Annotated in this window: 8 protein-coding genes and 1 pseudogene (1 of these 9 running past the window's edge); 2 read left to right on the top strand and 7 right to left on the bottom strand. The window is 73.3% G+C overall.

Annotated features, from left to right (window positions below; all coding sequences use genetic code 11):
* From ACIQCJ_RS23600 to ACIQCJ_RS23570, 7 genes and pseudogenes are all read right to left on the bottom strand, one after another.
* A protein-coding gene (locus ACIQCJ_RS23600; RefSeq protein WP_402712431.1) for a type I polyketide synthase crosses the window boundary here: on the bottom strand, positions 1-1416 show its 5' end (the start). It extends 2727 nt beyond the left edge of the window; the window shows 1416 of its 4143 coding nt (coding positions 1-1416); the start codon lies at positions 1414-1416; its stop codon lies beyond the left edge, outside the window.
* Between the two features lie 294 nt (positions 1417-1710).
* Positions 1711-8349: an SDR family NAD(P)-dependent oxidoreductase gene (locus ACIQCJ_RS23595; protein ID WP_402712430.1), complete on the bottom strand. Its 6639-nt coding sequence runs from the start codon at positions 8347-8349 to the stop codon at positions 1711-1713.
* 60 nt (positions 8350-8409) lie between these two features.
* Entirely contained in the window at positions 8410-14037 is a 5628-nt protein-coding gene (locus ACIQCJ_RS23590; protein WP_402712429.1) for a type I polyketide synthase, read from the bottom strand.
* 61 nt (positions 14038-14098) lie between these two features.
* On the bottom strand, positions 14099-19117 hold the full coding sequence (locus tag ACIQCJ_RS23585) for a type I polyketide synthase (protein ID WP_402712546.1): 5019 nt from the start codon (positions 19115-19117) through the stop codon (positions 14099-14101).
* 105 nt (positions 19118-19222) lie between these two features.
* A complete protein-coding gene (locus ACIQCJ_RS23580) occupies positions 19223-22714 on the bottom strand; it encodes a type I polyketide synthase (protein ID WP_402712545.1) in 3492 nt (1163 codons plus the stop codon).
* Between the two features lie 21 nt (positions 22715-22735).
* Positions 22736-39700, bottom strand: a pseudogene (locus ACIQCJ_RS23575) (SDR family NAD(P)-dependent oxidoreductase); the annotation flags it as partial.
* A gap of 127 nt (positions 39701-39827) precedes the next feature.
* A complete protein-coding gene (locus ACIQCJ_RS23570) occupies positions 39828-55253 on the bottom strand; it encodes an SDR family NAD(P)-dependent oxidoreductase (RefSeq protein ID WP_402712428.1) in 15426 nt (5141 codons plus the stop codon).
* Positions 55254-55676: 423 nt separating this feature from the next.
* On the opposite strand from ACIQCJ_RS23570, the gene ACIQCJ_RS23565 reads away from it, so the two are divergent.
* Together ACIQCJ_RS23565 and ACIQCJ_RS23560 are read left to right on the top strand one after the other, a co-directional pair.
* Positions 55677-56867 (top strand): cytochrome P450, encoded by a 1191-nt coding sequence (locus ACIQCJ_RS23565; protein WP_355332734.1) that lies wholly within the window; start codon positions 55677-55679, stop codon positions 56865-56867.
* A 182-nt stretch (positions 56868-57049) separates the two neighbouring features.
* Positions 57050-57502, top strand: a complete 453-nt coding sequence (locus ACIQCJ_RS23560) for a nuclear transport factor 2 family protein (RefSeq protein ID WP_391046441.1) — start codon at positions 57050-57052, stop codon at positions 57500-57502.
* Positions 57503-57671 lie beyond the last annotated feature (169 nt).

Here is a 57671-nt window from a genome sequence, read left to right as displayed (position 1 = left end):
TTCCGCGGGGGCCTGTTCGAAGATCGCGTGCACATTGGTGCCGCTGATGCCGAAGCCGGACACGGCGCCGCGGCGCGGTCGCGGCTGGTGCCCCGACTCGTCGGCGGGCTTGGCCTCGGGCCACGCGATGGTCTCGGTGAGCAGCCGCACCGCACCGGAGTCCCAGTCGACGGCGGGCGTCGGGGCGTCGATGTGCAGGGACTTCGGCATCGCGCCGTTGCTGATCGCCAGCACCATCTTGAGCACCCCGGCGATGCCCGCGGCGGCCCCGGTGTGCCCGAAGTTGGACTTGATGGAACCGAGCCGCAGCGGCTGGTCGGCGGGCCGCTCCTGACCGTACGTGGCCAGCAGCGCGCTGGCCTCGATGGGGTCGCCGAGCGTCGTGCCGGAGCCGTGCGCCTCCACGATGTCGACCTCGTGCGCGGACAGCCCGGCGTTGCGCAGCGCGGCGCGGATCACCTTGGCCTGCGCGCGGCTGCTGGGCGCGGCCAGGCCGTTGCTGGCACCGTCCTGGTTGATCGCCGAGCCGCGGATCACCGCGTGCACCCGGTGGCCGTTGCGGCGCGCGTCCGACAGGCGTTCCACGACGATCGCGCCGGCGCCCTCGGCCCAGGCGAATCCGTCGGCGGCGGCGGCGAACGCCTTGATGCGGCCGTCGGCGGCGAGTCCGCGCTGGTGGGTGAACTCGATGAAGAGGGTGGGGGTGGGCATCACGCTGGCGCCGCCGACCAGGGCCATGGCGCAGTCGCCCGAGCGCAGCGCCTGCGACGCCTGGTGCAGCGCGACCAGCGACGAGGAGCAGGCGGTGTCGATGGAGACCGCGGGCCCCTCCAGGCCCATGACGTACGCGATCCGGCCGGACGCCACGCTGCTGGCGTTACCGGTGAGCTGGTAGCCCATGATCTGCGGCGGCAGCTCCTCGGCGTCGGTGCCGTAGCCCGCGTAGGAGACGCCGAGGAAGACGCCGGTCGCACTGCCCTTCAGGGAGTGCGGGTCGATCCTGGCGTTCTCGACCGCCGCCCAGGACACCTCCAGGGCGAGCCGCTGCTGCGGGTCCATGGCCAGCGCCTCGCGCGGCGAGATGCCGAAGAACTCGGCGTCGAAGCGCGGCAGGTCGGTGAGGAAGCCGCCCTGGCGGGCGATCGAGGCGCCGGGGGTGTCGCCGTCGCCGAGCAGCATGCCCAGGTCCCACCCGCGGTCGTCCGGGATGTCGGTCATCATGTCCCGGCCGGACTCCAGCGCCTCCCACAGCTTCTCCGGGGTGTCCGCGCCGCCGGGGAAGCGACAGGCCATCCCGACGACGGCCAGGGGCTCGGTGGCCGCCGACAGCAGCCGCTGGTTCTCCTCGCGCAGCCGTTCCGTCTCGGTGAGGGCCGCGCGCAGCGCCTCGACGATGCGTCCGGTCTCCATGGCCATCAGTGACTCCGTTTCTGCTGGGACTTCCGTGGGGCCCGGCGCCGCTCGCGCCGCGTGTCGTGATCTCCGGTGGGCCGGGGCCCCGGGCTCGGCTCTCGCGTCGGCCGGCTCCGGGCGGCTGCTCGGGCGTTCAGAACCGGTACCGCTCCTGCCACGGCCCCCGGTGCCCCGCGGTCCGGCTCCGTACCGCGGGTCGAGGGGCGAACCCGGTCCGTACGGTCCGGTGCCGTACCGACCGCTGCTGTACGAACCGCTGCCGTACCGACCGCTGCCGTACGTACCGGGCGCACGCCGTCACCGCTCGCCCAGCGCGGCGCGCACCAGGTCGTCGACGTCCATGTCGGCGATGGCCTCGCGCCGCTCCTCCCGCGCCTCGGGTTCCTCGGGCGCGTCGGGTGTGTCGGCCAGCCGCAGCAGCGTGTCCAGGACGCCGGCGGCGCGGAGCCGGGCGAACGGGACGGTGGCCAGCAGTCCGCGGATCCTGGCCTCCTCGGAGTCGGCCGAAGGGGGTCCCGCGACATCGGCGGAGCCCTCCACCAGCTCTTCGTGGAGCCGGGCGGCGAGCGCGGACGGGGACGGGCAGTCGAAGACCAGGGTGCTGGGGAGTGTCAGGCCGGTCGCGGCGTTGAGCCGGTTGCGCAGCTCCACCGCGGTGAGCGAGTCGACGCCCAGGTCCTTGAAGGCCCGCGACGGCCCGACCGGGTCGGTGCCGCTGAGCCCGAGCACCGCGGAGGCGTGCGAGCGGACCAGATCGAGCAGGTGCTCGCGCTGCTCGGCCGCGGGCCGTCCGGCCAGTTTCGCGGCGAGCGAGCGCGCCTCCACCGGGGCGGTGGAGCGGGCGGCGGCCCGGCGTCCCGCGGGCCTGCCGCCCGCGACCAGTGCGCGCAGCATGCCGGGCACCGGCGCCTGCCCGGCCTGGTCGCGCAGCGTCGGCAGGTGCAGCCGGGTCGGGACGGCCAGGGCCGTGCCCGTACCGCGCGCCGCGTCGAGCAGGGCCATGCCGCGCCGGGCGTCGATCGGCAGCACACCGGAGCCGGTCATCCGGGCGACCTGCTGCTCGTCCAGCCGTCCGGTCAGCTCGCTGACCTCCGACCAGTAACCCCAGGCCAGGGAGAGCGCGGGCTGACCGTGGGCGCGGCGATGGTGCGCGTACGCGTCCAGGAACGCGTTCGCGGCGGCGTAGTTGGCCTGTCCGGGGTTGCCGAGCACACCGGCGCCCGCCGAGTACAGCACGACCTCGGCCAGGTCCGACTCCCTTGTCAGGTCGGCGAGGTTGACCACCGCGTCCACCTTGGGCCGCAGCACCCGGTCGACCTGTTCGGAGGTGAGCGAGCCGACCATCCCGTCGTCCAGGACACCGGCGGTGTGCACGACGGCGGTCAGCGGGCGGTCGGCCGGGACGGCGTTCAGTACGGCGGCGAGCGCGTCGCGGTCCGCCGCGTCGCACGCGGTGACGGTGACGCTCTCGGCGCCCGACTCCAGGAGTTCCGCGCGCAGTTGTACGGCGCCGGGGGCGTCGGGACCGCGTCGGCTGGTCAGCAGCAGGTGCCGTACGCCCCATGCGGTGACCAGGTGCCGGGCGGCGATCGAGCCGAGGGTGCCGGTGCCTCCGGTGACCAGCACCGTGCCGTCCGGGTCGAGCGGCTTGGGCACGGTCAGCACCAGCTTGCCGGTGTGCTTGGCCTGGCTCATCAGCCGGAACGCCTCGGGCGCGCGGCGCACGTCCCAGGTGCGGACGGGCAGCGGGCGCAGGATACGGCGTTCGAAGAGCGCGACGAGCTTGCCGAGGATCTCCGCGATCCGGTCGGCGCCCGCGTCGATCAGGTCGTAGCGGCGGTACGCCACCCCGGGGTGGTCGGCGGCGACCGTGTCCGCGTCGCGCGGATCGGTCTTGCCCAGTTCCAGGAATGTGCCGCCCTCGGGCAGCAGCCGCAGTGAGGCGTCGATGAACTCCTGCGCCAGCGAGTTGAGTACGACGTCCATGCCGTGCCCGTGGGTGGCCGCGAGGAACTTCTCCTCGAACTCCAGGGTGCGGCTGGAGGCGATCCGGGACTCCTCGAAGCCCATCCGGTGGAGCGTGTCCCACTTGCCCTCGCTGGCCGTGGCGAAGACCTCCGCGCCCCAGTAGCGGGCGAGTTGGGCCGCGGCCATGCCGACGCCGCCGGTCGCGGCGTGCACCAGCAGCCGCTGTCCCTCGGCGAGGCCCGCGAGGTCCGCGAGCCCGAACCAGGCGGTCAGGAACACCGCGGGCACGCCCGCCGCCTGCTCGAAGGACAGGCCGCGCGGTATCCGAGCCACCAGCCGCTGGTCGGTGACCGAGTACGGTCCGAACGGGTCGTGCAGCAGGCCCATCACCCGGTCTCCGACGGCCAACCCGGCAACGCCGGGCCCGACCTCGGTGATCAGACCCGCGCCCTCGCTGCCGAGCCGGGCCTGGCCCGGCACCATGCCGAGGCTCACCAGCACGTCACGGAAGTTCACACCGGCCGCGCGGACCGATACGCGTACCTGCCCCTCCTCCAGCGGTGCCAGCGCCTCGGGGTGCGGAATCAGCGCGAGTGCGTCCAGGGTGCCGGGCGCGGTGGTGTCGAGCCGCCAGGCCGCGGCGCCAGCCGGCGGGCGCAGCAGGCGGGTGGTGTCGGCCGGGGCGAGGCGCGGCACGGTGGCCACCCCGACGCGCAGCGCGATCTGCTGCTCGTCGGCGGCGATCGCGCTGTTGAGGGCGGCGCCGACGCGCAGCCGGGACTCGTCGCGGCCGTCGAGGTCGAGCAGCAGGAACCGGCCCGGGTTCTCGGCCTGCGCCGACCGCAGCAGCCCCCAGAGCGCGGCGTGCGCCAGGTCCTCGACGTCCTCGTCCTCGGCCGCGGCGACCGCCCGCCGGGTCACCAGCGCCAGGCGGGTGCCCCGCAGCCGGTCGTCGGCCATCCACTCCTGGAGCAGGGCGAGCGCGTCGGTGACGACGTCACGGGTGGTGGCCGCGAGGTCGCCGCCGGGCTTCGGCGTACCGAACGACAACAGGGCCAGGCCGGGCGCGGGCGCGCCCTCGGCGATCGCGGCGGCCAATTCGACTGGGCCGGTGCGGACTTCGGCCACGGCGTCCACCGCGCGCAGCGCGGGCAGCAGACCGTGGACGTCGTCGCCGAGTACGGCCCAGCCCGCGCCGGTCGGCGCACCCGCGTCCAACGGGAGCCGCTGCCAGTCGAGTTGGAACAGCGCGTCCTTGATGTCCGCGTCGGCTTCCGGACCCGCCGCGTCCAACTGAGCCGCGCTGACCGGCCGCATCACCAGCGAGCCGACGGACAGCACCGGGGCGCCGTCCGCGTCGGCGAGCGTCAGCCGCAGGGTGTCCTGCCCCTCGGCCGCCGTGACCCGCACCCGTACGGCCCCGGCACCGACCGCGTGCAGCGTCACGTCACGCCAGGCGAACGGCAGATAGGTGGCCGAGGAATCGAGGAAGTCGCCGAAGCCGGTGGCGTGCAGCGCCGCGTCCAACAGCGCCGGGTGGACGCCGAACCTGCCCGCGTCCTGGTGGAGTTCGACCGGCAGCGCGGCCTCGGCGTAGACGGCGTCGCCGAGCCGCCAAGCGGACCGCAGCCCCTGGAAGGCCGGGCCGAAGGCGTAGACGGTCTCCCGCGCCCGCTCGTACATCCCCTCGGTGTCGGCGGCCACGGCGCCCGGCGGCGGCCACGCGGTCCCGCCCAGCGCGGCGTCGGCACCGCCGTCCGCCGCGTCGGCGGCGGGCGCGAGCGTGGCGGTGGCGTGCCGCGTCCACTCCGCGGGGGTCTCACCGCCCTCGGGCCGGGCGTGCACCTCCAACTCGCGGCGGCCCCGCGCGTCGGGCGCGGCGACGGACAACTGCACCTGGACGTTGCCCCGTTCGGGCAGCACCAGCGGGCTGCCGAGGGTCAGTTCCGCCACCGTGCCGCAGCCCGCGAGGTCGGCGGCGTGCAGCGCCAGTTCCACGAAAGCGGTACCGGGCAGCAGCAGCCGGCCGCCCACCCGGTGGTCGGCCAGCCAGGGGTGGGTGGCGGTCGACAGCCGCCCGGTCAGCAGCAGCCGGTCCGCGCCCGCGACCGGCAACGCGGCGCCCAGCAACGGGTGTCCGGCGGCTTCGAGCCCGAGGTCGGAGGCGTCGCCGGAGTTCTTGTAGCCCTCGGCGAGCCAGTAGTGCTGGTGCTGGAAGGCGTACGTGGGGAGGTCCACGCGGTGGGCGGGGGTTCCGGCGAAGACGGACCGCCAGTCGACGGGCAGACCGCGTACCCAGCCTTCCGCGAGGGAGGTCAGGAACCTTTCCTGGCCGCCCTCGTCACGACGGAGGGTGCCGAGCGCGACGGCGTCGGACCCGGCGTCCTCGAAGGTCTCCGCCAGACCGACTGCGAGAACCGGGTGCGGGCTGGACTCAATGAAGTACCCGAAGCCGTCCGAGAGCAGAGCCCGGACGGTCTCGTCGAAACGGACTTCCTGGCGGAGGTTGGTCACCCAATACGCCGCATCCAGCGCGGTGGTGTCGAGCTTGCCGCCGGTGACCGTGGAGTAGAACGGCACCTGCGACGACCGGGGCTCGATGCCGTCCAGTGCCTCAACTACCTCCCCGCGTATGGCATCGACCTGTGCCGAGTGCGAGGCGTAGTCCACATCGATACGACGCGCCCGAACGCCCTCGGCCTCGCATCCGGCGAGGACGTCGTCCAACGCCTCCGGCTCACCGGAGACGACCGTGGACGACGGGCCGTTCACTGAGGCGACGGATATCCGCCCCTCGAAGCGCGCGATCTGCTCCCGCACCGCTTCCGCAGGGAGGGCGACGGAGACCATTCCGCCGTTGCCGGACAAGGTTCCGCGAATGGCCTTCGCCCGCAATGCCACGACCTTCGCCGCATCCTCCACGGACAACGCGCCCGCGACGCACGCGGCGGCAATCTCACCCTGACTGTGACCGATCACCGCACCCGGCTCGACACCCGCAGCACGCCACACCTCGGCCAACGACACCATCACCGCCCACAACGCCCCCTGAACAACCACCACGTCATCCAGGACGCCCTCGCGAATCGCCTCCACCACCGACGAACCGACATAAGGACGCAGCGCCGCGTCACACTCCGCCAACCGCACCGCGAACACCGGAGACGAGGCAAGCAACTCCATCGCCATCCCCGCCCACTGCGACCCCTGACCAGGAAAGACGAACGCCACCCGACCCGCACCCGGACGCACCACACCGGACACCACACCCGAGGCCGCGACACCCTCCGCGACAGACCCCAGCAGGCCCCGCGCCTGGTGCGCCTCTGGGGCGAGCGCCACGCCGCGGTGCTCCAGGGCGGCCCGTGACGTGGCGAGCGACAGCCCGACGTCGGCCGGGCGGGAGCTGTCGCCGACGTGGTGCGCGAGCCGTTCGGCCTGCTCGCGCAGCGCGTCCGCCGACCTCCCGGACACGAGCCACGGGACGACCCTCAGCGGCCCCAACGGGCAGCTGTCCGGGCCGACTTCGGGTTCCGCGAGGGCCTGCGCACCGTCGTCCTCCGGCTCCTCCAGGATCACGTGCGCGTTCGTCCCGCTGATCCCGAAGGAGGACACGGCGGCCCGGCGCGGCCGGTCGGCGCGCTTCCATTCGAGCGGCTCGGTGAGAAGTTCGACTCCGCCGCCGGACCAGTCGATGAAGGGGGACGGCTCGTCGACGTGGAGGGTGCGCGGCAGCAGTCCGTTGCGCATCGCCTGAACCATCTTGATGACGCCCGCCACGCCCGCCGCGTGGGCGGTGTGGCCGATGTTGGACTTGATGGAGCCGAGCTTGAGGGCGTCGCCGTCGGCGCGGTTCCGCCCGTAGGTCGCGAGCAGGGCCTGGGCCTCGATGGGGTCGCCGAGCCGGGTGCCCGTGCCGTGGGCCTCGACCGCGTCCACCTGGTCGGCGGACAGGCGTGCGTCGGCGAGGGCGTCGCGGATGACGCGCTCCTGGGACGGGCCGTTGGGGGCGGTGAGCCCGTTGCTGGCGCCGTCCTGGTTGAGGGCGGAGCCGCGGAGCACGGCGAGCACGTGGTGGCCCTGGCGCCGCGCGTCCGACAGCCGCTCCAGCAGCAGCACCCCCGCGCCCTCGGACGGGCCGAAGCCGTCGGCCGCCCCCGCGAAGGACTTGCAGCGGCCGTCGGGCGCGAGGGCGCGCTGCCTGCTGAACGCGATGAAGCCCTGCGGTGTCGGCATCACCGCGACACCGCCGGCGAGGGCGAAGGAGCACTCTCCCGACCGCAGCGCCTGCACCGCCAGGTGCATCGCGACCAGTGACGACGAGCACGCGGTGTCGACGGTGAGCGCGGGGCCCTCCAGGCCGAGGCTGTAGGAGACGCGGCCGGAGACGACGCTGGCGAAGGAGCCGACCCCGATGTAGCCCTCGAGGCCCTCGGGCACCTTGTGGTTGCCGGTGACGTAGTCCACGGTGGCGGCGCCGACGAACACCCCGCCGCGGCTGCCCTTGACGGACAGCGGGTCGATTCCCGCGCGCTCCAGCACCTCCCAGGAGATCTCGAGCATGAGCCGCTGCTGCGGGTCCATGATCAGGGCCTCGCGGGCGTTGACGCTGAAGAAGTCGGCGTCGAACTGGTCAGCGTCGTGCAGGAATCCGCCCTCGCGCACGTAGTTCTTGCCCTCGGCGTCGGGGTCGGCGTCGTAGAGGCTGTCCAGGTCCCAGCCGCGGTTGACGGGGAACGGGGTGATGGCGTCGCCGTCCTCGGCGACCAACTGCCACAGGTCGTCGGGGGTTTCGACGCCGCCCGGGTAGCGGCAGGCCATCGCCACGATCGCGATGGGCTGCGGGTCCTCCAGCTCGCGGACCCGGCGCCGCGCCTTGCGCAGGTCGGCGGTGGCGCGCTTGAGGTACTCGCGGAGCTTGTCCTCGCCGACCTGGCCGGCGCCGGCGCTGCTGACCGTGGTGTCCATCAGGAGTCACACCTATTCGTGTTCGGGTTCGGTGAGGTCACAGCCGTACGGTGGGCGCCGTCACGGGGTGTCGAGTTCGTCGTCGAGCATGGCGAGCAGCTCGGAATCGGTGGCCGCTTCCAGATCGAGGTCGTCGGCGGCCTTGCCGGCGGACCGGGCGGTGCCGGGTTCCTGCGCGTCCTGCAATTTGGAGGCCAGGGCGTGCAGCCGCGCGGTGACCTTCCGCCGCAGCTCGTCGTCGGCGGCCGGCAGGTCCAGCAGCACCGATTCCAGGCGGTCCAGTTCGGCGAGGGCCGGGACGGTCTCGGCGGCTTCGCCCGGGGCGAGTTGGCCGCGGATGAAGCGGGCCGCGGCGGTCATGGTCGGGTGGTCGAAGGCGATGCTGGCGGGCAACTGGACACCGATGGACGCCTGGAGCCGGTTGCGCAGCTCCAGCGCGGTCAGGGAGTCGAAGCCCAGCTCCTTGAAGGCCCGGTCGGTCTCGATGGCCTCGGGCGAGCCGTGGCCGAGCACCGAGGCGACGTGGCCGCGGATCAACTCCTCCAGCCTGTGCAGTTGTTCGGCCTGCGACAGCCCGGCGAGCCGGGCCGACCAGTCGGCCGCCGCGGTCTCCGCGCGCGGTGCCTCCACCTTGCGCCTGGCCGGTGCGGCGGCCTGGACGAGGCCGCGCAGGAGGTCGGGGAGCGTGCCGGACGCGGCCCGTACGCGCAGCGCGTCGGTGTCGAGCCGGATGGGGACGAGCAGGCTCTCGCCATCGGTGACGGCCGCGTCGAACAGGTCGGTGCCCTGGCGCGCGGACAGCGGCAGGACCCCGGCCCGCGCGACCTTGGCCGCGTCGGCGTCGGCGCCCATCGCGCTGCTCTGCGCCCACAGGCCCCAGGCGAGTGACTGACCCGGCAGCCCGAGGTCGCGGCGCTGCCGGGCGAGGGCGTCGACGAAGGCGTTCGCGGCGGCGTAGTTGGCCTGGGCGATGCTGCCGAGGACGCCGGAGGCGGAGGAGAACAGCACGAACGCGGACAGGTCGGCGTCGCGCGTCAGGTCGTGCAGATGGAGGGCGGCGGCGGCCTTGGGCGCGAAGACCCGGTCGATGTCCTGCGCGGTGAGCCGTTCCAGCGAGGCGTCGGACAGCACGCCCGCGCAGTGCAGGACGGCGGTCAGCGGGTGTTCCTCGGGGACGGTCGCGAGAAGGGCGGCGAGCGCGTCGCGGTCCGCGGCGTCGCACGCGGCGACGGTGACGGTCGCGGCACCCGACCCGGTCAACTCATCCCGCAATTCGGCCGCGCCGGGGGCCTCTTCGCCGCGGCGGCCGACCAGCAGCAGATGACGTACGCCGTGCCGCTGGACCAGGTGACGGGCGATCAGGCCGCCGAGGGCGCCGGTGCCGCCGGTGATCAGGACGGTGCCGTCGGGCCGCCATGGGGTGCCGCCTGCCGCCGACGACGTGGCACGGGCGAGCCGGGGCACCATGACCGTGCCCGCGCGCAGGGCGAGTTGGGGTTCGCCGGAGCCGACAGCGGCGGGTACGGAGGTGGGGAAGAGCGCCAGCGAGCCCGGGTCGTCGTCCACGTCGGCCAGGACGAACCGGCCGGGGTGGGCGGCCTGCGCCGAACGGATCAGACCCCACAGCGAGGCGCCGACGAGGTCGCCGATCCGGTCCTCGGCGCGGGCGGCGACCGCGTGCCGGGTGAAGACGACCAGCCGGGACGGTGCCAGCCGGTCCTCGGCGAGCCAGCTCTGGACCGTGGCGAGGAGGTCGACGGTGGCGGCACGGGCGGCCGAGGCGTCGTCCCGCTCGTGCGGAGCGAACCCGTGGCTGACGGCGACGAGTTCGGGCGCGGGAAGCCCCGCGTCGAGAGCTTCGGTGAGCGCGCCGAGATCGTCGTACGCCTGCGGGTACGCCCCGGACTCCTCCAGGGCTTCGGTGAGCCGGTCGTCGACCGGGCCGAGCAGCAGCCAGTCGGCGCTCTGGCCGGAGACGGGAACCGGCGCCCACTCCACGCGGTGGAGGCTGTCCGGCCGGCCGGCGGCCGAGTGGTTCACCTCGTCGGCGGTCACCGGCTGCGGCAGCCCGGCGTCCAGGACGGCGACCGGGCCGCCGTCGGGATCGGTGAACGTCGCGGTGAACTCGTCGGGCTGGCCGGTCGGACGCAGGTGGGCGCGGAGCGCGGTCGCCCCGGCGGCGCGCAGCGAGAAGCCGGACCACCGCGTCCACTGGGCGTTCTGGTTCCGGTTGACCAGGGCGGGTTGCAGTGCCGCGTCCAGCAGAGCCGGGTGAAGGCAGAACCGGGCCGCGTCGCGGGCGTGTTCCTCGGGCAGCCGGATCTCGGCGTAGTACTCGCGGCCGACCCGCCACAGCTTGCGCAGGCCCTCGAACGCCGGGCCGTACACCTGGCCCAGGTCGGCCATCCGGCGGTGGAAATAGGCGAGGCTGACGGGCTGCGCGCCGCTGGGCGGCCAGACGGAGCCTTCCAGTTCGTCGGCCGGGCCGGACGCGTCCGGTTCCTCGGGTACGAGGACGCCGGTGGCGTGCCTGACCCACGGCGCGTCCGGCTCGGCGTCCTCGGCGCGGGCGTGCACGGCCAGCGGGCGGCCACCGTCCTCGTCGGGCGCGCCGACGGACACCTGGACGTGCACCGCGGCCTTTCCCCGCAGCGCGAGCGGCACGGTCAGCTCCAGCGTCTCGATCCGGCCGCAGCCCGCCATCTCGCCCGCGTAGAGGGCGAGTTCGGCGAAGACAGCGCCGGGCAGCACGGGACGGTCGTGCAGACTGTGGTCGGCCAGCCACGGGTGGGTGCGCAGCGAGAGGCGGCCCGTCAGCACGATCCGGTCCTCGTCGGCGACGCGGACCGCGGCCGACAGCAGCGGGTGATCGACGGACTCCTGCCCGAGCCCGCTCGGGTCCCCGGCGCGCGCGGCGTCACCCTCCAGCCAGTAGCGCTGGTGCTGGAAGGCGTAGGTCGGCAGGTCCACGGGGTGGGCCGGGGTTCCGGCGAAGACGGACCGCCAGTCGACGGGGAGGCCGCGTACCCAGCCTTCGGCGAGCGAGGTCAGGAAGCGTTCCTGGCCGCCCTCTTCGCGGCGGAGGGTGCCCAGGGCGACGGCGTCCGATGCCGCGTCCTCGAAGGTCTCCGCGAGACCGACTGCGAGAACCGGGTGGGGGCTGGACTCCACGAAGTAGCCGAACCCGTCCGAGAGCAGGGCCCGGACGGTCTCGTCGAAACGGACCTCCTGACGGAGGTTGGTCACCCAATACGCCGCATCCAGCGCGGTGGTGTCGAGCTTGGCACCGGTGACCGTGGAGTAGAACGGAACCTGCGAGGACTGCGGCTCGATGCCTGACAGGGCCTGGACGACCTCGTCACGGATGGCGTCGACCTGTGCCGAGTGCGAGGCGTAGTCGACATCGATACGACGCGCCCGTACGCCCCCGGCCTCGCATGCGGCGAGAACGTCGTCCAGCGTCTCCGGCTCGCCCGAAACCACCGTGGACGAAGGCCCGTTGACCGAAGCCACACCGATCCGGCCGTCCCAGCGCGCGATCAGCTCACGTACGTCCTGCGCGGGCAACGCGACCGACACCATCCCACCGTTGCCCGACAAAGTCCCGCGAATCGCCTTCGCCCGCAGCGCCACGACCTTCGCCGCGTCCTCCACGGAAAGCGCGCCCGCCACGCACGCGGCAGCGATCTCACCCTGGCTGTGACCGATGACCGCGCCCGGCTCGACACCGGCAGCACGCCACACCGCGGCGAGCGACACCATCACCGCCCACAACGCCCCCTGAACCACCACCACGTCATCCAGGGCGCCCTCGCGGATCGCCTCCACCACCGACGAACCGACGTGAGGACGCAGGGCCGCGTCACACTCAGCCAACCGCTCCGCGAACACCGGAGACGAGGCAAGCAACTCCATCGCCATCCCTGCCCACTGCGACCCCTGACCGGGAAAGACGAAGACCACCCGGCCGGAGCCCGGACGCACCACACCGGACACCAGACCCGGCGCCGGGACGCCCTCCGACAGCGAACCGAGCGCGCTGAGCGCCGACTTGGTGTCGGTGGCGACAGTGACGGCGCGGTGCTCGTGCTCGGCGCGGGTGAGGGCGAGCGCCCGGCCGATGGAGGCGAAGTCCGGGGCGTCGGAGTCGCCCGCGTATCCGCTCAGTCGGCGGGCCTGTGCGCGCAGGGCGGCGGCGGACCGGCCCGACACGGGCCACGGGACGGCGTTCAGCGGGCCCAACGGGCCTTCGTCCAGCGCGGATTCGGCCTCGTCCGGCTCGGCGAAGTCGGTGGCGGCTTCCAGGACGACATGCGCGTTGGTGCCGCTGATGCCGAAGGCGGAGACGCCCGCGCGGCGCGGCCGGTCATCGGCGGTCGGCCACTGCCTGGCCTCGGTCAGCAGCTCGACGGTACCGCTGGACCAGTCGACCTGGGGGGTCGGCGCGTCCACGTGCAGGGTGCGCGGCAGCAGTCCGTACCGCATGGCCTGCACCATCTTGATCACACCCGCGACACCCGCGGCGGCCTGCGCGTGCCCGATGTTCGACTTGACCGAACCGAGCCACAGCGGCCGGTCGGCGGGGCGGTCCTTGCCGTAGGTGGCGAGCAGTGCCTGCGCCTCGATCGGGTCGCCGAGCGTCGTACCGGTGCCGTGTGCCTCGACCGCGTCCACCTCGTCGGCGGTCAGCCGGGCGTCGGCGAGCGCGGCCTCGATCACCCGGCGCTGCGAAGGGCCGTTGGGGGCGGTCAGGCCGTTGCTCGCGCCGTCCTGGTTGACCGCGGTGCCGCGGACCACGGCCAGCACGCGGTGGCCGTTGCGCCGGGCGTCCGACAGCCGCTCCAGCAGCACCAGGCCCGCGCCCTCGGAGAAGCTGGTGCCGTCCGCGGCGGCGGCGAACGCCTTGCAGCGGGCGTTGGGCGCGAGCATCTGCTGGCGGCTGAACTCGATGAACTCCATCGGGCTCGGCATCACCATCGCGCCTCCGGCCAGGGCGAGTTCGGACTCGCCGTCGCGCAGCGACCGCACGGCCAGGTGCAGGGCGACCAGCGACGACGAGCACGCGGTGTCCACCGTCAGCGCCGGGCCCTCCAGGCCGAAGGCGTAGGACACACGGCCGGAGACCACGCTGTTGGCCGACCCGGTCATCGTGTAGCCCTCAAGGCCCTCGGGTATCCGCGCGACATCGGCGCCGTACCCGGTGTAGGACGCGCCGACGAACACGCCGGTACGGCTGCCGCGCAGGTCGGCGGGCGCGATACCGGCCCGCTCGAACGCCTCGTACGCGGACTCCAGGACCAGCCGCTGCTGCGGGTCCATGGCCAGCGCCTCGCGCGGCGAGATGCCGAACAGCTCGGCGTCGAAGTCGGCCGCGCCGTCCACGAAGCCGCCCTCGCAGGCGAGTTCGACGCCCTCGGGGTCGAACAGCCTCAGGTCATCGGTCTCCCAGCCGCGGTCACCGGGGAAGCCGGTCATCGCGTCCCCCTCTCCCGCGACGAGGTCCCACAGGTCCTCGGGGGAGGTGACACCGCCGGGATAGCGGCAGGCCATGCCGATGACCGCGACGGGTTCGTGGCTCTGCGCCTCGACCGTCCGGAGCCGCCGCTGCGTGCGCCTCAGGTCGGTCATGACCTTGTTGAGGTAGTCGCGGAGCTTCTTCTCGTCGGTGGACGGGGCCTGGTTCGTCATCGCGTGCACTCCGGGGTTCGTGGGGACCTGCGGGCGGGGTTTCCAAAGAACGAGCGGGTCATCACGTGCCCAGCTCACGGTCGATCAGGGCGAAGATCTCCTCGTTGCTCGCGGCGCCCAGCGCGTCCTCGTCCGTCGCGCTCCCGCCGTGGCCTTCGGGTGCCTCGTCGTCCGCGGCCTCGTCGTCGCCGACCTTCCACAGCAGGCGCTCAAGGCGCTTGACGAATTTCACGCGGGCCGGTCCCTCGGGCAGCCCGGCCGCCAACGCGCTTTCCAGTCGGTCGAGTTCGGCCAGGCCCGGCGTCCCTGCGGTGTCCTCGCCGCCGAGGCCCAGTTCCTCGCGCAGGTGGCGGGCGAGGACCGCGACCGTCGGATAGTCGAAGACGAGCGTCGACGGCAGGGCCAGGCCGGTCGCCGTACCGATCCGGTTGCGCAGTTCGACCGCCATGAGGGAGTCGAAGCCCAGCTCGCGGAACGGCCGGTCCTGGTCGACGGATTCCCCCGTGGCGCCGTCGAGGGTCACGTGGCTGGTGACCGCGGCGGCGTGCCCGCGCACCAACTCGACCAGCTCGCGCTCCTGTTCCGCCGCCGGGCGGCCCGCCAGCCGGGACCGCAGTTCCCCCGCCGTGGCCGCACCGGTCCCCGCGGCTTCCGTGTCGCCCGCCACACCGGACCGCAGTGCGGCGACCGCCTCGGGGATCTCCGTGAACAGCGCGGTCGGGCGCTTGGCGTGGAAGACGGGCGCGAACCGCTCCCAGCGCAGGTCGATGACCACCGGGGCCGTCTCGTCGCGGTCGAGCGCCTGTTGGAGGGCGGTCACGGCCAGCGCGGGCGCCATCTCGTGGATGCCCTCCAGGCGGCCCCGGGCACCGACGTCCCCCGCGGCCATACCGGTACCGGCCCACGTACCCCATGCCACGGAGGTGGCGGGAAGTCCCTCGGCGCGGCGGCGCTCGGCCAGCGCGTCCAGGAACGCGTTGCCTGGCGCGTAGTTGCCGAGTCCCGGCATGCCGAAGGTCGCTCCGAACGACGAACAGAGCACGAACGCCGACACGTTCATGTCCCGCGTCAGCTCGTGCAGATGCACCGCCGCACCGGCCTTGACGCGCAGCACCCGTTCCATCTGATCACGGGTCAGATGTGCCACCACGCTGTCGTTCAGAACGGCCGCGGCGTGGAACACGGCCGACAGCGGTTCCTCCGCCGGGATCGCGGCGAGTACGGCGGCGAGCGCGTCGCGGTCCGCGACATCGCAGGCGGCGAAGGTGACCCGTGCGCCGGCCTGCACCAGCTCCTTCTCCAGAGCGGCGGCGCCCGGCGCGTCCGCCCCGCGACGGCTGACCAGCACCAGGTGCGGCGCCCCGCCACCGGCCAACCAGCGGGCGATGTGCGCACCGATCCCGCCGGTACCGCCCGTGACCAGCACGGTGCCCTCGGGCAGCCATGTGCGGACGGCGGCCGAGTCGGCGGCCGGGGCCCGCAGCAGGCGACGGCCCAGCAGCCCGCCGAGGTCCGGGCGCAGCGCCACATGGTCCTCGTCGGCGATCCCGGCGAGGGCGGCGGCGAGGGTACGACCGGCCCGGACCGTCGCCTCATCGGACAGCTCCGCGAGCGGCGTGGCCGGAAGATCCAGCAGCCCGCCCCACAGCAAGGGGTGCTCCAGCGCCACCACCCGGCCGAGGCCCCAGATCTGCGCCTGCGCCGCCGAGACCGTCCTGTCCCCCGCCGCCACCGACACCGCGCCACGGGTGGCGCACCACAGCGTCGGCTGCGTCCCGGACTCCTCGGCCACCGCCACCAGGGCCTGGACCAGGGAAACGGTGGCGGCCAGGCCCTCCGTAACCGCCGGCCGCTCGGGATCGGGCGTCTCGTCCAGCGCGAGCAGGGACAGGACGCCGGTGAGGGGGGTGGTCCGCTCGGTCGTGTCGCCGCCGGTGCGGGACCGCAGCTCCGCGGCGAGGGCGTCGGCGCTTCCCGCTGTGGTGGTCGTATCGAGGTGCAGCCGTTCGACCTGGGCGCCGTGGCCGGTCAGGGCCGCGTCCGCGAGGTCGGCCCATTCGGCGGGACACCGGTCGGCCGGGGGCAGCACCAGCAGCCAGCGGCCGGTGAGCCGTACCTGCGCCGGGGACACGACCGGCCGCCAGCCGATCCGGTACCGCCAGCCGTCGACCGCCGACGCCTCACGACGGCGCCTGCGCCACGTGGACAGCGCGGGCAGCGCCTCGCGCAGCGGCAGATCGGTGACGACGCCCAGCTCACCGGCCACCGTATCGGCGTCTCCGCCGTCCACGGCCGCCCAGAACGCCTCTTCCACGGCATCGGGCACCCCGGCGTTCGCCGCGCCGCCCGCCGCTGCCCGCTCAGGATCGTCGTCCTCCAGCCAGTAGCGCTGCCGCTGGAAGGCGTAGGTGGGCAGGTCGACGTGGTGGGCGGGGGTTCCGGCGAAGACGGACCGCCAGTCGACGGGGAGACCGCGTACCCAACCCTCCGCCAGCGAGGCCAGGAAGCGCTCCTGACCGCCCTCGTCACGGCGGAGGGTACCCAGGGCCACGGCGTCGGAGCCTGCGTCCTCGAACGTCTCCGCCAAGCCGACAGCCAGGACCGGGTGCGGGCTGGCCTCGATGAAGTAGCCGAACCCGTCCGCCAGTAGGGCCCGGACCGTCTCGTCGAAACGGACTTCCTGACGGAGGTTGGTCACCCAATACGCCGCATCCAGCGCGGTGGTGTCGAGCTTGCCGCCGGTCACCGTGGAGTAGAACGGCACCTGCGACGATCGCGGCTCGATACCCGACAGGGCCTCAATGACCTTGTCGCGTATGGCGTCCACCTGTGCCGAGTGCGAGGCGTAGTCCACATCGATACGACGGGCCCGTACGCCCCCGGCCTCACATGCGGCGAGAAGGTCGTCCAACGCCTGCGGCTCGCCCGAAACGACCGTGGACGAGGGCCCGTTCACCGACGCGACGGAAATACGACCGTCCCAGCGCGCGATCCGCTCACGTACGTCCTGCGCGGGCAGCGCGACCGACACCATCCCACCGTTGCCCGACAAGGTCCCCCGAATGGCCTTCGCCCGCAACGCCACGACCTTCGCCGCGTCCTCCACGGAAAGCGCGCCCGCCACGCACGCGGCGGCAATCTCACCCTGACTGTGACCGATCACCGCACCCGGCTCGACACCCACCGACCGCCACACCGCCGCCAGCGACACCATCACCGCCCACAACGCCCCCTGAACAACGACCACATCGTCCAGAGCCCCGCTACGAATCGCCTCCACCACCGACGACCCCACGTAAGGCATCAGGGCAGCATCACACTCCGCCAACCGCGCCCCGAACACCGGAGACGACCCCAGAAGCTCAGTCGCCATCCCTGCCCACTGCGACCCCTGACCAGGGAACACGAACACCACCCGACCCGCGTCGGAGCGAACCGCTCCGCTCACCAGGCCGGGGGCGGGCGTGTCCGCCGCGAGCGCGCCGAGTACGTCCAGGGCCTGTGTGCTGTTCGCGGCCAGGACCACCGCGCGGTGCTCCATCGCGGAGCGGGTGGTGGCCAGCGAGAGGCCGATGTCCGCGGCTGCGGCGGTAGCGGCCAGGTCGGCGGCCAACCGGTCCGCCTGCCCGCGCAGCCCTGCGGCCGACCGTGCGGACACCGGCCACGGAACGACGTTGAGCGATCCCAACGGGCCCTCGGCGGGGCCGGATTCGGCGATGTCCTCGCTTGCGGCCTGCGGCTCCTCCAGGATCACGTGCGCGTTCGTCCCGCTGATCCCGAAGGCCGACACGCCCGCCCGCCGCGTACGCCCCTCGCCCCGGACCCACTCGCGCGCCTCCGCCAGCAGCTCCACCCCGCCGCCGGACCACTCCACATGCGGCGTCGGCTCATCGACATGCAGGGTCCTCGGCAGGACTCCGTGCCGCATGGCCTGCACCATCTTGATCACACCCGCCACGCCCGCCGCGGGTCCTGAGTGCCCGATGTTGGACTTCACCGAGCCCAGCCACAAAGGCCGTTCGCCGGTCCGCTCCCGCCCGTACGTCGCGAGCAGCGCCTGCGCCTCGATGGGGTCGCCGAGCGTCGTGCCGGTGCCGTGCGCCTCGACCACGTCCACGTCCGCGGCGCTGAGGCGGGCGTCGGCGAGCGCGTCGCGTATCACCCGTTCCTGAGCGAGGTTGTTGGGGGCGGACAGTCCGTTGCTGGCGCCGTCCTGGTTGAGCGCGGTGCCACGGACGACGGCCAGTACACGGTGGCCTTTGCGGCGCGCGTCCGACAGCCGCTCGACGAGCAACGCGCCCGCGCCTTCGGCCCAGTTGGTGCCGTCAGCGGCGGCGGCGAACGCCTTGATCCGGCCGTCGGGCGCCAGGCCGCGCTGGCGGCTGAACTCCACGAAGGCGTCCGGAGTCGGCATGACCGCGATGCCGCCCGCGAGCGCCATCGTGCAGTCGCCGGAACGCAGCGCCTGCACGGCCAGGTGCAGGGCCACCAGCGACGACGAGCACGCCGTCTCGACGCTGAGCGCGGGCCCTTGGAGACCGAACGTGTACGCGATCCGCCCGGCGGCGACGCTCGACATGGTGCCGGTGATGACGTAGCCCTCGACCGGCTCGGGCGTGCGCCGCAGCCGCGACACGTATCCGTTGGCGACGATTCCGGTGTAGACGCCGACCCGTTCCTCGCGCACGGCGCGCGGGTCGATGCCCGCACGCTCGAACGCCTCCCAGGAGATCTCCAGCATGAGCCGCTGCTGCGGGTCCATGCCGAGCGCCTCGCGCGGGGTAATGCCGAAGAACGCGGGGTCGAAGTCGGCCGCTCCGTCGAGGAATCCGCCCTCGGTGACGTAACTGGTGCCACGGCTCTCCGGGTCGGGGTCGAAGAGTCCGGCCAGGTCCCAGCCGCGGTCGTCGGGGAACGGGCCGATGGCGTCACGCTCGCCATCCACCAACCGCCACAGATCCTCGGGCGATCGCACACCGCCCGGGTAGCGGCAGGCCATGCCGACGATCGCGACCGGCTCCTGGGCGGCGGCCTCGGCCTCCCGCAGCCGCTGCTTCGTGACGCCCAAGTCGGCCATCACCCGCTTCAGGTACTCCCGAAGCCTCTCCTCCGTGTTACCGGTGGCCATTCCCCTCGCTCCTTCGACGATCTGCGACGTTTGTCCGACAGCGGTGACCGGAGCGGCTCAGCCTGTGCCCAACTGTTTGTCGATCAGCGCGAACATCTCGTCGTCCGACGCGGTGTCCAGCGCGATTGCGCCGGTGTCGGCGCCCGCCTCCGCACCGGTCGCCGCGTCTCCGCGCCACGCCCAGAGCAGCGACTCCAGACGCCGGGTGATCCGCTCACGCGTCTCGCCGTCCGGCGATATACCGCCGAGCCGCGTGGCGATCCCGTCCAACTCGTTCAAGACCTCGGCGTGTTCACCGTCGACCGGCGCGCTTTCCATCTCCTCCAGCAGGAAGCGGACCAGGCTGATCGGCGTCGGGTAGGAGAAGACGACAGTCGCCGGGAGCTTCAATCCGGTCGCCGCGCTCAGCCGCTTGCGCAGTTCGACTGCGGTCAGCGAGTCGAAGCCCAGTTCCTTGAAGGCCCGTTCGGCCGCGACGTCGTCCGGAGTGGCGTGCCGCAGCACCGTCGCCACCTCCACGCGCAGCAGGTCGAGCAGTACGCGCTCCCGCTCCTCGCGGTCGAGTCCCGCCAGCCGCACGGTCAGCGCGTCCGGGTCGACGTCGGGACCGTCGTCCAGCACCTCGGTCCGCGCTGTCGTGCGGACGGCGGGGCCGGAGCGGTCGATGTCCAGCCAGTAGCGGCGCGGTTGGAAGGCGTACGTGGGCAGGTCGACGTGGTGGGCGGGGGTTCCGGCGAAGACGGACCGCCAGTCGACGGGCAGGCCGCGTACCCAACCCTCCGCGAGAGACGTCAGGAACCTTTCCTGGCCGCCTTCGTCACGGCGGAGGGTGCCCAGGGCGATGGCGTCCGATCCCGCGTCCTCGAAGGTCTCGGCCAGACCGACTGCGAGAACCGGGTGCGGGCTGGACTCCACGAAGTACGTGAAGTCGTCGGCGAGGAGGGCCCGGACGGTCTCGTCGAAGCGGACTTCCTGGCGGAGGTTGGTCACCCAGTAGTCGGCGTCCAGCGTGCTCGTGTCGATACGGGCGCCGGTCACCGTCGAGTAGAACGGGATCTGCGACACCTGGGGCTCGATGCCGGACAGGGCCTGGACGACCTCGTCGCGTATGGCGTCCACCTGCGCGGAGTGCGACGCGTAGTCCACATCGATACGGCGCGCCCGTACACCCTCGGCCTCACACACCGTCAGCAGCTCAGCCAGCGCCAGGGGTTCACCCGAGACGACAGTGGACGAGGGCCCGTTCACGGACGCGACGGAGATACGACCGTCCCAGCGCGCGATCCGCTCCCGTACCGCATCCGCCGGGAGGGCGACCGAGACCATCCCACCGTTGCCGGACAAGGTCCCGCGAATCGCCTTCGCCCGCAGCGCCACTACGCGCGCCGCATCCTCCACGGAAAGCGCGCCAGCGACGCACGCGGCGGCGATCTCGCCCTGGCTGTGACCGATGACCGCACCCGGCTCGACACCCACCGACCGCCACACCGCCGCCAGCGACACCATCACCGCCCACAACGCACCCTGAACCACCACCACGTCATCCAGGACGCCCTCGCGGATCGCCTCCACCACCGACGAACCGACGTGAGGACGCAGCGCCGCATCACACTCCGCCAACCGCGCCCCGAACACCGGAGAGGAGTCCAACAACCCCAACGCCATCCCCGCCCACTGCGACCCCTGACCAGGAAAGACGAAGACCACGTGGTCGGCCGGTCGGCCGTCGGTGTCGTCCACCGTGGCCAGGCCCGTGACGGTGGAACCTGTGGGGGTGCCTGAGGCGAGGGCGCCGAGGGCCGAGGGGTGGTCCGGGTCCAGCACGACCGCGCGGTGCTCCCACGCGGCCCGGGTCGTCGCCAAGGCGAGGCCGATTTCCGGCGCGGCCGGGCCGTGGCCGGCCAACGTGTACTCCAGCAGCCGCTCGGCCTGGTCGCGCAGTGCGGCGGCGGACCGCGCGGACACCGGCCACGGGACGACGGGGCCCAGCGGCCCGAGCGGCCCGTTCGCGGGTTCCGACCGGGCCTCCGGCGTACCGGCCCGATCGCCCGGGCCTTCCGGATCGCGCGCGTCCGCCGAGCCGGCCGCACCGCCGACGCCGCCCGCGTCGTCCGTCGGCTCACCGGCCTCCTCCAGGATCAGGTGCGCGTTCGTCCCGCTGATGCCGAAGGCCGACACGCCCGCCCGCCGCGCACGTCCGTCACTCCTGACCCACTCCCGCTCCTCGGTCAGCAGTTGCACCCCGCCGCCGGACCAGTCCACGTGCGGCGTCGGCTCGTCGACATGCAGGGTCCTCGGCAGGACTCCGTGCCGCATGGCCTGCACCATCTTGATCACGCCCGCCACGCCCGCCGCGGCGGAGGTGTGGCCGATGTTGGACTTCACCGAGCCGAGCCACAGCGGCCGTTGGCCGTCGCGTCCCGCGCCGTAGGTGTTGAGCAGGGCGGTCGCCTCGATCGGGTCGCCCAGGGAGGTGCCGGTGCCGTGCGCCTCGACCACGTCCACGTCGGTGGCGGCGATCCTGGCGCTGCGCAGCGCGGCGCGGATGACGCGTTCCTGGGAGGGGCCGTTGGGGGCGGTGAGGCCGTTGCTCGCACCGTCCTGGTTGACCGCGGAGCCGCGGATCAGGGCCAGGACGCGGTGGCCGTTGCGCCGGGCGTCCGACAGCCGTTCCAGCAGGAGCAGGCCCAGGCCCTCGGCGGGGCCGAAGCCGTCGGCGGAGGCCGCGAAGGCGCGGCAGCGGCCGTCAGGGGACAGGGCGCGCTGGCGGCTGAACTCGGGGTAGCCGATGGCGGTGGACATGACGGTCACTCCGCCGGCGACGGCCAGGGAGCATTCGCGGCTGCGCAGTGCCCCGGCGGCCAGGTGCATGGCGACCAGCGACGACGAGCAGGCGGTGTCGACGCTGATCGCCGGGCCTTCGAGCCCGAAGGTGTAGGCGACGCGGCCGGACATCACGCTGGCGAAGTTGCCCGTCGCGTAGTAGCCCTCGACCTCCTCGGGGATGGCGGGGAGTTCCCAGCCGTAGTCGGCGGAGCTGAAGCCGATGAACGTGCCGGTGGGGCTGCCCTTGACGGACAGCGGGTCGATGCCTGCCCGTTCGAAGAGTTCCCATGTGCAGGGCAGGAGGAGCCGTTGCTGCGGGTCCATGCCGAGGGCTTCGCGAGGGGAGATGCCGAAGAACGACGCGTCGAACTCGGTTGCTCCGGTGAGGAATCCGCCGCCCCGCACGTAGTTGCTGCCGGGCCGCGCGGCGTCCTCGTCGTAGCGGTCGTCGATGTCCCAGCCCCGGTCCTTGGGGAACGGGGTGATGGCGTCGCCGCCCTCGGCGACCAACTGCCAGAGCTCGTCGGGGGTTTCGACACCGCCGGGGTAGCGGCAGGCCATGCCGACGACCGCGATCGGCTCGTTCCTGGCGGCGGTGGCGTCGCGGAGCCGCTGCTGGGTCTCGCGCAGGTCGCCGGTCACCCGCTTCAGGTACGCGAGCAGTTTCGCCTCGTTCTCCGCCATTGCCATCCTTTTCGACTCCAGGCTCTCCGGTTCAGGAATGTCCCGTCCGCGTGCGGCGGATCAGGGGTTGCCGAGTTCGCGGTCCAGCAGGTCGAACATCTCCTCCGCGGTGGCCGACTCGATCTCGCCCCGGCCGTCGCGTCGTTGCCGTACCTGCCACAGCAGTTCCTCCAGGCGGCCGACGACTTCGGCGGTCTCCTCACCGTCCGCGGGCAGAGCGGCGACCGCGCCCGCGAGGGCGTCCAGCTCGTCCAGGACGGATCCGGTGCCGGTCCCGCCGGTGCTCACGGGACCGGTCGCCGCGGACGCGGCGCCGGTGGTGAAGCGGGTCCGCAGGTGCTGGGCGAGCGCGGTGGGCGTGGGGTGGTCGAACACCAGGCTCGCGGGCAGCTTCAGGCCGGTCGCGGTGGACAGGCGGTTGCGCAGTTCGACGGCGGTCAGCGAGTCGAAGCCGAGATCCTTGAACGTGCGGCCCGCCCGTACCGAGGAGTTGTCGGCGTGCTGAAGAACGCTGGCAGCTTGGTCACGTACCAGGTCGAGGACGTTCTTGAGCTGGTCGGGCTCGGAGAGCGTCGCCAACTGGGCGGCGAATTCGGCGCCCGCGGTGGTCGGGGCGGCGGAGTCGGCCTGATCGGTCTCGGTGCGCAACGCCGCTTGTACCTCGGGGAGTTCGGCGAGCAGCGGGCTGGGGCGCAGCGCGGTGAAGCCGAGGACGAACCGTTCCCAGTCGACATCGGCGACGGCGACGAACGTCTCGTCGTGCGCGACGGCCTGGAGCAGTGCGGTGGCGGCTCGTTCGGGGTCCATGGCCAGTACGCCGCGGCTCTCCATGTAGGCGGCGGCGCCCTCGGCCTCCATCATGCCGCCGCCGTCCCAGGCGCCCCAGGCCAGTGAGGTCGCGGTACGACCGAGAGCGCGGCGCCGCTCGGCGAGCGCGTCGAGGTGCGCGTTGGCGGCGGCGTAGACGGCCTGCCCTCCGCTGCCCCAGACCCCGGCGTTGGAGGAGAAGAGCACGAAGGCGTCGAGCGGTGTGCCGCCGAGGAGGTCGTCCAGGTGGCGGGCTCCGGCGATCTTGGCCGAGGCGATGCGGGTGATGTCCTCGTCGGTGGTGTCGATGGCGGCCAGGTAGGTCTGCGGGGCGCCGGCCGCGTGGAAGACCGCGCTCAGCGGCCGGTCGGCGGGGACGCCCGCGAGGAGCGCGGCCACCTCGGACCGGTCGGCGACGTCGCACGCGGCGAACGTGACGGCGGCGCCCGCCGCCTCCAACTCCGCGCGCAGTTCGGCCGCGCCGGGCGCGTCGGGGCCGCGGCGGCCCGCGAGCAGCAGGTGCGGGGCGCCTTCGGCGGCGAGTCTGCGGGCGACGCGCGCGCCGATCCCGCCCGTTCCCCCGGTGATCAGAACGGTGCCGTCGGGCCGCCACGCGGCGGCTCGTGCGGAGTGCGCGGCCCCGAGAGGCGTACGGATGAGCCGCCGCCCGTGGACTCCGGAGGCCCGTACCGCGACCTGGTCCTCGACGGCGGACGCGGAGCCGCCGGACGCTGGGTCCACGGCCAGGGCGTCGGCGGCTGCCGGGTCGGCGGTCCCGTCAGGGCCGGGCAGTCCGCCGAGGACGGCGGCGAGCCGGACGGCGGCGGACGCGTCGGGCACGGGCGGCAGGTCGACCAGGCCGCCCCACTGGCGGGGCTGCTCCAGGGCGATGGCCCGGCCCAGGCCCCAGACCTCGGCCTGGCCGGAGCGGGGCCCCGCGTCGCCCGGTGCCGTCCTGACGCCCTCCGCGGTGGCCGCCCACAGCCGCCCGGTCAGTTCGGCGTCGGCCGCGGCCTGGGCGAGGGCGAGGGTGACGCGGGCGGCCGGGGAGAGACCGGCGGCAGCCGGTGCCGGGGCTTCGCGCCAGGCAGGGGCGTGGCCGGGCGTGCCGGAGCCAGCGGTGGCGTGGCCGGGCGCGCTGGTGTCGGAGACCGCAGGGCCGGTGCCGTCGACTGCGGACGCTCCGGGCACCTCGTGCGCGGCAGCCTCCTCGGCACCGCCATTGGCGGCGCCAACCGTCTCGGAACCGCCCGCCTTCGGCACACCCGTCTCGGACCCGTCCGCCCCCTGACCGCCGGTCTCGGAGTCCCCGAGGGCGAGGAGAGACAGCACGCCGTCGGCCTCGACCGTCCGGAGGAGTTCGGCGAGGGCCGCCCGGTCGGTCCGGTCGGCGGGGATCTCGATGTGGGTGACCGTGGTGCCCGCGGCGGCGAGCGCGTCGCCCGCCGCGGCGGCCCACGGCTCGTCCGGGAAGCTGAGGATCGTCCACCGCCCGCGCGGCGCAGCGGCGTTCGCGGTGTTCAGGGCGCGCCAGGCGATGCCGTAACGCCAGCGGTCCAGGGCCGTACGGTCCAGGCTGCGGCGGCGCCAGGACGACAGCGCTGGCAGGACCGTCGCCAACTCGTCCTCTCCGGCGTCGAGTTCGAGTTCCCCGGCCAGGTGCTCCAGGTCGCCGCGTTCGACGGCGGCCCAGAATCCGGCGTCGGCGAGGTCGCCCGTGCCGCTGGTGGTGGGCGCGGTACGGTCCCGCAGGTCGTCCAGCCAGAAGCGGCGGCGCTGGAAGGCGTACGTCGGCAGGGCCAGCGGCGTACCGCCCGAACCGGGTGCCAGGGGCCGCCAGTCGACGCCGGGCAGGCCGCGGACGAAGCCCTCGGCCACGGAGGTGGTGAAGCGCGCCATGCCGCCTTCGTCACGGCGCAGCGTGCCGACCGCGACGCCGTCGCGCTCGGCGTCCTCGAAGGTCGCGGCCATGGCGGTGGTGAGCACCGGGTGCGCGCTGGCCTCGACGAAGAACCGGAAGCCGTCGCTCTCCATGGCCAGCACCGCGGCCTGGAAGTCCACCGGGCGGCGGGCGTTGAGGTACCAGTACGCGTTGTCGAGGGTCGTCGTGTCGACGAGGCCGCCGGTGACGGTCGAGTAGAACGGGACGGTGGCGCGGCGCGGTGTGATGTGCGCGAACAGTTCCATGATCCGCTCGCGCAGCGGCTCGACCTGGGCGCAGTGGGAGGCCACGGTCGACCCGACGACGCGGGCTCGGACGCCGTCGGCCTCGCAGGCCGCGACGAATTCCGTCAGCGCCTCGGTGTCTCCGGCCACGGTGACGGCGGTCGGGCCGTTGCGTCCGGCGATGTCAAGTCGCCCGCTCCACGCGGCTGTTCGCGCCTCGACCTCGGCGACGGGCAGCGCCACCGAGGCGACCGCGCCGTTGCCGACGAGTTCGGCGGCGAACAGGGCGCTGCGCAGCGCGATGATCTCGGCGGCGTCTTCCATCGTGAGCGCGCCCGCCACCAGCGCGGCGGCTATCTCGCCTTGGCTGCTGCCGACGACGGCGGCGGGTTCGACACCGACCGACCGCCACAGTTCGACCAGGGAGACGTTGACGGCGAACAGCACGGGTTGCAGAACCTCGATCAGGTCCGGCGAGGGCGCGCCGGGCATTCCGCGCACGACGTCGGTGACCGACCAGTCCAGGTGGACGCGGAGCGCCGCGTCGCACTGGGCGAACCGCTCGGCGAACACCGCTGAGGTGTCGAGGAGTTCGGCCCCCATGCCCTTCCACTGCGAGCCCTGTCCGGGAAAGACGAAGGCCACCCTGCCGCGTACGTCGGCGGCGCCGGTGACCGCCCCTGCGATCGGCGTACCGTCGGCGAGCCCGCCGAGCGCGGCGGCGGCCTGCGCGCGGTCACCCGCCAGGACGACGGCCCGCTGTTCCAGGACGGTCCTGGTGGTCGCCAGCGCGTGCCCGATCTCGGCGTCCGTGGTGTCGGGCCGGTCGGCCACGAAGGCCGCGAGGCGTCCGGCCTGCGCGCGCAGCGCCGCCGCGGACTTGGCGGAGAGCACCCAGGGGACGACGGTGCCGGGCGGGTCCCCCACGACGGCGGCCGGGGCCGGGGCGGCGGGTACGGCGGGCGCGTCCGACGTTTCGGGTTCGGCCCTCTCGCCGAACTCCGAGCCAGGACCGGCCAGTTCGACCGCCTCGACCGGCGCCGCGGGCGGCTCTTCCAGGATCACGTGCGCGTTCGTTCCGCTGATGCCGAACGAGGAGACCGCGGCGCGGCGCGGGCGGCCCCGGTCGGGCCACGGCGTCGCCGCGTTGAGCAGCCGGAGCCTGCCGGAGGACCAGTCCACCTCGGGCGAGGGCTCCTCGGCGTGCAGAGTGCTGGGCAGCGTGCCGTGGCCCATCGCCATGACCATCTTGATCAGACCCGCGACACCGGCCGCGGCCTGCGTGTGGCCGATGTTGGACTTGATGGAGCCCAGCCACAGCGGCTGGTCCCGCGCGTGGTCCCTGCCGTAGGTGGCGAGCAGCGCCTGCGCCTCGATCGGGTCCCCGAGGTTGGTGCCGGTGCCGTGCGCCTCGACCGCGTCGACCTCGTCGCCGGTCAGACCGGCATTGGCGAGAGCAGCGCGGATGACGCGCTGCTGGGAGGGGCCGTTCGGCGCGGTGAGGCCGTTGCTCGCGCCGTCCTGGTTGACGGCGGAGCCGCGCATGACGGCGAGGACGCGGTGGCCGTTGCGGCGGGCCTCCGACAGCCGCTCGACCACCAGCATGCCGACGCCCTCCGAGAAGCCGGTGCCGTCGGCGTCCGCGGCGAACGCCCTGCACCGGCCATCGGGCGACAGCACGCGCTGGCGGCTGAACTCCACGAAGCCGAACGGGACCGGCATCACCGTCACCCCGCCGACCAGGGCCAGCGAGCACTCCCCCGCCCGTAGCGCCTGAGCCGCCAGGTGCAGGGCGACCAGCGACGACGAACAGGCCGTGTCCACCGTCATCGCCGGTCCTTCGAGGCCGAGGACGTACGAGACGCGGCCGGAGATGACGCTCAGCACGTTCCCGGTGACCGAGTACCCCTCGACGCGCTGCTGAAGGTCGGGGTCCTGGCCGTAGCCGGTGCCGACCGCGCCGATGAACACACCGGTACGGCTGCCGCGCAGCGTGGCCACGTCGATCCCGGCGCGTTCCACGGCCTCCCAGGCCGCCTCGAGTACGAGCCGCTGCTGCGGGTCCATGGCCAGCGCCTCGCGCGGCGAGATGCCGAACAGCTCGGCGTCGAAGTCCGTCGCACCTCGCACGAAACCGCCCTGCTGGGCGTAGCTCTTGCCCGACCTGGCCGGATCCGGGTCGTACAGGTCCGCGAGGTCCCAACCCCGGTCGGTGGGGAACCCGGAGATCGCGTCGGTGCCCGACGCCACCAGGTCCCACAACTGCTCGGGCGAATCGGCGCCGCCCGGGAAGCGGCAGGTCATGGCGACGACGGCGACGGGATCGTCGTCGAGCCCGGCCGCCGCCGGAAGGACTCCGGCCGGGGCACGGTCGTCGGCGGTCGCGGCGCCGAGGCCCAGTTCGTCCGCCAGATGCGCGGCGAGGGCGTCGGGGGTCGGGTGGTCGAAGACCACCGTGGCCGCGAGCCGCTGCCCGATCGCGGCACCGAGGCGGTTGCGCAGCTCGACACCGGTCAGCGAGTCGAAGCCCAGCTCCTTGAACGCCCGCTCGGGGTCGACGGCGGCCGGCGACCCGTGGCCGAGCACCGCCGCGACGTGCGTGCGTACGACATCGCGCAGGGCCTCGGTCCGTTCGGCGGCCGACAGCGCGGAGAGCCGCCGGACCAGGACCGAGGAGTCGGCACGGGCCGAACTGGTCGCCACGGCACGGGACTTGCGGACGGACGCGGTGGTCAGTTCACGGGTGAGGGCGTGGAAGGCTTCTCCCGTGCTCTGGGCGTCGCCGGGCGCGAGGCGGGCGGTGACGGCGAGCGGTGCGTCCCAGCCGACGGCCGCGTCGAACAGCCCGATCCCCTGCTCGACGCTCATCGGCACCACGCCGGAACGGGCCAGGCGTGCCCGGTCCACTTCGCCGAGGGAGCCCGTCAGCTCGGAGTCGGTGGCCCAGTGTCCCCATGCCATCGACACAGCCGCAGCGCCACTCGTACGGCGCACGCCCGCCAGAGCGTCCAGGAACGTGTTCGCCGCCGCGTAATTGCCCTGCCCCGCCGTGCCCACCACGCCCGCGAGGGACGAGAACAGCACGAACAACGACAGGTCCAGGTCCCGGGTCAGCTCATGCAGATGCCACGCCGCATCCACCTTCGCGCCCAGCACACTCCGGATACGTTCCGCGTCCAGGCCCGGCACCAGACCGTCGTCCAGCGCGCCCGCGCAGTGCACCACACCACCCAACGGCCGGTCCCCGCCGAAGCGCGCGAGCAGCCCAGCCACCTCGTCCCGGGCCGCGACATCACACGCCACGACCTCGACCCGCGCACCGGCCGCCACCAACTCCGCCACCAACTCGGCCGCTCCGGGAGCGTCCTCGCCCCGTCGGCTGGCCAGCACCAGATCCCGGACCCCGTACGAGGCCACCAGATGCCGGGCCACCAGCCCGCCCAGCAGACCCGTACCACCCGTGATCACCACCGCACTCGCGGCATCAACCCGGCGGGGAAGACGCAGCACGACCTTGCCGACATGCCGCGCCTGCGACATGAACCGCAACGCCTCACCCGCCCGCCGTACGTCCCACACCCGCACCGGCAACGGCTCCAGCACACCCTCCGCGAACAACCCCGCCAACTCGCGGAGAATTTCGCCGAGTCGGTCCGGAGAGATGTCGGTGAGGGCGTACGGGTGGTACGTGACGCCGGGGTGCTCGGCAGCGACGGCCTGCGGGTCGCGGATGTCGGTCTTGCCCATCTCCAGGAACCGGCCGCCACGCGGCAGCAACCGCAGCGACGCGTCCACGAACTCCCGCGCCAGCGAGTTGAGAACGACGTCCATGCCGTGGCCATCGGTGGCCTGCCGGAACGCGTCCTCGAAGTCGAGGGTGCGGGAAGAGGCGATGTGGTCCTCGGCGAGACCCGCCAGCCGGAGGGTGTCCCACTTGCCCTCGCTGGCCGTCCCGAAGACCTCGGCACCCCAGTGCCGGGCCAACTGCGTGGCCGCCATCCCCACACCACCGGCAGCGGCGTGAATCAACACCCTGTGTCCGGACTGGAGTTCGCCGAGATCGGCCAGGCCGAACCAGGCGGTCATGAAGACGACGGGGACGGCGGCGGCCTGCTCGAAGCTCCAGCCCTCCGGCACCCGCACGACCAACCGCTCGTCCACCACCGCCAACGGCCCGAACGACTCCGGCAGCAGACCCATCACCCGGTCACCCACCACAACACCCGCGACGCCAGGACCGACCTCGACCACGACACCCGCACCCTCGGTTCCGAGGTACGCGTCCGGGTCGGGGTACATCCCCAGATTGATCAGCACATCGCGGAAGTTGACTCCCGCGGCACGGACGTCGACCCTCACCTGACCGGCGACGAGCGGCGCCTCGGCGGCCGGGTCCGGCTCGACGGACAGTCCGTCGAGCGTGCCGTCGCCGGAGGCGACCAGCCGCCACGCGCCCTCGGCGGGCGGCACCAACCCCCCGCCACCGGCAGGCGCCCGCACCAGCCTCGGCACCAGCACCTCACCACCACGCACCGCCACCTGCGGCTCACCCGCCGCCACCGCGACACCGACCGCGTAGGCGAGCGCGTCACGCACCGCCGTCTGTCCCGACGCGAGGTGGACGTCGACATCGACGTCGGCGTCTGAGTCGATCAGCAGGAAACGCCCGGGATTCTCGGCGAGCGCGCTGCGCACCAGGCCCCACACCGGGGCGTGGACCAGATCGGCGACAGGCTCACCGCTGTGAGTGGACACCGCGCCACGGGTGACGAGAACCAACCGCGAATCAGCGAACCGCTCCTCTACCAGCCACTCCTGGACCAGACCCAGCACGCCGGTCACCGCCTCCGCCACCACACCCGGCACATCGCCGGAGACTGACGCCGGGGGCAGCACCAGGCCGACCAGCGGCGGAACCGGCTGCGCCGCGTCGATGTCGGAAAGCCGTTCCAGGAACACGCATCCGTCGGGCGCGCCGCCATCGGCGGACAGCGCGGCCGGCACCCAGTCCACGCGGTACAGGCCGTCGGCCGTGCCTGCCGCACTCGCGGCGGCGACGCGGATCTGGTCGGCGGTCGCCGTGCGCAGCGCGAGCGATGCCACCGATACCACGGGAGCCCCCTCGGCATCGGCCAGGAGCACCGAGGCGGCGTCCTCGCCCGCAGGCCGCAGCCGTACGCGTACGGAGGTCGCGCCGACCGCGCCCAGCACCATGTCGGTCCAGGCGAACGGCAGCCGCAGGGCGGTGAGTTCGGCGGGCGAGCCGCCGCGCAGCAGGACGATCCCGTGCAGGGCCGCGTCGAGCAGGGCCGGGTGGATGCCGAACTTGGCCGCGTCCTGGTGGAGTTCGTCCGGCAGCGCGGCCTCGGCGTAGACGTCGTCGCCGTGCCGCCACGCGGCGCGCAGCCCCTGGAACGCCGGACCGTAGCCGTAACCGGACGCGCCCACCTCGGCGTAGAAGTCCTCGACCGGTACCGGCACGGCGCCGGGCGGCGGCCACGCGGTCAAGTCCTCGGTCACCTCTGCGGTGTCGGACGCGACCGCGAGAGTGCCGACCGCGTGCAGAGCCCAGGGCGCCGACTCCCCCGCCCCTTCGGGCCGTGAGTGGATGCCGAGTTCGCGCCGTCCGTCCGCGTCGGGCCCGCCGACGGAGACCTGTACCTGTACGCCGCCGCTCTCCGGAACGACGAGCGGTGCCTGAAGCGTCAGCTCCTCTACGCACCCGGCCCCGACCTCGTCAGCGGCCCGCAGCGCCCACTCCGCCAGCGCGGCACCGGGGACCAGGACGGTCCCCTCCACCCGGTGATCGCCCAGCCACGCGTGCGACGCCAGCGACAACCGGCCCGTGAGCACCACCTGATCCGAACCGGCCAGCCGCACCACCGCGCCGAGCAGGGGGTGGTCCGCAGCGGCCTGCCCGAGCCCGCTCGGGTCCCCGGCGCGCGCGGCGTCGGCAGTCAGCCAGTAGTGCTCGTGCTGGAAGGCGTACGTCGGCAGGGCGAGTTGCCCGGCACCCGTCGAATCCGGCGTACCGGCGAAGACGGACCGCCAGTCGACGGGCAGGCCGCGTACCCAGCCTTGGGCGAGGGAGGTCAGGAACCTTTCCTGGCCGCCTTCGTCGCGGCGGAGGGTGCCCAGGGCGACGGCGTCCGACCCCGCGTCCTCGAAGGTCTCGGCGAGACCGACCGCGAGAACCGGGTGGGGGCTGGACTCCACGAAGTAGCCGAAGCCGTCGGAGAGCAGAGCCCGGACCGTCTCGTCGAAACGGACTTCCTGGCGGAGGTTGGTCACCCAGTACGCAGCGTCCAGCGTGCTCGTGTCGATACGGCCGCCGGTCACCGTCGAGTAGAACGGCACCTGCGACGACTGCGGCTCGATGCCCGACAGGGCCTCAACGACCTCGTCCCGGATCGCGTCCACCTGTGCCGAGTGCGAGGCGTAGTCCACATCGATACGGCGCGCCCGTACGCCCTCGGCCTCACACGCCGTCAGCAGCTCAGCGAGCGCCAGGGGTTCGCCCGAAACGACCGTGGACGAGGGCCCGTTCACCGACGCGACAGAAATACGACCGTCCCAGCGCGCGATCCGCTCCCGTACGTCCTGCGCGGGCAGCGCGACGGACACCATCCCACCGTTGCCCGACAAGGTCCCGCGAATGGCCTTCGCCCGCAACGCCACCACGCGCGCCGCATCCTCCACCGACAACGCACCCGCCACACACGCCGCCGCGATCTCACCCTGACTGTGACCGATCACCGCACCGGGCCGCACGCCCACCGACCGCCACACCTCGGCCAGGGACACCATCACCGCCCACAACGCCCCCTGAACCACCACCACGTCATCCAGAGCGCCCTCGCGGATCGCCTCCACCACCGACGAACCGACGTAAGGCAACAGGGCCGCGTCACACTCCGCCAACCGCGCCGCGAACACCGGGGACGAAGCAAGCAACTCCATCGCCATCCCCGCCCACTGCGACCCCTGACCAGGGAAAACAAACGCCACCCGGCCGTCGCCCGATCGCGTCGCGCCGGTGACGAGTCGGGCGGCCGGGGCTCCTTCGGCGAGCGCGCCGAGGATGTCCTGGGCGTGTTCGGCGTCGGCGGCCAGGACTACGCTCCGGTGCGGCAACGCCGCTCGGGAGAGGGCCAGTTCACGGCCGACCGAGGTGAGGGCAGGTGCGTCGTCCGTCCCTGCGAAGGACGCCAGGCGTCCGGCCTGGCCGCGCAGCGCGTCCGCCGACCGCGCGGACACCACCCACGGCACCACCGTCAGCGACCCCAACGGGCCTGCGTCCGGGCCGACTTCGGGCTCGCGCTCTGGCTCCGCGGAGGTGTCGGCCCCAGCGTCGCCCCCTGGCTCCTCCAGGATCACGTGCGCGTTCGTCCCGCTCGCCCCGAAGGCCGAGATCCCCGCGCGGCGCGGGTGGGTGTCGGCGGTCCACGGCATCGCCTCGGCGAGCAATTCGACCGCGCCGCTCGTCCAGTCGACGTGCGGCGTCGGCTCGTCCGCGTAAAGGCTCTTGGGCAGCACCTCGTGGCGCATCGCCTCGACCATCTTGATGACGCCCGCGACCCCGGCCGCGGCTTGCGTGTGGCCGATGTTCGACTTCACCGAGCCCAGCCACAACGGGTCCTCGCCGCCACGCTCTTGGCCATAGGTGGCCAGCAGCGCCTGCGCCTCGATCGGGTCCCCGAGCGTGGTCCCCGTACCGTGCGCCTCGACCACATCGACATCTGCGGCCGTCAGCCCCGCACTGTCCAGGGCGGCCCGGATCACCCGCTCCTGGGAAGGACCGTTCGGGGCGGTCAGCCCGTTCGACGCACCGTCCTGGTTCACCGCGGAGCCCCGCATCACCGCCAGCACCCGGTGACCGTTGCGCCGCGCGTCCGACAGCCGCTCCAGCAGCAAGACGCCGACACCTTCGCCCCACCCGGCACCGTCCGCCGCTGCTGAGAACGCCTTGCTCCGGCCGTCGGGCGCCATGCCCCGCTGACGGCTGAACTCCACAAAAAGGGTGGGCGTGGACATCACCGTGACGCCGCCGGCCAGGGCGAGGGTGCACTCCCCCGACCGCAGGGCCTGCGCCGCCAGGTGCATCGCGACCAGCGACGACGAGCACGCCGTGTCCACCGTCATCGCCGGACCCTCGAACCCGAAGGTGTACGACACGCGGCCGGACACGGCGGCCGGGGACGAGCCCATCAGGGCGTAGCCCTCGGTGTCGTTGGCCGTGGCATCGGCGCCCACGGCGTAGTCGTGGTGCATGACTCCGGTGAAGACACCCGTCGAACTGCCCTTCAGCGAACCGGGATCAATACCCGCCCGCTCCAACACCTCCCACGACGCCTCCAGCAACAGCCGCTGCTGCGGATCCATCGACAACGCCTCACGCGGAGACACCCCGAAGAACCCCGCGTCAAACTCCCCCGCCCCATAGAGGAACCCGCCCTCACGCGCATAACTCCGCCCCGCCACACCAGGATTCGGATCAAACAGCCCCTCAACATCCCAACCACGGTCCACCGGGAACCCCGACACCGCATCCCCACCCGAAGCAACCAGCGACCACAACTCCTCAGGCGAACCCACACCACCCGGATACCGACACGCCATCCCCACAATCACCACCGGGTCGGCCGTCTCACGCGCCGACAGGGGACCCGCCGTACCCCTACGGGCGGCGACCTGACCGGTGCGCTCGTCACCGAGCACCAGCGTGCGGAGGAAACCGGCCAACGCCCGTGGCGTCGGATAGTCGAAGACGAGGGTGGCGGGGAGCCGCAGGCCCGTCGCTCCCGCGAGCGCGTTGCGCAGTTGCAGGCCGGTCAGCGAGTCGAAGCCGAACTCCTTGAAACTGCGGGCGGGTTCGACGGCGGACGGGTCGGCGTATCCGAGGACTGTCGCGGCGCGGCCACGGACCAGGTCGAGCAGATAGCGGAGTTGGTCCTCCTCGGTCAGGCCGGTGAGGGCGCGCAGGAGGCTGTCGGAGTCGCCGCCGACGTCGGTGGCGCGGCGCGGTCGGCCGCGGACCAGGCCCCGGTAGAGCGGGAGGACGGGTTCGCCCGCACGGGCCGCGCTGCGCAGGGCGCGCAGGTCGAGGCGGCTGACGACGTGGATCCCGGAGCCGCCGTCGGCGGACGCGACGGCGTCGAAGAGTGCCAGGCCCTGCTCGGGCGACATCCGCGTGACGCCCATTCGCAGGTAGCGGGCCACGTCGGCGTCGCCGAGGTGGGCCGTCAGCTCGCTGGCCTCTGACCAGTAGCCCCAGATCAGGTCGGTGACCGGCAGTCCCTCGGCGCGGCGGCGCGTGGCGAGGGCGTCCAGGAAGACGTTGGCCGCCGCGTAACCGGCCTGGCCCGGGTTGCCGAGCACACCGGCGATCGAGGAGAACAGCGCGAACAGCGACAGGTCCAAGTGCCGTGTCAGCTCGTGCAGATGCACCGCCGCGTCCACCTTCGGCGCGAGGACTCGCGCCACCTGATCGGGCGTCAGTGCCGATACCACTCCGTCGTCGAGCACGCCGGCCGCGTGCACCACACCCGTCAGCGGCCGGTCGGAGGGAATCGCCTCCAACAGCGCGGCCAACGACGCCCGGTCGGCCACGTCACAAACCGCGATCTCGACGCTCGACGCGCCCGCGTCCAGCAAGCGCCGCTCCAACTCCGGTGCGCCCGTGGCCGCCCGGCCCCGGCGGCCGACCAGCAGCAGATGCCGCACCCCGTGCGCCGAGACCAGATGCTCGGCGAGGAGCCGTCCGAGGGTGCCGGTTCCGCCGGTGATGAGCACGGTCCCGTCGTCGCGCAGCGGCACCGGCGCGGGCCCGGCCGGGGCGACGCGGGCGAAACGGGGCGCGAGGAGCACGCCGTCGCGTATCGCGATCTGCGGTTCGCCGAGGTCGACGGCGGAGGCGACAGCGGCGGCCAGGGTGCCGGAAGCGGCATTGGTGCCACGGGTGCCGTCCGTGCCAGCGGTGCCGTCGGTGTCGACCAGGAGGAAGCGGTCCGGCGCCTCGGACTGGGCGGTCCGCAGCAGCCCCCACACGGGTGCGTGCACGAGGTCCGCCACCTCGTCGTCCGGCCCGGTGGAGACCGCCCGGGTGGTGACGACGACCAGCCGCGAGGCGTTCAGCCGCTCGTCGGCGAGCCATGCCTGGACGAGGGCGAGCGCGTCGGTGACGGCGGTGCGCACCCGCGACGGCAGCTCACGGTCGACCTCCGACCGGGTGTTCCCGGGACCCAGCCGGGTGATCACATGGGCGGGGGGTTCCAGGGTGCCCGCGTCCAGGCCCGCCAGCAGCGCGGCGACATGCGTGACGTCCTGGCCGCCGCCCAGAGTGAGGACCGGTCCCGGCGCGGGAACGGCGGCCCCGGCGGAAACGGGCAGCGGTGTCCAGTCCAGGGCGAAGAGGCCGTCCCGGCCGGCGGTGCCGTCGGCCTGCCGGAGCTGCTCGGGGGTGGTCTCACGCAGGACGACGGACTGAACCTCCCCGACCGGGGCCCCTGCCGCGTCGGCGAGCGTCAGCGCGACGGCACCGCCGTCCAGCGGGCGGACCCGCAGCCGCAGCCGACTCGCGCCGACGGCGGACAGCGCCACGCCTTCCCACGCGTAGGGCAGCCGCAGCGGCGCCGACTCCGGCGTACCGCCGTTGAGCAGGGACACGGCGTGCAGGACCGCGTCGAGCAGGGCGGGGTGGAGGGCGAAGCGTTCGGCGTCCTTGGCCGCCGCGTCGGGCAGCGTGACCTCGGCGTACACGTCGTCGCCCTGCCGCCACGCGGCGCGCAGGCCCTGGAACGCCGGACCGTAGCCGTAACCCGCCGCCGCCACCCGGGCGTAGAAGTCCTCGACCGGGACCGGCCGGGCACCGGCGGGCGGCCAGTCGGTCAACCCGGCGCTTTCAGCGGACCGTTCCGTACTGAGGACGCCGACGGCGTGCCGTGTCCACGGTTCGTCGTCCGCGATGCCGTCCTCGCCGCGCGAGTGAATCGTGATCTCACGGCGTCCGTCTGCGTCCGGGCCGCCGACCGCCACCTGGAGCTGGACGGCACCGCCCTCGGGGATCACCAGCGGCGCCTCAAGGATCAGCTCGTCGATCTGCTCGGCGCGGATCTCCTCACCGGCACGCAAGGCGAGTTCCACGAAGGCCGCGCCGGGCAGCAGTACGGTGTCGTTCACGGCGTGGTCGGCCAGCCACGCGTGCGTACGCAGGGAGATCCGGCCGGTCAGCAACAGGGCGTTCTCGTCGGCGAGTTGTACGGCCGCGCCCAGCAGCGGATGGTCGGCCGCCCCGAGCCCCAGCGACGAGGCGTCCGCGCTGCCGAGCGAGCCGGACTCCAGCCAGTAGCGCTGATGCTGGAAGGCGTACGTGGGCAGGTCGACGTGGTGGGCGGCGGTTCCCGCGAAGACGGACCGCCATTCGACGGGCAGGCCGCGTACCCAACCCTCCGCCAGCGAGGTCAGGAAGCGCTCCTGACCGCCCTCGTCACGGCGGAGGGTGCCCAGGGCGACGGCGTCCGATCCCGCGTCCTCGAAGGTCTCGGCGAGACCGACTGCGAGAACCGGGTGGGGGCTGGACTCCACGAAGTACGTGAAGTCGTCGGCGAGGAGCGCCCGGACGGTCTCGTCGAAACGGACTTCCTGACGGAGGTTGGTCACCCAGTACGCAGCGTCCAACGTGCTCGTGTCGATACGGCCGCCGGTCACCGTCGAGTAGAACGGCACCTGCGTGGACTGCGGCTCGATGCCGGACAGAGCCTCAACGACCTCGTCGCGTATGGCGTCCACCTGCACCGAGTGCGAGGCGTAGTCCACATCGATACGGCGCGCCCGTACGCCCTCGGCCTCACACGCCGTCAGCAGCTCAGCGAGCGCCAGGGGTTCGCCCGAAACGACCGTGGAGGAAGGCCCGTTCACCGACGCGACAGAAATACGACCGTCCCAGCGCGCGATCCGCTCCCGTACGTCCTGCGCGGGCAGCGCGACCGACACCATCCCACCGTTGCCCGACAAGGTCCCGCGAATGGCCTTCGCCCGCAACGCCACCACGCGCGCCGCATCCTCCACCGACAACGCACCCGCCACACACGCCGCCGCGATCTCACCCTGACTGTGACCGATCACCGCACCCGGCTCAACGCCCACCGACCGCCACACCTCGGCAAGCGACACCATCACCGCCCACAACGCCCCCTGAACCACGACCACATCGTCCAGAGCCCCGCTACGGATCGCCTCCACCACCGACGAACCGACATACGGACGCAGCGCCGCGTCACACTCCGCCAACCGCGCCCCGAACACCGGAGACGACCCCAGAAGCTCAGTCGCCATCCCCGACCACTGCGACCCCTGACCAGGAAAGACGAACGCCACCCGACCCGCGCCCGGACGCACCACACCGGACACCACACCCGAGGCCGCAACGCCCTCCGACAGGGCCGCCAGCCCCGGCACCATTGCCTTGATGTCGTCGGCGAGGGTCACCGCGCGGTGCTCAAGTGCCGCGCGGGAGACGGCAAGTGCGCGCCCGATGTGCGTTGGGGCGGGCAGCTCGTTCGAGTCGGCCGCAAAGGCGGCGAGCCTCGCGGCTTGGCCGCGCAGCGCGGCGGTGGATCGCCCGGACACCACCCACGGCACCGTTGCCAGCTCGCCCAACGGGCCCTGAGCGGAGGTCGTTTCGTCCACGGACGCGGGTTCGTCGGCCGGGGGTGCGTCTTCCAGGATCACGTGGGCGTTCGTCCCGCTGATGCCGAACGAGGACACGGCGGCCCGGCGCGGGCGGTCCCCGCGCTTCCAGTCGACCGGCTGTTCCAGCAGACGGACCGCGCCCGCGGACCAGTCGACGTTCGAGGTGGGCGCGTCGATGTGCAGGGTGCGCGGCAGCTTCTCCTCCTGGAGGGCCAGCACCATCTTGATGACACCCGCCATGCCTGCGGTGTGCGCGGTGTGGCCCAGGTTCGACTTGACCGACCCGAGCCACAGCGGGCGGCCTCCCGTGCGGCCCTTGCCGTAGGTGGCGAGCAGTGCCTGCGCCTCGATCGGATCGCCGAGCGTCGTGCCCGTACCGTGCGCCTCGACCGCGTCGACCTCGTCGCCGGTCAGACCGGCGTTGGCGAGGGCTGCGCGGATGACGCGCTGCTGGGAGGGGCCGTTCGGCGCGGTGAGGCCGTTGCTCGCGCCGTCCTGGTTGAGGGCTGAACCGCGCACCACCGCAAGGACGTTGTGGCCGTTGCGCCGTGCGTCGGAGAGCCGTTCGACAAGGAGCATGCCGACGCCCTCGGACCAGGCGGTGCCGTCTGCCCCGGCGGCGAACGCCTTGCAGCGGCCGTCGGGCGCGAGACCGCGCTGTCGGCTGAAGTCGACGAAGACCCACGGCGTGGGCATCACGGCCACACCGCCGACGAGCGCGAGCGTGGACTCGCCGTTGCGCAGGGACTGCACGGCCAGGTGCAGGGCGACGAGCGACGACGAGCACGCGGTGTCGACGGTCAGCGCGGGGCCTTCGAGGCCCAGGGAGTACGAGACGCGGCCGGAGATGACGCTGATGAAGGAGCCGGTGCCGGTGTAGCCCTCGACGCCTTCGGGCACCTGCTGCATGTTGGTGAGGTAGCCGGTCCCCGCGGCGCCGACGAACACGCCGGTCTTGGTGCCCTTGAGCGAGCTGGGGTCGATACCGGCGCGCTCCAGCACCTCCCACGACGACTCCAGGACGAGCCGCTGCTGCGGGTCCATGCCCAGGGCCTCACGCGGCGAGACGCCGAACAGCTCGGCGTCGAAGTCCCCTGCCCCGTCGAGGAATCCGCCCTTGAGGAGGTACGTCTTGCCGGGCGCGTCGGGGTCCGCGTCGTAAAGGGCCTCGATGTCCCAGCCTCGGTCGGACGGGAAGTCGGCGATGGCGTCGCCGCCGGTGTCGAGCAGCCGCCAGAAGTCCTCGGGTGTGCCGACGTGACCGGGGAACCGGCAGGCCATGCCGACGATCGCGATCGGCTCGCTCTCCCGGTCCTTGACCTCCTGCAACTCCTGCCGGGTCTGGTGCAGGTCGGCCGCGACGCGCTTCAGGTAGTCGACCAGCTTGTCGTCATTCGTCATCCGAGGCGTTCCTCCTCCGAGCGGTTACGGGATGTCCTGCGTCGTGTGGCCCGCCCGGCGCTCGTGCCGCCGTGCCGGGCGAGGCCGCTCAGGAGATCCCGAGCTCGTTGTTGATGAAATCCAGCACCTCGTCGGCGGATGCCGACTTCAGCCGGTCGGCGGCACCGGTCTCGCGTGTGCCTGAGCCGGTTTCGGTGCCGGAGTCGCGCCAGAAAGCGAGCAGTGTCTCCAGTCGGCGGCCGACCGCGGCGCGCTGGTCCGCGTCCACCTCCTCGGCCGCGACGGTGGCGAGCTGGGTCTCCAACGCCGCCAGTTCGGCCAGGAGTTCATCGGCACCTGGCGGTCGTTCGTCGGGCAGCAGCGTGCCGAGCAGGTGCGCGGCGAGGGCGTCGGGGGTGGGGTGGTCGAAGACCACGGTGGCCGCGAGCCGCTGTCCCGTGGCGGTGCCGAGGCGGTTGCGCAGTTCGACTCCGGTGAGCGAGTCGAAGCCCAGTTCCTTGAACGCGCGCGCCGGATCGACGGCGGCCGACGATCCGTGGCCGAGCACCGCCGCGACGTTGGTGCGCACCATGTCGACGAGTACGGCGCTGCGCTCGGCGGCGCCGAGCGCGGCGAGGCGCGCGGCCAGGTCCGCGCCGCCCGAACGCTCCGCAGGGACAGCGGCTTTGGCGGTACGGCGCTGCGGGGTACGGCTCGTCAGGCCGCGCGCGAGAGCGCGGAAGGCTTCTCCCGCGGTCTGCTCGTCCGCCGTCTCGGGCACGAGGCGGGCGGTGACGGCGAGCGGTGCGTCCCAGCCGACAGCCACGTCGAACAGGCCAATTCCCTGCTCGACGCTCATCGGCACCACGCCGCTACGGGCCAGGCGTGCCCGGTCGACCTCATCGAGCGAACCGGTCAGCTCGGAGTCAGTGGCCCAGTGTCCCCATGCCATCGACACACCCGCCGCACCACTCGTACGGCGCACGCCCGCCAGAGCGTCCAGGAACGTGTTCGCCGCCGCGTAATTGCCCTGCCCCGCCGTGCCCACCACGCCCGCGAGGGACGAGAACAGCACGAACAACGACAGGTCCAGGTCCCGGGTCAGCTCATGCAGATGCCACGCCGCATCCACCTTCGCACCCAGCACACTCCGGATACGTTCCGCGTCCAGGTCCGGCACCAGACCGTCGTCCAGCGCGCCCGCGCAGTGCACCACACCACCCAACGGCCGTTCCCCGCCGAAGCGCGCGAGCAGCCCAGCCACCTCGTCCCGGACCGCGACATCACACGCCACGACCTCGACCCGCGCACCGGCCGCCACCAACTCCGCCACCAACTCGGCCGCTCCGGGAGCGTCCTCGCCCCGTCGGCTGGCCAGCACCAGATCCCGGACCCCGTACGAGGCCACCAGATGCCGGGCCACCAGCCCGCCCAGCAGACCCGTACCACCCGTGATCACCACCGCACTCGCGGCATCCACCCGGCGGGGAAGCCTCAGCACGACCTTGCCGACATGCCGCGCCTGCGACATGAACCGCAACGCCTCGCCCGCCCGCCGTACGTCCCACACCCGCACCGGCAACGGCTCCAGCACACCCTCCGCAAACAACCCCGCCAACTCCCGCAGGATCTCGCCGACTCGCTGCGGGTCCGCCTTCGCCAGGTCGTAGGCCCGGTAGGTCACACCGGGGTGCTCGGCGGCGACGGCCTCCGGGTCGCGGATGTCGGTCTTGCCCATCTCCAGGAACCGGCCGCCACGCGGCAGCAACCGCAACGACGCGTCCACGAACTCCCGCGCCAGGCAGTCCAGTACGACGTCGACTCCGTCGCCCCCGGTGGCGGTCATGAAGGCGTCCTCGAAGGCCAGAGTCCGGGAGGACGCGATGTGCTCCGCGTCGAAGCCCATGTCCCGGAGGGTGTCCCACTTGCCCTCACTGGCGGTCCCGAAGACCTCGGCACCCCAGTGGCGAGCCAACTGCGTGGCCGCCATTCCCACACCGCCGGTCGCCGCGTGAATCAACACCCGTTGCCCGGAACGCAGTTCGCCGAGATCGGCGAGACCGATCCACGCCGTGAGGAACACCGCGGGGACGGCGGCGGCCTGCTCGAAGCTCCAGCCCTCCGGCACCTGGACGACCAAGCGCTCGTCCACCACCGCCAACGGCCCGAACGACTCCGGCAGCAGACCCATCACCCGGTCACCCACCACGACACCCGCGACACCGGGCCCGACCTCGACCACGACACCCGCACCCTCGCAGCCGAGCGACTCCTCAGTGCCGACCATGCCCAGACTGACCACGACGTCACGGAAGTTGACACCGGCCGCGCGGATACCGACCCGGATCTGGCCGGGGGCGAGCGGCGCGTCGGCAGCGGGGTGGGGGGCCAGGACGAGCCCGTCGAGCGTCCCTTCGGAGGCGACCAGTCGCCACGCGCCCTCGGCGGGCGGCACCAAACCCCCGCCACCGGCAGGCGCCCGCACCAGCCTCGGCACCAGCACCTCACCACCGCGCACCGCCACCTGCGGCTCACCCGCCGCCACCGCGACACCGAGCACCACACCGAGATCCGCGGCCTTCTCCACGTCGTGGTCGGTGTCGACCAGCAGCAGGCGCACGGGGTTCTCGGCGAGCGCGCTGCGCACCAGGCCCCACACCGGGGCGTGGACCAGATCGGCGACAGGCTCACCGCTGTGAGTGGACACCGCGCCACGGGTGACGAGAACCAACCGCGAATCAGCGAACCGCTCCTCGGCCAGCCACTCCTGGACCAGACCCAGCACGCCGGTCACCGCGTCCGCCACCGCACCCGGCACGCCATCGGAGACTGAGACCGGGGGCAGGACCACGCCGACCAGCGGCGGAACCGACTCTGAGGCGGCGGCCAGGGCCGCGAGGCCCGCTGCCCCCGGCACGAGGAAGCAGTCGGCCGTCGCCGCGTCGGCCTCCGTAGGCGTCGCGCGGACCCAGTCCACCCGGAACAGGCCGTCGACCGGGTCCGCGCCGGTACCGCGGAGCTGGTCGCCCGACACCGCGCGCAGCACGAGGGACGTCACCGACAGAACCAGGGCGCCTGCGGTGTCGGCCACCGTCACTGACACTGCGTCAGGTCCCGAGGCCCGCAGCCGTACGCGTACGGAGGTCGCGCCGACCGCGCCCAGCACGACATCGGACCAGACGAACGGCAGCCGGACCGGCGAGCCGTGAGGGTGCTCCAGCAGTACGGCCTGGATCGCGGCGTCGAGCAGGGCGGGATGGATGCCGAACCGGGCCGCGTCCTTGGCCGCGGCCTCCGGCAACGCCACTTCCGCGTAGAGCTCGTCGCCGTCGCGCCACGCGGCCCGCAGGCCCTGGAAGGCAGGGCCGTAGCCGTAACCGGCCGCCGCTGCCCGCTCGTAGAAGCCGTCGACCGGCACCGGCTCGGCGCCCGGCGGCGGCCACGCCGTGAGCGTGTCCGGGGTGTCAGGGCTGCCGTCGAGCAGCGTGCCGGCGGCGTTGCGCGTCCAGGGCCGGTCGCCCGGCGCGGCGCTCTCCGCGCGGGAGTGGATGCTGAGTTCGCGCCGCCCGTCCGCGTCGGGCGCGCCGACGGAGACCTGCACCTGTACGCCGCCGCCCTCCGGCACCACCAACGGCACCTGGAGCGTCAACTCCTCGACCCGCCCGGCCCCGACCTCGTCCGCCGCGCGCAACGCCCATTCGGCCAGGGCCGCGCCCGGCACCAGCACGGTCCCCTCCACCCGGTGATCGCCCAGCCACGCGTGCGACGCCAGCGACAACCGGCCCGTGAACACGACCTGATCCGAATCCGCCAGGCGCACCACCGCACCCAACAGCGGGTGATCGACGGCCTCCTGCCCGAGCCCGCTGGGATCGCCGCTGCGGCTGCCCTCACCGGTCAGCCAGTAGCGCTCGTGCTGGAAGGCGTACGTGGGCAGGTCGACGTGGTGGGCGGGGGTTCCGGCGAAGACGGACCGCCAGTCGACGGGCAGGCCGCGTACCCAACCCTCCGCCAGCGAGGTCAGGAAGCGCTCCTGACCGCCCTCGTCACGACGGAGGGTGCTCAGGGCTACGGCGTCGGAGCCCGCGTCCTCGAACGTCTCGGCCAGACCGACAGCCAGGACCGGGTGCGGGCTGGACTCCACGAAGTACGTGAAGCCGTCGGAGAGCAGAGCCCGGACGGTCTCGTCGAAACGGACCTCCTGACGGAGGTTGGTCACCCAGTACTCGGCGTCCAGCGTGCTCGTGTCGATACGGCCGCCGGTCACCGTCGAGTAGAACGGAACCTGCGAGGACTGCGGCTCGATACCGGACAGGGCCTGGACGACCTCGTCGCGTATGGCGTCCACCTGTGCCGAGTGCGACGCGTAGTCCACATCGATACGGCGCGCCCGCACACCCTCGGCCTCACACACCGTCAGCAGCTCAGCCAGCGCCAGGGGTTCACCCGAAACGACAGTGGACGAAGGCCCGTTCACCGAGGCAACGGAAATACGACCGTCCCACCGCGCGATCCGCTCCCGTACGTCCTGCGCGGGCAGCGCGACCGACACCATCCCGCCACGCCCCGACAACGACCCGCGAATCGCCTTCGCCCGCAGCGCCACCACGCGCGCCGCATCCTCCACGGAAAGCGCACCCGCCACACACGCGGCGGCAATCTCACCCTGACTGTGACCGATCACCGCACCCGGCTCGACACCCGCAGCACGCCACACCGCCGCCAGCGACACCATCACGGCCCACAACGCCCCCTGGACCACCACCACATCGTCCAGAGCCCCGCTACGAATCGCCTCCACCACAGACGACCCCACATGAGGCAACAGGGCCGCATCACACTCCGCCAACCGCGCCCCGAACACCGACGAGGAGTCCAACAACCCCACCGCCATCCCCGCCCACTGCGACCCCTGACCCGGGAACACGAACACCACCCGGCCGGGGTCCCGCACCGTCGCGCCCGACACCACGCGGGCGGCCGGGGTGTCGTCGGCCAGGGCGCCGAGCCCCGAGACGGCCTCGGCGATGTCCGGGGCCAGCACCACGCTCCGGTGCTCCAGCGCGGTGCGGGACGTCGCGAGGGAGAGGCCGACGTCCGCCGGGGAGTTCTCCGCGCCGCCCGCCTCGACGAAGAACGCCAGGCGTCCGGCCTGTCCGCGCAGCGCGTCCGCCGACCGCGCGGACACCACCCACGGCACCACCGTCAGCGACCCCAACGGGCCTGCCTCCGGCGCGACGTCGGGCTCGGAGGTCCGCGACGGCTCGGCCTCCTCCAGGATCACGTGCGCGTTCGTCCCGCTGATGCCGAACGACGAAACGGCGGCCCGGCGCGGGCGGTCGCCCGGGGACCAGTCCTGGGAGTCGGTCAGCAACTCGACGGCGCCGCTCGACCAGTCGACGTGCGGCGTCGGCTCATCCACGTGGAGCGTGCGCGGCAGCACACCGTGGCGCATCGCCTCGACCATCTTGATGACGCCCGCGACCCCGGCGGCGGCCTGCGTGTGGCCGATGTTCGACTTCACCGAGCCTAGCCACAGGGGCACTTCACCGGCCCGCTCCTGCCCGTACGTCGCGAGCAGCGCCTGCGCCTCGATCGGGTCGCCCAGTGCCGTGCCGGTCCCGTGCGCCTCGACGGCGTCGATATCGGCGGCCGTCAGACCGGCACTGTCCAACGCGGCCCGGATCACCCGCTCCTGCGACGGACCATTGGGCGCGGTCAGCCCGTTCGACGCACCATCCTGGTTCACCGCGGAGCCACGCATCACCGCCAGCACCCGGTGGCCGTTGCGCCGGGCGTCCGACAGCCGCTCCAGCAGCAGGACACCGACGCCCTCGCCCCACCCGGCACCGTCCGCCGCCGCCGAAAACGCCTTGCTGCGGCCGTCGGGCGCCATGCCCCGCTGGCGGCTGAACTCCACGAAGACCCACGGGGTCGCCATGACGGTGACGCCGCCGGCCAGGGCGAGCGAGCACTCCCCCGACCGCAGCGCCTGCGCCGCCAGGTGCATCGCGACCAGCGACGACGAGCACGCCGTGTCCACCGTCATCGCCGGACCCTCGAACCCGAAGGTGTACGAGACCCGGCCGGAGGCGACGCTGCCCTGCGTGCTGGTGACGGCGTAGCCCTCCAGTTCTTCGGGGCGGTCGCCGGTGGAGCCGTAGTCGTGGTGCATGACTCCGGTGAAGACACCCGTCGAACTGCCCTTCAGCGAACCGGGATCAATACCCGCCCGCTCCAACACCTCCCACGACGCCTCCAGCAACAGCCGCTGCTGCGGATCCATCGACAACGCCTCACGCGGAGACACCCCGAAGAACCCCGCGTCAAACTCCCCCGCCCCATAGAGGAACCCGCCCTCACGCGCATAACTCCGCCCCGCCACACCAGGATTCGGATCAAACAACCCCTCAACATCCCACCCCCGGTCCACCGGGAACCCCGACACCGCATCCCCACCCGAAGCAACCAGCGACCACAACTCCTCAGGCGAACCCACCCCACCCGGATACCGACACGCCATCCCCACAATCACCACCGGATCGGTGTCACTGTCCGGAGCGGACGCCCGGACTGCCGCGTCGGCCGGGGCCGTTGCCGCCGGCTGGCCCGGCCGGTCGGTGCCCAGCACGAGGGTGCGGAGGAAGCCGGTGAGCGCCTGGGGCGTCGGGTAGTCGAAGACGAGGGTGGCGGGGAGCCGGAGGCCGGTGGACGTGGCGAGGGCGTTGCGGAGTTGCAGGGCGGTCAGCGAGTCGAAGCCGAACTCCTTGAAGCTGCGGCGCGCGGAAATCGTGTCGGGTGTCGGCAACGCGAGGACGGCTGCGGCCTGTTCACGGATCAGATCGAGCAGGAGCCGGTCCTGTTCCTGCGGGTCGAGGCCGGTGAGGCGCTGCCGCAGGTCGCTGGCGCTGTCGGCCGGTGCGGCAGCGGCGGCGGTGCGCCGTGCGCGGACCAGGCTGCGGAAGGCGGGCCGCAGGGAGCCGCGGGCGGCCTCGGTGCGCAGGGCGGTCAGGTCGAGCGAGACGGGGACGAGGCAGGACGTGTCGGTGGCGGTGGCCGCGTCGAACAGGGCCAGGCCGAGGTCGGCGGCCAGCGGCCGGACGCCGGAGGCGCGCAGCCAGGCGAGGTCGCCGTCGTCCAAGTGGGCGCGCATGCTGCCGACTTCTTCCCACAGGCCCCAGGCGAGGGAGTGCGCGGGCAGGCCCTCGGCGCGGCGGCGCGCGGCGAGGGCGTCGAGGAAGGCGTTGGCGGCGGCGTAGTCGGCCTGGCCGGGGTTGCCGAAGGTCGCGGCGATGGAGGAGAACAGCACGAACAGCGACAGGTCCAAGTGCCGGGTCAGTTCGTGCAGATGGACGGCCGCGTCCACCTTCGGTGTGAGCACGCGGGACAGTTGATCGTCGGTGAGGGACAGCACGAGTCCGTCGTCGAGCACACCGGCCGCGTGCACCACGCCGGTCAGCGGCCGGTCGGAGGGAACGGAGTCCAGCAGGGCGGCCAGCGCCGTTCGGTCGGCCGCGTCGCAGGCGACGACGTCGACGGTCTCCGCGCCGTTGGCGCGGAGCCGGGCCCTGAGGTCGGCGGCGCCGTCCGTGTCGGGTCCGCGGCGGCTGGTCAGGACGAGGTGCCGGACGCCGTGTTCGGTGACCAGGTGACCGGCCAGGAGCGAGCCGAGGGCGCCGGTCCCGCCGGTGATCAGGACCGTGCCGTGCGGGTCGGCCTCGGTGGGGTGCGGGTCGCCTTGGGTGCCGGGCGTCTCGGACGCGGCGCCGGGGGTGGCGCGGACCAGCCGGGGCAGCCGTGTCTCGCCCGCGCGCAAGGCGATCTGCGCCTCGTCCCGCGCGACGGCGGTGGCGACGGCCGTGGCCAGTGCGTCCCGGGACGCCGGTGTGTCGTCCGTGTCGACCAGGACGAGGCGGCCGGGGTGCTCGGACTGGGCGCTGCGGATCAGGCCCCAGACGGGTGCCGTCGCCAGATCGGCGACTGCCTCGTCGGGTCCCGCCGCCACCGCCCCGCGCGTCAGCACGACCAGGCGCGACGTGCTCAGCCGCTCGTCGCCGAGCCAGGTCTTGAGCAGGGCCAGCGCCTCGGCGGTCGCTGCGTGGGCGCGGGCGGGCAGTGCCGCGTCGACCGGCGTACGAGCCGGCGTCCCGCCCTCGTGGGCCGCCGTCCGACTCCCGTCGCCGAGGACACCGTTCGCGCCGACAAGCGGGCCGCCCTCGTAGCCCGACGCCTCGCTCCCTGAGCGGTCGCCGTCGCCCGGCGCACCCTTCGCGCCGCCCGGCTCCTCGTGCCCCCACCCGCCGAGCCGTACCAGTGCCGTCGGCGGCGCCTCGATGGTGCCCGCGTCGATGCGGGCGAGCAGTTCCGCGATGTCGGGCACGCCGTCGTCGCCCGTGCCGGGACCGAGGGCCAGCCATTTGGCGGCGCGCTCCGCGGTCGCGGCGGGCTGCCAGTCGAGCCGGAAGAGCGCCTGGTCCGCGGGGGTGTTCGCGGGGCGCCCAGCGGGGCTCAACTGCGCCTCGCCGACCGGCAGCAGGGTGAGCGCCTCGATGGACGCGACGGGCGCGCCGGTGGCGTCCGCGAGGGTCAGGGCGACGGTGTCCGGGCCGTCGGGAGTGACGCGGACGCGAACCGCCGAGGCGTGGACGGCGTGCAGGGCGAGCCCGCGCCAGGCGAACGGCAGCCGCAGGCCGTCGACATGGGCCAGGCAGATGTGCAACGCGGCGTCCAGCAGGGCGGGATGTACGCCGTAGGATCCGGCGTCGGTGGCCTGCTCGTCGGCGAGGGCGACGTCGGCGTAGAGGTGCTGACCCGACCGCCAGGCGGCGCGGACGCGGCGGAAGGCCGGACCGTAGCCGTAACCGGTCGCGTCCAGATCCGCGTAGAACTCCTCGACGGGCACCGGCCGGGCGTCGGCCGGGGGCCAGGCGGTCAGGGGTTCGGGAGCGGCGGGCGCCTCGGAGGCGAGGACGCCCGCGGCGTGCCGGACCCAGGGGCCGGTGTCGACGCTTCCGGAGTCGTCGTGCGCGTCGGCGCGGTCGGGTCGTGAGTGGATTCGCAGTTCGCGGCGGCCGGTCGTGTCCGGTGCGCCGACGGTGAGCTGGAGGTGCACGCCGTCCTGGCCCGTGAGGACCAGCGGTGCTTCCAGGGTGAGTTCCTCGACCTGGGCGCATCCGGTCAACTCAGCGGCGTGCAGGGCCAGTTCGGCGAAGGCCGCGCCGGGCAGCAGCACCGTGTCGAGAGCGGCGTGGTCCGCCAGCCACGGATGGGTGCGCAGCGAGATCCGGCCGGTGAGCAACAGGGAGTCGGAGTCGGCGAGTTGTACGGCCGCGCCCAGCATCGGGTGCCCGGTGGCGGACAGGCCGAGGCCGTCCGTTCCCGCCCCCGCGCCCGCCGCCGACTCCAGCCAGTACCGCGCCCGTTGGAAGGCGTAGGTGGGCAGGTGGACGCGGCGCCCGTCAGTCGCGGGCAGCAGGCGGGTCCAGTCGACGCCGGGCAGGCCGCGGACCCAGCCTTCGGCGACGGAGGTGAGGAAGCGGTCGGCGCCGCCTTCGTCGCGGCGGAGCGTGCCGAGGGCGAGGGCGTCGGTCCCGGCGTACTCGAACGTCTCCTGCATGGCGGGGGTGAGTACGGGGTGGGCGCTGATCTCGACGAAGAACCGGAAGCCGTCGTCGAGGAGTGTGTGGACGGCGGTCTCGAAGTCGACCGGCCTGCGGGCGTTCTCGAACCAGTAGTCGGCGTCGAGCCCGTCTCCGTCGAGCGCGCCGCCGGTGACGGTCGAGTAGAACGGGACGTCGCCCGCGGCGGGCGTGACGTCGGCGAACATCTGCGTGATGCGGTCGCGCAGCGGGTCGACCTGGGCGCAGTGCGAGGCGACGGTGGAGCCGATCACGCGGGCCCTGATCCCCTCGTCCTTGCAGGCGGCGACGAATTCGGCGAGCGAGGTCTCGTCCCCGGCGACGGTCTGCGCGGTGGGTCCGTTGCGTCCGGCCGCGGTGAGGCGGCCGTCCCACGCGGCCAGCCGCTCTTCCAGCGCCTGCGCGCTCAGCGCGACCGAGGCGACGGCGCCGTTGCCGACGAGTTCCTCGCCGAAGAGCGCGCTGCGCAGGACGACGATACGGACGGCGTCGGCGAGGGTGAGGGCGCCCGCGACGCAGGCCGCGGCGATCTCGCCCTGGCTGCTGCCGACGACGGCGGCCGGCTCGACGCCCGCGGCGCGCCACATCGCGGCCAGGGACACGTTGACGGCGAACAGCACCGGTTGGAGTACGTCGATCCGGTCGAGCGGCGGCGCGTCCGGGGCGGCGCGCAGCACAGCGGTGGCGGACCAGTCGACGTAGGCGGCCGTCTCCCGCTCGCACTCGGCGAAGCGGCGGGCGAACACCGGTGAGGTGTCGAGGAGTTCGGCAGCCATGCCGCGCCACTGGGAGCCCTGGCCGGGGAAGACGAACACGGTCCGGCCGCGCAGGTCGGCCGCGCCGACGACGGCGTGGGGGGTGGGCGCGCCGACGGCGACGGCGGTCAGTGCGTCACGGGTCCCGTCGGGGTCGGCGGCGAGCACGACGGACCGGTGTTCGAGTACGGCGCGGGCGGTGGCCAGGGCATGGCCGGTGGCGGCCCGGCCGTCGCCCGTGCTCGCGGGGCCGTCTCCCCCGGCCTCGCCCGTCCAGTCGCGGAGACGGGCGGCCTGGGCGCGCAGCGCGGCGGCCGACTGTCCTGACACCGGCCACGGTGCGGGGGCGCCGGTGAGGATCGGGAGCGCCCGCGGGTCCCCGGCCCCGCCCTCGGAAGCGGAAGCGGATACGGATACGGACTCGATCTCGGCCTCGGACGCGTCGGGCGCGGCCGGAGCGCTTACGGGAGCCTCCGCCTCCTCCAGGATCACGTGCGCGTTCGTGCCGCTGATGCCGAACGACGAGACGCCCGCGCGCCGCGGCCGGTCCCCGCGCTTCCACGCCACCGGTTCGGTGAGGAGCGTGACGGCGCCGGACCAGTCGACGTGCGGCGAGGGAGCGTCCGCGTGCAGAGTGCGGGGCAGCTCCTCGTGGTGCAGGGCCTGCACGATCTTGATCACGCCCGCGATGCCCGCCGCGGCCTGGGTGTGCCCGATGTTGGACTTGACCGAGCCGAGCCGGAGCGGCCGGTCCTCGGGGCGGCTGCGCCCGTAGGTGGCCAGCAGCGCCTGCGCCTCGATCGGGTCGCCGAGCGTCGTGCCGGTGCCGTGCGCCTCGACCACGTCCACGTCGGCGGCGGCGACCCGCGCGTCGGCGAGCGCGTCACGGATCACCCGCTCCTGCGAGGGGCCGTGCGGCGCGGTCAGGCCGTTGCTCGCGCCGTCCTGGTTGGTGGCGGAGCCGCGGATCAGGGCCAGCACCTGGTGGCCGTTGCGGCGCGCGTCGGAGAGCCGCTCGACCACGAGGACGCCGACGCCCTCGGACCAGCCGGTGCCGTCGGCGGCGGCGGAGAACGCCTTGCAGCGGCCGTCGGGGGACAGCGCCCCCTGTCGGCTCAGCTCCACGAACATGCCGGGCGTGGACATGATTGTGACGCCGCCCGCGATCGCCATCGTGCACTCGCCCGACCGCAGCGACCGTACCGCCCAGTGCAGTGCGACCAGGGACGACGAGCAGGCCGTGTCCAGGGTGACGGCCGGGCCCTCGAGGCCCAGCGTGTAGGCCAGCCGTCCCGAGGCGACGCTGGTGAGGGTGCCGGTGAGCCGGTGGCCCTCGACGCCGTCCGCGCCGTACTGGAGCTGCGGCCCGTACTCCTGGAACATCGCGCCGAAGAAGACGCCGGTGCGGGTGCCGCGCAAGGACAGCGGGTCCATCCCGGCGCGCTCGACCGCCTCCCACGAGGTCTCCAGCAGCAGCCGCTGCTGCGGGTCCATGGCCAGGGCCTCGCGCGGCGAGATCCCGAACAGCCCGGCGTCGAAGTCCGGTGCGCCGTCGAGGAATCCGCCGTGCCGGACGTAGCTGGTGGCCGCGCGCCGCGCCTGCGGGTCGTAGAGGCGCTCGATGTCCCAGCCGCGGTTGTCGGGGAAGTCGCCGATGACGTCCCGGCCGTCCGCGACGACGTCCCACAGCGCCTCGGGCGAGTCGACGCCGCCGGGCAGTCGGCAGGCCATGGCGACGATGGCGATCGGGGAGTCGTCGGCGTCCGGGTGGTCAGCGGGGGGCGCCGCGGTGTCGTTCGCCGCGGGTCCCGCGTCGAGCAGGGCGGCGCGCAGGTGGCGGGCGAGCGCGGACGGCGTGGGCTGGTCGAAGAGGACGGTGGCGGGCATCGCCACCTCGGCCTGCTCGGCGATCCGGTTGCGGAGCTGGACCGACAGGTGCGAGTCGAACCCGAGGTTCTTGAAGGTCTGTTCGGGGTCGAGCGCGTCCGGCGACGGCTGTCCCGCGACCGCCGCCGCGTGCGCCAGAACGAAGCGCAGCAACGTCGAATCCCGCTCGGCCGGGCGCAGCGCGGCCAGTCGGGCGGCGAACGAGGAGGCGGCGGCGGCCGGTTCGGCGCCGGAGTCCCGGTCCCCGTCGTGCTCGGCGTCCCTGATGGTGCGGTGGGCCGGTACGGCGGCGGTTCCCGCGCGTCGGCGACGGCGGCCGGTCGCGGTGTCCAGCCAGTGACGGCGGCGCTGGAACGCGTAGGTGGGCAGGGCCACTTGGGCCGGGGGCGTGTCGGCGAACACGGCCTGCCAGTCGACCGGCAGGCCGCGTACCCAGCCCTCGGCCAGCGAGGTCAGGAAGCGTTCCTGGCCGCCCTGGTTCCTGCGCAGCGTGCCGAGCGCCACCGCGTCGAACCCGGCGTCCTCGAACGTCTCGGCCAGGCCCACCGCCAGCACGGGGTGCGCGCTGGCCTCCACGAAGTAGCCGAACCCGTCCGCCAGCAGCGCGCGTACGGTCTCGTCGAACCGCACCTGCCCGCGGAGGTTGGCGAGCCAGTACGCGGCGTCCAGCTCCCGGGTGTCGAGCCGGCCGCCGGTGACCGTGGAGTAGAAGAGCACGTCGGACGCCACCGGGGTGATGCCGGCCAGGGCGTCCAGCACCTCCTCCCGGATCGCGTCGACCTGGACCGAGTGCGACGCGTAGTCGATGTCGACGCGCCGGGCGCGGATGCCCTCGGCGTCGCAGGCGGCGCGCAGTTCGGCGAGCGCGTCCAGCTCGCCCGACACCACGGTGGAAGAAGGCCCGTTGACCGATCCGACGCACAGCCGGTCGCCCCAGCGGGCGAGGCGTTCGAGCACCGCGCCGACGGGCAGCCCGACCGAGAGCATCCCGCCGCGGCCCGACAGCGACGCGCCGATCACCTTCGCCCGCAGCGCGACCGTTTTCGCCCCGTCCTCGACGGACAGCGCGCCCGCGACGCAGGCGGCGGCGATCTCGCCCTGGCTGTGCCCGATGACGGCGCCGGGCTCGACACCGGCGGCGCGCCACACCTCGGCCAGCGACACCATCACCGCCCACAGCGCCGACTGGACGACGACCACGTCGTCCAGGGCGCCCTCCCGGATCGCCTCGACCACCGAGCTGGTGAGATACGGGGCCAGCGCCGTGTCGCACTCCCCCATCCGGGACGCGAACACCGGTGAGGTGGCGAGCAGTTGCATCGCCATGCCCGCCCACTGCGAGCCCTGGCCCGGGAACACCAGGGCCACCCGGCTGCCTCCGGCGCGCACCGCGCCGCTCACGAGACCGGCCGCGGGCATGCCGGTGGCGAGCATGCCGACGGCATTACGGGCGTCCGCGGGTCCGGCCGCGAGGACGACAGCGCGGTGCTCGAACGCCGCCCGGGAGAGGGCGAGGGCCCGGCCTACCGGGCGCAGGCTCGACGGGCCGCCGCCGCCGTCGGCGGAGCCGGAGCCGGAGTCGGAGTCGGAGTCGGCATGAGCATCGGCATCGGCATCGGCGGATTCGGCGACGGCGGATTCGGCGACGGCGAGCAGGCGTTCGGCCTGGCCTCGCAGCGCGGCGGCGGACCGCGCGGACACCGGCCAGGGCACGAGGTCGAGTTCACCGAGCGGTGACCGTATCGCGGGGGCGGCGACCGGGGCAGCCGCGTCGGGGACGACGGAGGCCGAGGCCGCGGCCCATTCGCCCACCACCACATGGCAGTTGGTGCCCCCCATGCCGAAGGAGGAGACACCGCCCAGCAGCGGCCGGTCGGCGTCGGGCCAGGCGGTCGCCCCGTCCCCGGTCTGCACCCGCAGGCGGAGGTCCGCCAGCGCGATCTCCGGGTTCGGGCGGCGGTAGTTGAGGCTCGGCGGCAGTGCCCGGTGCTGGACGCTGAGGATCAGCTTGAGCAGGCCGGTCACGCCCGCCGCGCCTTCCAGGTGGCCGACGTTCGTCTTGACCGAGCCGACGGCCAGCGGCGCTCGCGGGTCGCGGCCGGCGCCGAGCACCGTACCGAGCGCGCGGGCCTCGACCGGGTCGCCGACGCGGGTGCCGGTGCCGTGCAGTTCGACGTACTGCACCTCGTCCGGCGCGACCCCGGCCTGCCGGTAGGCGCTGCGCAGCAGGTCTTCCTGCGCCGCCTGGTGCGGGCTGGTGAGGCCGGGGCCGCCGCCGTCGTTGTTGACGGCGCTGCCGAGCAGCACGCAGCGGATCGGGTCGCCGTCGGCGACGGCGTCGCTCAGCCGCTTGAGGACCAGGACCGCGCCGCCCTCGCCGCGGACGTAGCCGTTGGCGCGCTCGTCGAAGGTGTAGCAGCGGCCGTCGGGAGAAAGAGCGCCGAAGGCGGTGATCCGCTCGGTGGTCTCCGGGACGAGGTTGAGGTTCACGCCGCCGGCCAGGGCGACCGCCGACTCGCCGGAGCGCAGGCTCTCGCAGGCGAGGTGGACCGAGACCAGCGAGGAGGACTGCCCGGCGTCGACGGTCAGGCTCGGGCCGTTGAGGCCCAGCGCGTAGGAGATGCGGTTGGCGACGAGGCTGCGGTGCAGGCCGGTGAGGGTGTGGGCGGTGGCCGGTCCTGACCGGGCGCTGAGGGTCGCGTAGTCGTCGGCGATGACGCCGAGGAACACCCCGTAGGCGACGGGCTGTCGAGCCGTCTTCCCCGGGTGCTCCGCCGAGGCGGCCTCGGGGGTCCCGGTCCTGGAGGCGGGGTGCAGGGCGGCGAGGCCCGCGTCCTCCAGTGCCTCCCAGCCCAGTTCGAGCGCGAGTCGCTGCTGGGGGTCCATCTGGGCGGCCTCGCGGGGCGTGACGCCGAAGAACTCCGCGTCGAAGCCCTCGATCCGCTCGGCGTCCAGGAAGCCGCCGCGCTGCGGACCGGCCGCGCCCGGACCGCCCGGACCGCCCTTCCCGATGTCCGAATCGATGTCCGAATCGACGTCCGGCTCGGCGTCCGCGTCGCCCTCCACGGGCCAACGAGGGGCGGCGAGTTCGGTCACGGCGTCCGCGCCGCCGCGCAGCAGGTCCCAGAACGCCGTCGGGTCGTCCGCTCCCGGCAGTCGGCAGGAGACCCCGATGACGGCGATGGGTTCGCCCGGCCCGGCGGGGTCGCCGCCGTGTCCGTTCAGCGAATTCCGGTCGGCATTTGTGTCCGCCACCAGTACGTCAGAGCTCCTTCGGAATCCCACGACCCGGGGGGTGATACAGGTCGCACGAAAACGCCAGACTTTCCACCGCCTCGGTGGAATGCGGAGTGCGCGTCCCGATCGCCTCGGAATTGTCGCCCTCCGCGCCGTCATCCGTGGTTGCGGACAGGACGGACGTGGACCGGTAATCGATCCCATCAGCGTTCAACTGGCCAGTCAACCGGGGTCATTGACCGCACGACCCCTGCCCCCGCGGGGGTACCCCCTAAAACACGGCCCCCACCCCCTATACCTATTCCGGGGTTTGAGCCACTGCCGCACGCTGTTACCGTCCACGGGCGATGAAATTCGGAATAATTCCTCATTCGCGGCGTGAAACAAGTGTCCGGCCACGGCCGCATCCGCACGCCGCGCGTCATACGCTGGGAGTCTCGCGTGACCGATTCCGCTGTGTCGCTGAGCCCGCCGTCTGCCGCCGACGGCGGCGCTGAACTGTTCGCGTGGCTGCGCCGCATGCGCGACGACCATCCGGTGTTCCGCGACGAGAACGGCAGTTGGCACGTCCTGCGGTACGCGGACGTGCAGCGGGTGCTGTCGGACCAGAAGGACTTCTCCTCCGACCCGACCCCGGTGTCACCGAAAGCGGCGGAGATCGCCCGCGGTGACCTGGCCCAGATCGACCCGCCCGAGCACCACCATCTGCGGCGCGGGATCAGCCGGGTGTTCACGCCCCGCACCGTGGCCGAACTGGAGCCGCGGATCGCCGAGATCGGCCGGGAACTGCTCGGCGCCACCGACGGCATGGACCGTTTCGACCTGGTGCGGCATCTGACCCATCCGCTGCCGGTGATCGTGATCGCCGAACTGCTGGGCGTGCCGGCCGAGGACCGGCCGATCTTCCGGCACTGGGCGGACCGCATCATCGCCGCCAAGATCGTCGGCATCGACCTGCCGGAGAACTACGAGCGCCTGCGGACCGCGATCGAGGAGATGGACTACTACCTCGACGGCATGCTGGAGGAGCGGCGGTCCCGTCCCGGTGACGACCTGCTCAGCAAGATGGCCACCAGCGAGGTGGACGGCGAGCCGCTGTCGTCGGAGGAGGCCGTCAACTTCGCCCGGCTGCTGCTGATCGCCGGGCACATCACCACGACGATGATGCTGAGCAGCGCGATCCTGTGCTTCGAGGAGCACCCGGAGGCAGCCGCCGCGCTGCGCGCCGACCGCTCGCTGATCCCGGCCGCGCTGGAGGAAGTGATGCGCTACCGGCCGCCGTTCACCATCACCGGCCGGTACACCACCCGGGACGTGCCGATCGGCGGTGTGGTCATCCCCGAGCGGTCGATCGTCATCCCGTGGCTGGCGTCGGCCAACCGCGACGAGCGGCAGTTCGAGGACCCGGACCGGTTCGACATCACCCGTACGCCCAACGCGCACGTCGCGTTCGGCAAGGGCATCCACTTCTGCATCGGTGCGCCGCTGGCCCGGCTGGAGGGGCGCGTGGCCCTCAATCTCCTCCTCGACCACTACCAGGACGTGCGGCTCGACCGCAGCGAGCCGCTGGAGTTCTACGACCGGAACTTCTTCGGAGTGAAGTCGCTGCCGGTGTCGGTCGTCCACACGTGACCGCCGTGGCCTCCCCTTCAGGTCCCGACGGCCCTCGCCCTGCGCCCGGCCGTCCGAACGCCTTCCCGACCGCTCTCCCGAATTCCCGTCCCACCCCTCTCCCGACCGTCCTCCCGGCTTCCCGTCCCTCCCCTTCCCCGACCGCCCGTCCCACCGCCCTCCCGACCATCGGAGCAGCCACGATGACCGACGAGAAACGGGCCAAGTGGCTCATTCTCGAACACTGTCGGATGATCAACGACGGCAATGTGGAGGGCCTGCTCCAGCTCTACGCCGAGGACTGCACCTTCGAGGACCCGGTGGGCAACGGCGAGCAGCACGGCCTGCACGCGCTCAGCCAGCGCGCCGCCGCCGCCGTCTTCTCCGGCGCCTTCGAGGACGCGGCCATGCCGGTGGCGTCCAAGGACGGCCAGTGGGCGTCGGTGCCGATGGTCTCGACCTTCAACTACCTGCCGCTGGCGGGTCCCGCGATGACCGAGTCGGGCCTGCTGCCGCCGATCCCGCCTAAAGACCCGGAGGAGAAGATGATCCGGGTGAACATCGTGATGACGATCCACGTCAACGAAGTCGGCCTGGTCGACCGGATGATGGCGCTGTACGGCAGCTCCGACGTCACCCTCATCGACCGGAAGTGACGGACCGCTGACCGCCCCCGGCCGGGCGGAGCGACACGGTGGCGGGCCCCCCCCCCCGGGGGGCGCCCCCCCCCGGGGCCCCCCCCCCCGGGGGGGGCCCCGGTGTTAACCCGCACGGGCCGCTCACGCCACACGGGGGCGGGCACGCCGAGCCCCACCACGGGCCCCC

It is taken from the genome of Streptomyces sp. NPDC093221 (genome assembly GCF_044753885.1).
In the GTDB taxonomy this organism is placed as follows: Bacteria; Actinomycetota; Actinomycetes; order Streptomycetales; family Streptomycetaceae; genus Actinacidiphila.
The sequence above is the reverse complement of the archived record's forward strand: the minus strand, read 5'-3'. Positions and strand labels throughout refer to the sequence as shown.

Bases quoted from the DNA above. Each gene is read 5' to 3' on its own strand.
- ACIQCJ_RS23595 (WP_402712430.1), bottom strand. From the start codon at position 8,349: ATGGACACCACGGTCAGCAGCGCCGGCGCCGGCCAGGTCGGCGAGGAC.
- ACIQCJ_RS23590 (WP_402712429.1), bottom strand. From the start codon at position 14,037: ATGACGAACCAGGCCCCGTCCACCGACGAGAAGAAGCTCCGCGACTAC.
- ACIQCJ_RS23560 (WP_391046441.1), top strand. From the start codon at position 57,050: ATGACCGACGAGAAACGGGCCAAGTGGCTCATTCTCGAACACTGTCGG.